This is a genomic window from Dehalobacter sp. TeCB1, from assembly GCF_001707455.1.
Lineage (GTDB): Bacteria > Bacillota > Desulfitobacteriia > Desulfitobacteriales > Syntrophobotulaceae > Dehalobacter > Dehalobacter restrictus.
In genome coordinates this window covers 1-57,671 of record NZ_MCHF01000067.1, presented here as the reverse complement: position 1 = coordinate 57,671, position 57,671 = coordinate 1, and the positions used below count along the sequence as shown (strand labels likewise).

Below are 57,671 nucleotides of genomic sequence, written 5' to 3'. Positions count from 1 at the left end.
ATCCGGTGGTTTAAGCGCTAAAATAGGAGCTATCAAAAATACTGAAAATCGGTGAGCCAAAACGAAGTAAATTCTAACTGCGACAAGCGAAGGGCTGGGGATACCAGCCCTTCCTCATCAAACTTATCCCGACTTTTGGTTTTCCCTCAAGCGGCTGTTGTGAGAAATCATGTAAGTTAAAATCATTATGGAGTTTAAAATGATCCGACAAAAAAATTACTAAATATTTGAAAAAATATTACGATATATTAGTTACAGCTTGTTTTTTCGTTTCGAACAGTTTTTTATTAGGAGATTAGGAGTATGAAACCGGATCAGGAATGGTTAAAAACGACGTTAGAATCGATCAGTGACGCTGTCATCTTGACGGATATTGAAGGCAATATACGATTATTAAGCCAAAAGGCCGAACTGCTTACCGGCTGGAAGAACGAAGAAGTGCTTCACAAACCGCTGACAGAAGTATTTCAGCTTTTGAACGCAGCTACTAATGAAGAGCTTGGCGGCAGCATGCTGAACGTGCTTGAGACTGGCAAGAAAGTTGAATTTACTAAAAATGCTGTTTTACTCTCCAAAAGTGGCGAAAAGCGTCCGGTCAGGAGTATGGCAAAACCGGTGAAAGACGAGGACAAGCACATCCAAGGCATTGTGCTCGTCTTTAAAGAACTCGTCAGGAAAAACAAAAAACTGGGTAAAGCCGAATTTCTAAGTTTTCACGATCCGCTTACCGGATTATACAACCGCAGGTTTTTTGAGGAAGAATTCAAAAGACTGAATACCGAAAGAAATCTGCCGATTTCCCTGGCCCTCATTGACATTGATTACCTGGACGACATAAAAAAAGAGCTCGGCCATACTGAAGGAAATCTTATCATCAAAAAGGTTGCTGAAATCATTAAACAAGAATGCCGCGTTGACGATATCATCGCCCGAATCAGCGAAAGCGAATTTATGATATTGCTGCCGAAGACCAACTCCAAACAGGCCGATATTCTTGTGAACCGGATCAATGACTTGGTTGATAAGGAAAAATTAGGCACCCTGAACCTTCCTTTATCTTCCGGCTGTGAACCAACAAAGAAGAAAGAAAATGAAATTGCCCTCATCTATAAAAAAGCTGCAGAAAAAACTCCTCCGCTTAAAAGCACAGCAAAAAACAAACCAAGCAATGCTCTGATCGAAATCATTATGGAAACGTTATTCCATAAGAACGAAACGGAAGAAAAAGAATCGGCCCAAGTTAGTAAATTCTGTGCCGAAATCGGTCAAATCTTGGAATTGGGCAAGAAAAACATCGAGAACCTAGAGATGGTGGGACTCATCAGGGACATCGGGAAAGTCAGTCTTGACAGCAGGATTCTTCACAAACCGGACAAGCTCACGGAATCCGAAATGGCGGAAATGAAGCGTCATCCGGAGCTTGGCCATGAAATCCTCAGCACAATGAATGAGTATGCGCATCTCTCGGACTATGTCCTGGCCCATCATGAACGATGGGATGGGAAGGGATACCCCAAGGGACTGAAAGGTGAGGAAATCCCATTGGAAGCCCGGATTGTTGCGATTGCGGATGCGTATAATGCGATGAGCAGCAGACGTCCATACCGGAAAGCCATGAACGAAAATACTGCTGCTGAAGAAATCCTAAAAAATGCCGGGACCCAGTTTGATCCCCATCTGGCCAAAGTATTTGTCGAGAAGGTGCTTGGGAAAAAACATATAAAATAGGTATCTAAATATCTATCTGAAACAGGATGGGTTCCCGCATCCGGATGACGAGGTTTTAAATTTTCGGTCTAGCCCAGAAAATTTTAGAAACCCACTGGACTTGGTAGCCAGTGATATCATTGACATGTAAATATATAATAATAATCAGAAGGTTTTTTGTGCTGATTATCATTGGCCTGATTTTTAATTCCCTGGTATCCTGGGAATTTCATCTTTCCCAGCTTCGCTTTACCGGAGTGCTTCAGGTTCTTGCTTTTACCGGAATTATGACAGCCCTGATCACCAGAGTATCCGGAAAATGGTTCTGGCCGTTCACTGCCGGACTACTTATTCTGGCTGCCTATCTTGGCATTCTCTTATATACAAGCCAGTCTTTTCCGGGCAGTTTGCCCTCACCGGACCATAATTTATCCGGAATGATTGATCCGTTTGTTTTCACAAAGAGCCATCTTTATGTTCACGGCGATGCCGGATATGATCCGGAAGGAATATGTACGCTTTTTTCCGCAATTGCCAGCACGCTTTTCGGTTATACGGCAGGTTTGTTTTTGAACAATAAAAACATTGGCCGAAATTTCTTGAAAATCCTGGCTCTGGCTGCTGTTCTTCTGCTGCTTACCCCGCTGCTGTCCAACTTTATCCCCATAGGCAAACGACTCTGGACGCCGTCCTTTGTGACGTTGTCATCCGGTGCCACCATTCTTGTTTTGGCCTTTGCCTACTTGATCTGGGACCTGCATATCCCGGTTATTAGGAGCCTCAGGGCACCTTTCTACTGGGTGTTTGAGGCGATCGGCCGCAATGCGATCCTGCTGTATTTTGGTTCTTCGATGGTATTCTCGGTTATGCATCATATGATCCTGAAAATGAATGGAAATACCCTCTCGGTTTTTGAATTTTCTTATAACTGGGTGAAATCCTGGAGTAGCAACCCTCAGCTTGGCTTTATTGCGATTTATACCGGGCTCTGGGTCCTGCTGGCTGTCTTGTTGCACTGGCGTAAGCTTTATCTTACGGTGTGACTAATCTCTGCTTAACCGGTTTTGTATTTTGATAAGAAAACTTAATCCGATCACCATTTGACAGGAATAATGACCTTATTCATATCGCTTCCGTCCATCATGCTGGACTCGAATACTTCGAGCTGACCGCTTCCTGCTGCCAATGGCTTAAATGTCAGCGAGGCTTCAAAATCGCCTCGGCCTGGTGCCCCTGCTGCCGCCATTGTGTTACCTTCTGCCAGAATATTACCTTGCGCATCCCTTAAGCGGTAGCTTACGACAGCTTCAAAGACCCGGGCATTGCCGGTGATCTTTAACGGGCTCGCTATGGTTTGTCCGTCCACAGGAGCCGTAACCCAAATCGCCGGTTCATAAACTGAGCTGAGATCCCTGGCAAAGGGTTGATTATAAAGACCAACGTGGCCCCACCAGTCTATACCGTTTTCAGCCTTGCCGTTTACGGTGAACTGAACTTTTTTAATAGTCGGAAACTCCGTCAGTGTATTGACAATACTGGCGATTCCAAGTGCTTCGCCGCTGGCGCCAACGTTCGCATGCAGCACCTCTTCGGAAAAATCAATGGTTGCCAAACCGTTTTCGATATTAACTTCCAAAATTTTCGTGTCGGCGGGAAGTACCTTAAATGCGCCTGTCGTTACAGGGGTACCGTTAATTAGCTCCTCGAGAGCTGCCCGGGCAACACCTGTGCTTTTCGGGATCTCATGCACCTCTCTGACCAGGTACATTTCATTATTACTATCCTTCAGATAATAGACCGCTGCTTTCATCGTTCCAACGGCAGAGGGTTCAGGCTCAGGAGAAGGCTCCGGAGTTGGTCCTGTCTGGGACTGACACCCTGCCAGACTCACTAAAGCCAAAAACATGAATGTAACGAAGAGATTCCTGATTACTTTCATCGCATATTTTCCTCCTTGTCGTTATTCTCGAGTAGCTTGCGGTTACTGAGGGTTAAAATATAGCTTTAGTCATATCTTAACACAAAATCCCAGAGCAATGAATATCTGAAAAATCGACCTGAAAAATCGATCAATCCAAAGATTAGGTATAAGTAAACATTTTACATTTTCTATATATTTTAGACCTATTTTTAGATATACTAAAAGCATAAAGGGGGTTGTTAAAGTTGAATGCAAGCGATGAAATGAAAAAAGTCTTTCTGGCGGGAATTGGGGCAATAGCGACAACGGCCGAAAAAGCCAAGGAGGTCATTGATTCGTTAATTGAAAAAGGTGAGCTTACCGTCGAACAAGGCAAAGTCATCAACGAGGAATTAAAACGCAACCTTTCTGAAAATCTGCATCATCATTCTTCCGCCCGTCACATGGAGGATCTTCTGCAAAAGGTTAACACGCTGAATGAAGAAGAGCTCTCTGTGCTCAAAGAAAAGCTCGCAGAGATGGAGAAAAAGAATGACCCAAACTGAGGTCAAACTATCATCCGCAGCCCGCTTAAAGGAAATGGTCACTGCGCTGAAACGCCATGGAATCATCCACGGCGTTTCTCCAGCCAAGCTAAAATTCATCCTGGAAGACCTCGGCCCGACGTATGTCAAGCTCGGTCAGATTATGTCTATGCGCACAGATATGCTCCCGAAGAGTTACTGCAATGAACTGGCCGAGCTGCGAACCGATGTGAAGCCGATGATTTATGAAGAAGTGCTTCAGGTCATCGCCTCAGAATACGGTTTCGCCACAGAGGAAGCTTTTCAGGAAATCGACCCTGTGTGCATCGGCTCGGCATCGATTGCGCAGGTGCACAAAGCAGTGCTGAAAAACGGCAAAGTCGTCGTGCTGAAGGTGCAACGCCCCGGAATTTATCAAACGATGGAACGGGATATCCAACTGCTGAAAAAAGCAATCTCGTTGATCAAAGTCTTAAACATCAATGTCGGAGATATCGACTTTAGAATGTTTATCGATGAAATGTGGGCGACTGCCCAGCAGGAAATGAACTTTATTGCCGAAGCAAACTATATCCAAGAATTTACCGACCTGAATGCAGGTGTGAAGTATATTGCCTTTCCACTGATCGAACGTCAGCTGTGCACCCCAAGAGTACTTGTTATGGAATACATCGACGGTGTTCAAATCGATGATCTTGATAAGCTTCATGCATTTGGCTACGATCTAAATGAGATCGGAATAAAACTCGCCGAAAACTATGTCAAACAAATTGTCGATGACGGCTTGTTTCATGCGGATCCGCATCCGGGAAATATCTTTATCCGAGACGGGAAAATCGTCTGGCTCGATTTAGGGATGGTTGGAAAAATCAATAATCATGACCGGCTGCTGTTGAAAAAAATCATCCTGGCTATCGTCCAGCATGATATTGAAGGATTAAAAGAAGTTTTTCTATTACTCGATACGATCAAAGGCAGGGTAAACCACACCAGGCTCTATGAAGACATTGAAAGCCTGTTGAAGCGCTATGGTGATTTGGATCTGTCTGAGCTTCATTTTGGCCAGATCATGGAAGAAGTCAAGGAAGTTCTTAATTTCCATCAGATATCCCTACCGACAGGCTTCACGATACTCGGGCGCGGGGTCATTACGATCGAGGGAGTACTCGCCGTATGTTGTCCGAAAGTCAATTTCATTCAAATCATGGCCAATCACGTTTCCGGAAAATTCCTAAGTGAGTTGGATGCAAGACAGGAATTGGTTTCTGCGGGGCTTTCTTTGTACGGTTTTACCAAAAACAGTCTTGAATTGCCGGTTCAGTTTGCCAACATCCTCAAAATGGCGATGAGAGGACAGGCCAAGATCAATATTGATCTGTCCAGTGCCGATGAACCCGTACGTCAGGCCGACATGATTATGGACAAGCTCGTCTTGAGCATTCTCAGTGCGGCCTTCCTAATCGGGGCCAGTCTGGTCTGTATGACGAGCATCACGCCCCGGCTACTTGGGATTCCGGTCATCAGCCTGATTGGCTATCTGATCGCACTTCTGATGGCAGGATGGCTAATGGCGAAAATTTTTTTCAAAAGACTGAAGAAAAAATAATTGTCTATCCATGGTCAGCAGCATCCCCCGCTGCTACCTCCAGAACAGTCACAGCTTGGTTCTGTCCCTGTGAGCCACCCGGTGATGACTGCTGAGGCGCAGCCCACGCCGGACTTGACATCAATCGCCTCAAATGCGCAATTGCGGGCGCAGGCACCGCATTCCATGCAGAGATCTATATCCAGTATCTCTGCTTTTTTGCATTTTAAACCCAGGACCTGATGCGGACAGACCTCGAGACATCTTCCGCAGCCGGTGCATTTCTCAGTCTTAAGCGTAAGCGTCGAAACATTTTTCAAATAGCGGTGCTTCATATGTCGGCCTCCCCCTCACACCCTGAATAAGGCGTTCAATAAAATGAGCGTAACTCCGATGCCGATGGTAACCACAATAGCCGGAACAGCGGTTTTCATCTCCTTCATAACGCCGGAAAACGAAGTATACGTTGATGCTCCTGTAAAATTCATGGCATAGAATGCAGAAATCGACGGAAGGACGAGCAGATACCCTAATGCCCTCAGCCAGCTGTAGGAAAGCTCCCCCGGCCAGCCGTTCAGCACATTCACTGCTCCCGCCCAAAGTAAACCCAGGAGCCATCCCTTCCAGGCAAATGCTTTTCCGGGAATCCACGGCAACAAAACCGGGGTCAGAACACAGCCCACAATCAGCGCCCCGGCATAGGCATAAAAGTCGGTGATTCCAAAAGCTCCTGGCTGGATCAGATTAAAGATAAATAAAATGCCTAAAATCATCAAGGACATCTTAAATGTACCGGTAAGTTCCATCGGCGTAAGTACCAACCGGTCATACGCCGTAAACTTCACGGTCCGCATTTCGGCTGTCGCTTTCCTTCCGGAAGCGATAAATTCACGGATATCCGAAGCTCTAACCGGACCATACACGACGTTGAAACCGGTTTGTTTGTGGACTTGATGCGCACTAACCCCAGGAGCACCGAGCTGCGGCAGAAGTAATGTCCTGTGGGACACAATCTGGGCAAGCCTGGTCTTTCCGATCCGGCTATTGAGCTCAGTCGTACCAAATGTCCCTTTGCCTGCCGCGCACCAGACATTAATGCCTTTGGTGTCAAGCACCAGGATCCAGACCTGAAGTCCGGCCAGCTCCTTGCGAAGGGCATCAAAGGTCATTTTGTAATTGGCCGTTACCAGAACCTCAGAGTGTTCATCCGGATTGCCGACAGCATAAAGCCCGGGATTGATTTTATAATTCATCCGGTTAATACCCCAGCGGGCTTTCCATCCCCCCAGGATATCCAAAGCTGTTAAGTTCGCCGAAACCTGAGGCACCAGCCCTGCTGGTGTTTTTATTTCACCTGTAATCCAGCCGCATTCCGTGTCATAAACGGTTACAGAACCCGCTAAACTGTCATTCCCGCAGCAGCAGGGCTGCGGGTCAAATATCTTAAGCTCTGCCTTGTTATTAGCATTTCGATTATTCTGATTCGAATCAAAACTTATTTCTCCCAAATATAACACCTCCAAAAGGTTTGCCGGAAGATGAGAAAATATCTTCATAAAACCTACTTATCCCCCCATCATCAGGCCTGATTCCCATTGCCACCGCAGTAAGCTGGGCAGGAAAGACGGCACAGAATATGTGTTTAAATAACTTGACGATTAAGAGCTTCATTCTAGCATGCAGATTCTGCTCGAACAACCCTACGATCAGTCTAGGGACACAGCCAGGCCCTAACAAGCATATGATTAGTCTGGCGTGCCACAGTTCCGCGACAAGCGAAGCCTGGATGGCGAAGCGCGACCTTTTGCGTCAAGGAGGACGCAACAGCCGAAAGCGGTACTGTGGCACGCAGACCGACCCGTAATTATTCATCCTCCGGTTTTCTCTAACATTACAAAACGCGATACTATGAACCTAAGCGTTATAGCCTGCAGACCTTAACCTTGGCAATCCGTTTCTCATCGACAGCCTCAACTTTAAACATTAAACCGTTAAACTCAACGGAAGGCTTATCATCTTTTCCGGGAATCCTTCCGAGCTGTCCAACCAGAAAACCGCTTAGGGTCTCATATTCTTCAATCGGCAGCTCCGCGTCGAGATAATCTTGGACCGCATCAAGGCTCGTCGCCCCGTTGATCATATAGGTATTTTCATCGATCTTTTCAAATTCCAGTTCGACTTCGTCATCCTCGTCAAAGATATTGCCGACAATTTCTTCAATAAGATCTTCCAGCGTCACAATACCAGCCGTGCCGCCATATTCGTCAATGATAACGGCCAGATGCGTCTTGTTCTGCTGAAGTTCTTTGAATAATTCATCGGTGCGTTTCGAATCCGGTACATAATAGGGTTCCCGGACAACGTCCCGCAGATGAAATGTCTCCGAATTGCTGTTGTTCGTTAAATACTGGAAAAGGTATTTGGATTGCAGCACCCCGACAATATTGTCAATATTCTCCTCATAGACGGGTATTCTGGAATACTTCTCATGATTGATAAAGGCAATAACTTCATTTAAGTTTGCTTCAATCGGCAGCGCCGCAATATCCGTGCGATGCGTCATGACTTCGGAAACCGTTTTATTGTTAAATTCAAAAATATTGTTAATCATCAGTTTTTCAGTTTCATGGATAGCGCCTTTTTCCTCGCCAACATCAACCATCATGCGGATTTCTTCTTCCGTGACCTGCTCGTTTTCCGCATTCGGATCTACCCCGAGAAGCCTGACAAACACATTCATCGACGCCGTAAGCATTTTTACGAATGGTGAGGTAATTTTAGATAGGATATACAGCGGGTTTGCGGCAAACCAGGCGATCTTTTCAGCTTTATTCATTGCAATTCTTTTCGGTACGAGCTCTCCGAGCACTAACGTGAAATACGACAAAATGATGGTAATTAGAATAACGGCTATAGTCTTCAGCAAGGATGCTGAAACGGGAACTCCAAGCTTAATTAGCAGTGAAACCAGCGGATCGGAAAAATTCTCCGAAGCAAACGCACTGGCCAGAAAGCCTGCCAGCGTTATCCCGATCTGGATCGTCGCAAGGAATCTGCTCGGCTCGCCCAGCAAATTGGTTAAAATTTTGGCCTTTTTGTCGCCATCTTCAGCCATCATTCTGATTTTATTGTCATTCAGGGAGATCAAAGCAATCTCCGAGGCAGCGAAAAAGGCATTGAGCGCAATCAGCACGACTAAAAACAAAATCCCGGTAATCAATGATTGTTCCTCCTGATAATAATAAAAAGGCAGAATCATTCCTTATACAGGATTGTCAAAGCCTTTTACAAAATCCTATTAATAAGTCATTTGAAATAATACTACTTCGTATATCTCCGGCATTTTCCTCCATATCTTACTCTCTCCCTTTCTTGATTCTACATCTATTTTAATTTACCCGATGATAAATTGCAATGTCCTGTGTTGTTCTGCAGAAAATCAGCGAATAAACCAGAAACGAATTGAGCAAGTAAAAAATGGATATGCTAGAAGTGGCTGTGCCAGTCAATAGAACAGGAAGGGCAAATCTATGAAAATTTTACTTGTTTACCCCCAAATACCGCTGACCTATTGGAGTTTCCAGTACGCGTTAAAGTTCATATCCAAGAAAGCTGGATCCCCGCCCCTGGGGCTACTTTCCGTAGCTGCTATGCTGCCGGAGCATTATGATAAGCGTCTTGTCGATATGAATGTAACGAAACTCAAGGACCGGGATATTTTATGGGCCGATTATGTCTGGATCAGCGCGATGGTCGTCCAGAAAGAATCTGTCAGGGAAGTTATTAACCGCTGTCATGCCCTCGGAGTCAAAACGACTGCAGGCGGTCCCCTCTTTACTTCCGAACCTGAGGAGTATGATGATGTAGATTATCTCGTCCTGAATGAAGGGGAGAACACTGTACCCGCCTTTGTGCGTGACCTTGAGAGCGGATCGGCAGCGCACATTTACACAACGGAAGAATGGGCGGATATCAGAAATACCCCTGTGCCTTTGTGGGACCTTATCGATATGAAACACTACGCAACAATGAATATTCAATATTCACGCGGATGCCCATTCCATTGCGATTTCTGCAACATTACATCTTTATACGGTCACGAGCCCCGCACCAAGACCTCTCCGCAGCTCCTGTCAGAATTGGATTCCCTTTATCGGGCCGGATGGCGCGGAGGCATCTTCCTGGTCGATGATAATTTTATCGGCAATAAAAAGAAATTAAAGGATGATATCCTGCCTGCGTTGATCAGCTGGATGAAGCAAAGAAATTATCCGTTTACGTTTATCACAGAGGCCTCAATCAATCTAGCTGATGATGACAGCCTCATGAATCTGATGGTCAAGGCGGGGTTTATGACTGTATTTATCGGAATTGAAACCATGGATGAAGACAGCCTGGTTGAGTGCAATAAAATTCAGAATAAAAACCGCAATTTGATTGCGTGTATCAAAAAAATTCAAAAATTCGGCCTTCAGGTTCAGGGCGGCTTTATTGTGGGGTTCGACAACGACAATGCCTCTATTTTTGACAAACTGGTAACCTTTATTCAGGAAAGCGGGATCGTTACCGCGATGGTCGGGCTGCTGAATGCGCCGAAAGGAACTAAACTATATCAGCGTCTGGCAGCGGAAGGCCGACTGTTAAAAAGCATCAGCGGCGATAACACCGACTTTTCGATGAACTTCATACCAAAAATGGAAAGCCGCCTGTTGATCAAAGGCTATCAAAGAATTGTCGATACGATCTACTCGCCAAGAAAATATTATGAGCGGGTCCTGACATTCTTAGAGCAGTACGAACCTGCTGGATTTACGGCTCAGCGGATCGACCGTTTTCAGGCACTCGCGTTTATCAGATCGGTATTCCGTTTGGGAATTATCGGCCAGGAAAGACGCTACTATTGGAAACTGATCATTTGGTCTCTGCGGAAACGCCGTAATGTATTTCCGCTGGCAGTAACCCTGTCCATATACGGTTTTCATTTCCGAAAAGTATTTCGCCGGACTGAGGAAATACTAAAATAATTTAGAAAACTTAGGTGGAGGATTTCGATCTTTAAGCTTCTTTATGGAAAAGATCAACGCCGAAACGGCTGCCTGAGATGACCCTGTTCTTCCCTGCTGTTTTGGCAGCGTAAAGTGCTTTATCCGCAATCTCAATATTTTCGGTCAGCGAGCAGCCTTTTTGATAGAGACAGACACCGGCGCTCACGGTCAGTGGCTTATCAAAATAACTGTTAAGTGCAAATTCTTCCCTGATTTTATCCGCTTTCAGGCAGGCGTCCTCCAGGCCGCAGCCATAAAGAATAATTAGAAACTCCTCACCGCCGTAACGGCAGATGAAATCAGTGGCCCTGGCATTTGTTTTTAAAACACGGGCTAAAACCAGCAAAACCTTGTCGCCAAAGACATGTCCCTTCTGATCATTTATCTTTTTAAAATTATCAATATCAAAAATGGCAATGCAAAAAAGCTGCCCTGTCCTCTGATAATTGGATACAGCCTTCTGAAAACTCTTTTCCAACAGCAGACGGTTCGGAAGTCCTGTCAGCGGATCTCTGGCCGCCTGATTTTTGGCCTTTCTGAATTGATATTGGCTGATATTCAGCAAACTGTTGACTTCAAATACAATGATAAAACCGAAGGCTAGGAGCAGAAGGCTGAACAGATAGATATTCACGGATACAAACAGATCCGAAATTTTGAATGACGTAATGAATAAAGAGGCTACGCTTTCGGCCGCAGCAATAATCAAACCCGGAATCCCATAACGCATGCCGTGAAAAGAAACAAAGAAGAAATAGGAAAAAAAGAGCATATTCAGTAATTCAACATTTCCTGCCATCAACAGGGTACAAATAGGAATATCAAGCACTAAGCTGAGTCGCATCAGTTTCTCGGCCCGGGTGTCCTTGCTGAAGACACAAACGGAAATAAATGCATTATATAGAAGGGAGATAAAAAAACCAACAAAAAACAAGCCCGTGAAAGAGCCCTGAAAACGGATCAACTCAGCCAGGGCGACAATAAGCAGTCCCCACCTAAAGAGCAGGAATTTTCGTTCCAGCGGTTTATATTTGATCAAATCAAACTTTCTGACCAACTGTTTCACCACATTTTGCGAATTACGCAAATATTATACCATAATTTTCTATTCATCCAAAGAAATTTTTACCTTAGGCAGTTTCAATACTGTTGTCGGCCTGAAGGTTTAACTTTTCGACCGCGTTTTCGCGCATTTTATATTTCATAATTTTGCCTGCGGCATTCATCGGAAATTCTGCGACAAAGTCAATATAACGCGGTGTTTTGTGCTTGGCCATGTGGGTGCGGACAAAATCCTTCAGCTCATCAGCGGTCAGTTCGACACCGTCCTTCAGTATGACACAGGCCATAATCTCTTCCCCATATTGTTTGTCAGGGACACCAATAACCTGAACGTCCTTGACCTTTGGATGGGTATAAATAAAATCTTCAATTTCTTTCGGATAGATGTTTTCCCCGCCGCGAATGATCATGTCCTTGATACGTCCGGTAATTTTATAGTATCCGTTCTCATCGCGTCTGGCCAGGTCGCCGGTGTGCAGCCAGCCGTTCTCATCAATCGCCGCAGCGGTGGCTTCGGGCATTTTATAATAGCCTTTCATGATATTGTAGCCCCTGGCAACAAATTCGCCGTCCTCATTATCGGGAAGATCTTCCCCGGTCTTCGGATTCACGATCTTGCACTCAACACCTGGCAAAGCACGGCCCACAGTGGCAACCCGCAGTTCGACGGAATCGTCGACACGGCTCTGGGTGCAGCCGGGTGAAGATTCGGTCTGTCCGAAGACAATGGTGATTTCATTCATATTCATCTTCTCGACGACATCCTGCATGACCTTTACAGGACACGGGCTTCCTGCCATGATTCCGGTTCGCATGTAGGAAAAGTCTGTTTTCGGAAAATCTTCATGCTCGAGCATCGCAATAAACATGGTCGGAACACCGTGGAAGGCGGTGATTTTTTCCCTGTTAATGCAATCCAGCGATATCTTCGGCGAAAACGCCGGTATCGGGGACATGGTCACCCCATGGGTCATGGACGCAGTCATCGCCAGCACCATCCCGAAGCAATGGAACATCGGGACATGAATCATCATGCGGTCGGCTGTGGAAAGATCCATGCAGTCGCCAATATTTTTACCGTTATTCACGACATTATAGTGTGTCAGCATAACGCCTTTCGGGAACCCTGTGGTTCCTGAGGTATACTGCATGTTGCAGACATCATGACGGTTAAGGGAAAGCGCACGGCGGTATACTTCCTCAACGGGGACTTTGTCAGCCAGGGTAATCGCATCTTCCCAGGTCAGACAGCCATTCTGCCTGGAATCAACCGTGACAATATTGCGCAGGAAAGGCAGGCGTTTGATATGCAGCGGCTTTCCGGCCTCGGCAGTCTCCAACTCGGGGCAAAGCTCCTTGATAATGCCGACATAATCGGAGTCCTTATATCCGTCGATCATGACCAGCGTGTGTGTATCCGACTGGCGCAGCAGATATTCTGCCTCATAAATCTTATACGCGGTGTTTACCGTTACCAAAACAGCGCCGATCTTGGTCGCCGCCCAAAAGGTAATGTACCACTGCGGAACGTTGGTGGCCCAAGTCGCAACATGGTCCCCGGGTCTGACACCCATCGCGATCAGGGCGCGTGCAAATGTGTCAACATCGTCCCGGAATTCTTTATACGTACGCGTATAATCCATGGTCGTATAACGGAAAGCATACTGATCCGGAAACTCATCCACCATCCGGTCAAGTACCTGGGGAAAGGTCAAGTCAATCAAGGTGTCTTTTTGCCAGACATATTTCCCTGTCTTGGCATTATTGTCAAATAAATGGCCCTTCACCGCAGATTTTTCAGTGTACCGGCTCATATATTCCGCAAAATTCGGGAAAACAACACCAGCGTCATCAAGATCCGACGCCCAGCGTTTGACCCATTCCAAAGAAACATAGCCCTCATAATTTATCGAACGCAGGGCGCGCATCATCTCATCAATAGGTAAATCCCCTTCTCCCATCATGCGGTACCGGGTAGTACCATTCTCTACGACGGAATCCTTGATATGTACATATTTAATATACGCGCCAAGATTCTGTAGGGTCTTCCCAGGTGTCTCCCCTGCAAAACGGTAAGGGTGATGCATATCCCACAAGGCACCGACATTGTCACTCGCAACATCGTTCAGCAGCCGACATAAACGGGAAGTATCTGCATAGACGCCATTCGTTTCGACCAGGAGGGTGACGCCTTTTTCTTCCGCCAGAGGTACCAGACGGTTCAACGCAGCAAGCACCACCTCGTCATCAACTTCACCAGTCGGCTGCGGTGCAATATCGGCAAGGATACGTATATATGGGGTTCCTAGCTTGGAGGCTAATTCAATATACTGAACGATCTCCTGATGATTCTGTTCCGCTTTCTCAGCATACTTTAGACAACAGCCGGAAGACAGACAAGGAATTTGAATACGGAGTTCGGATAACTTTTTTATGGTTTGCGGCAACTGAGACCCAGTAAAAGGCTGGGCCTGCACTGCAAAAATCTCACTGCCCAGACCGCGGATTTCAATGCCGTCAAAGCCAAAGTCCTTGGCCATGGAATAGATATCGGTCCAGCTGAAATCCGGGCAACCCAGGGTTGAAAACGCAAGTTTCAACATAATCTCCTCCTAGCATTTTATATCTTATAAACTATAGAAAACTTTACTGGCATCATGGTACTAGCTGTACCCAGAGATATCAGAAAGTGCTTAGACTTTTTCTGATATACCAAAAAAGCCTTCACCCCTTAGCATTTCTGTTAAAGACGAATGCTTTATACTGTCATGGTACAGCCTTTAAATATAAAACTGTATGATATAATTTTAGGTAATGCTATCAAATTTTCGAATATTTGTCAAGTGTTGTGGATCAGTATGCACCGAGACAGAACTGTGCTAAGTCAGTTGTGCTGGGTTGATTTGGCGCTAAATAAAAAACGGCTGGAGATTTACTCCGCCGTTTCTGGCATCTATCAAGATCCGGGATAACGTTTACGACTGATACTGATTATGATGTCTCCTGCCCGTTAAGGCATTGACGATGGACAACAGGATCACCGCACCGAGGAGAGCAACCAAGAAACTCCAGATATTAAATCCATTGATCCCTATTCCTCCGAAAATGTTGACGATCCATCCACCGATGAATGCCCCAACGATCCCGACAACAATATTCATTCCAACGCCCATTTTGGCATCACGGCCTGTAATCATGCTGGCAATCCACCCCGCAAGGCCGCCTAAAATAATCCAGCCGATAACACTCAAGACAATTCCTCCTTTGCATCAAATATTTTAAAGCAATTTGTTTTCATCATTAATCTGCCCAAAATAAAAATATTTACACGGACCTGTTTTCAATACGAATGTTTTCATTAACGTTTGCATTGAAAATTTTTACATCTAAATTAAGAAGCCAAGACCGGTTTTATCCAGATAGCCTTCTTCTTGGTTCTCTCTGGTAATGACTTTAAATTTGGCGGGTTCAACAGTGACTCTTAACGGAAAATCAAACCCTTTTTCTCCGTCTAGATCCGTACCAATCGATTCCCGACAGTTGATTGTCAGCTCTGCCGTCTGGAAGTAGTCTACATATGGACTCTCCGCATGTTCGCCGTTCGCCACTTTGATAACCAGCGGGATCAGTTCGAGAACAGGACATGGTTTAAAAATATACACATCAAGCAGGCCATCGCTTATAGAAGCCAACGGCGCTATCCTCTTAAAACCGCCTGCCGATTTGCCATTCATAATCAAGATGAAATACACTTCATCGTCGCGGTTGGCTTCCCGGCTCCGAATACTAACTTTCACCGGCTTCATATTGGCGAATTCTTCAACACCCTTTAAATAATAGGCGAGAGCCCCAAAACTTTGTTTGATTCTTTTGGGAGTTTTTTGGCTGACATCGATCAGAAATCCCAGGCTGGCCACATTTAAAAAATAGCGGCCATTGGCGACCCCGATATCGCAAACTGTAAAATGATCCTGAAGCAGGATCTCCGTCATTTCTGGGATTCGCTCCGGAAAATGAAAATAACGGGCAAAGTCATTGGCAGTTCCTACCGGATATATTCCAACCGGGATCTGGCAATCATAACAAAAAAGAACATTGATGACCTGGTGGATCGTCCCGTCGCCTCCAGCAATCCAGATCCTGTTGAAACTGTTGATATCCATCGAGGAGACCATTTTTTCCAGGGCTTCCGTAGTGCTGATCCTGTAAGGCACCAAATAATAGCCTTTGTCTTGGACAGCTTCAATAATGCTGTCCAAGTGATTATTAAAGCTGCCGTTTCCGGCAAGTGGATTATAGATTAATAATATTTGCATTGCCTACCCCCTGAAAACAATTCATAGCAAAGAATCATAGAATAACCTTAAACTTACCTGATAACACCACAATACTACGGTATCTGTCTTTTCGCAAATATCCAGCAATGCTTCTACACGATTCCTGGAAAGACTTCAATCGGGCATTTTGCTGGACAATTCCGGAAAGATAGTGTATTCATTAATACGGGAGTTGATTTTCTTGAACCCTACTGCATTTGAAATGGGTCCTTTTTCTGTTCATTGGTACGGTATACTGATTGCTCTGGCGTTTTGTGCCGGACTCATTCTCGCGAACTATCATACGAACTATCGCAAGCTGGACCCGGACAAATTTTTTGATCTGCTGATTGTTATGATTCCCGCTGCTCTGATCGGAGCCAGACTGTATTATGTCCTGTTCAATTTGCATTATTACATCTCTTGTCCGGCGGAAATCGTGGCTGTCTGGCATGGCGGATTAGCCATTCACGGCGGAATTATCGGCGGTTTTCTGGCGGTCTTAGTGGTTACCCGCAGAGATCCGGATTTAAAATTCTGGTCTGTGGCAGATGTTATCGCGCCAAGTCTGGTTATCGGCCAGGCGATTGGCAGATGGGGCAACTTTCTTAATCAGGAAGCACATGGCGGCCCGGTTAGTGAATCCTTTATCAGTAAATTTCCGCATTTTATTCAGCAAGGCATGTATATTGACGGCCAATATTACCATCCGACTTTTTTATATGAGTCTTTATGGGATACTTTGATCTTTTTGTTCTTGTTCTGGTTGATCAGGAAGAGATCAACACCTGACGGCATCATGTTCTTGCTTTACTTATTGCTGTACTCGGCAGGCCGTTTTATTATTGAGAGTCTCAGAACTGACAGTCTGATGCTTGGTCCCTTTAAAATAGCCCAAGTCATCAGTATTGCAGCAATTTTGCTTTCGGCCGTTCTTCTCTTTGTAAAACTTAGGAAAAAGAAACCAGTTTAGTCATTTCCAGCGTTCCGACGCTAATTGGCCTGGTATGGTATAATAATCTGAGGACTGAACCGGTATCATTACTGCTGCGGAGGTGACTGATTTGGTATTTCTTACGATTTCCAGACAAACAGGAAGCCTGGGGAAAGAAATATCTGGGCTCCTCGCCAAGAAATTGGATCTGCCTCTGATTACACACGATTTTGTTGTGAACCAATGGCTGCCGGAGATCGCCGACAAGCATGAGCTACATATGCTGAAAGAAAGCCCCGGCTTTTATTTGAATCTGTCCTCTCAAGGCCTTACCTTTGCCGAGCATATTGAAAACAGATTAAAAAGTTATATTTCTGAACAGCCTGCTATCATCTTCGGTCTCGGCGCTCAGATTATTTTCTCCCGCCATCCTGAAGCGATCCATGTCAGAATCATAGCTTCAGATGAAGTTCGAACCGGCCGGGTCATGCATAATCTCCATCTGGACCGCTCCAATGCCGAAAGATTCCTGGAGCTGACCGACCGCAAGCACAAACGGTATATTTCCACCATTTATCATAGAGATTGGTCTGATCCTTCTCTTTACGGTATTACGCTGAACACAGATTTTGTCGGCATCGAAGAAGGCGCTGCATTTCTGGCGTACTATGTCAGAAATAAGCAGCTTTACTCCCCTGCGGTTGAATGTCCTTCTCAGGACGGTAAAAAACCGATTATTTTCAAGCATCCATCCGAAGAGGAATTTGCCGGAATCCTGGATATGTACCACCTTGACTGGGAGTACGAGCCCCGTACGTTCCCGATTCAATGGGATGAAGAGGGCAATGTTACCATGGCGTTTTCACCTGATTTTTACCTGCCCAGATTTAATACATTCATTGAACTGACCACGATGAACCAAAAATATGCTTCAGAAAAAAAGAAAAAGGTTAAGCTGCTCAAACGGCTCTATCCCGGCACCAACATCAACATTGTCTTTAAAAATGATTTTTATTCCCTTTTGGAGAGATTCGGCATTAAGAAAGGACCTGCACAATGAATGCTAATGCTGTTGGGAAGATCATTTTCACTGCAGAGGAGATTCAACGGAAAGTCGCCGAAACCGGGCGAATCATCGATACCGACTATCAGGGCAAGGAGCTGGTTGTGATCAGCGTCCTAAAAGGATCGTTTTACTTTTTGGCTGACCTAACCCGGCACCTGACGGTACCCTTAAGCATTGATTTTCTGTCGATCAGGGCATTCCCTGATGAAACGAATAAAACTGGCATTGTAAGATTTGCGAAAGATCTTGACCTTTCGATCACCGGCAAACATGTTCTTTTAGTAGAAGATGTGGTCGGAACCGGACTTACGCTTGCTTATATCTGCCAGCACCTTGAAGCTGCGAAGCCGGCTAGTCTAAAAATATGCACCCTGCTGGACAATCCCTCGGAAAGGCTCCTTGCCATTAACATCGATTATTGCTGTTTTCTTATGCCGGACCAATTTGTAGTCGGGTATGGCCTCGATTACCAGGAAAAGTACCGAAACCTTCCGTATATCGCAGCCCACAAGCGCGAAAAATAGAAAACGAGCTCCAACGAACCTTTATCAATGTATCCCCAGTATTACCCTCAATTTCGTTTCCCGCTATCCATCTTCCTTAAAAGACCTTCGTCTACAGATATTCCGTTTACTCATTACCCACTTCAGTCTGATTTCATTTCAGAATTTGCCTCTTAAAAATTCTTTTTACAGATTTTCTTGAACCAAACCTTCATTTCTATCAATCCCGTTGCAGACTCTTTTCTTCGAAACTCTCCAGATATAGTGAACCTTTTCGTTCACCGACCTAATCGTCCAATGATAACGTTTTGTTTCCCTTTTCAGGCTTCACTGGTATTCCATCTTAGGAATTCCTTGGAGCTTGTTATTATCATACATAAAATACAGGCTTTCGGTCAACCTGCAAATATCGTGATTTAGGCTAAAATCAATAAAATGTTACGAATTTTCAGTCTATTATAACGATTTTTCGAATCAAATCCCACGGATCATCCCAAATCCGCTTTTTTTATTCTTTTTTGGCTATACATCAGATTGTCAACATGGTTCAGAAATTGCTCAATGCTGGCATATTTCATATCGAAGATGTCAGTCCCAAAACTTCCTTCCAGCCTGTAACGCTTTCCGGAAGTTTTATTATACGCTTCAAAAGACACATTAATTCTGTCAATTGTTTTCTCCAGAGCTTCTTTGTTGTCACATTCCATAATTACCGCGAATTCATCGCCACCCATCCTGGCAATAATGTCTGTTTTTCTTAGGACACTTCTTATTAGCCCAACAGCAGTCTGGATCGCTTTGTCCCCTTCGGAATGCCCATATTGGTCATTAATTTGTTTCAGTCCGTCGAGGTCGGCATAAATAAGCCCAAATTTGTTATCGGCCTTATGGTGGATCCTTCGGGAAATATAATAGTCAAAAGATCCTCTCGTCCATACGCCGGTCAAGTTATCCAGATGAGCCATTCTTTGCTGCAGAAAATAATAAATAATCACGAGAGAAAATGCCGTACAACTCCACATCAGAAGCACACCATAAAACAACGACTGAAGGATCCCTCCGATAATCGGCAGTATTCCAAATCCGATCATTGGAATCCATTCCTGCTTAATGATTTTTCCTTTTCTTTTGAGGATCTGTATCAGACTGATTATCAGATAGAAATAGGTAATTACGGCTGAAACGAGAAAAAGTGATCCCCGGTGGTAGACATTCGCACTGTCTATAGTGAAGATAAAACCGTAAATGGGCGATAAAACGGTCAGTACCGTATTGATGACAATCGGAATGAAATACAGGATTTTCCTGGTTTTAAAAATTATGCTGTCTGGTTCAACCCAGCTATAATTAAATTTGTACCACGAATAGGTTAACAGCGGCGCCGTAATAAACAAACATATATGCATCAGCTCCGACACCGGGATCAACCATAACTCAGGGCGTCTGTTGATCATACAGGTCAGCGTTTCAAAAACGAGCTCCAGCATAATGACTAAAGACGTGGTCAGAAATCTTTTATTGATACTATCCTGCCGGTCAAGACTCTGGTAAGCAATCAAAAATACTACCCCTAACAACACCAGGGCAGCAAGATTAATATCGATCCGCAAAAATACCTGCATACTCTTTTTCCAGCCTTTATGTGAAAAATCAACGCACAAAGACATTATAGCATAATTTTGTGGAATAATTCACGTAACGTAACGTGATCTAGCAGTCCAAGCGAACATGGAAGTGAAACGTAGCTAGGTCATGCTAATGTACAAAAAAAGGGCTATTAACACCCAAAATGAAATGCTGCCAACATAGTGTCAGCAGCATTCGGATTGACGGTGAGCCCTTTTATTTAGCCAGAATGGCTGCTAAATCATTCTCTGGTGTAGAGATTGGTGTGATATTGAATTTCTCGACCAAAACGTTAAGAACATTGGAAGAGAAAAAAGCGGGAACGGATGGTCCGATATAAATATTCTTTATGCCCAGGGCCAGAAGGGTCAGCAGAATGCAGACCGCTTTTTGTTCATACCAGGAGAGCACCAGTGTTAATGGCAGATCGTTTACGCCGCATTCAAAGGCCTGGGCCAGCGCAACAGCAACCTGAATAGCGGAATAGGCATCGTTGCATTGTCCCATATCCATCAGCCGCGGCAGTCCCCCGATTTCTCCAATGTTCAGGTCATTAAAGCGGTATTTTCCGCAGGCAAGTGTCAGTACGACCGTATCCATAGGCGTCTGCTTCACAAACTCGGTATAGTAATTTCTGCCGGGCTTTGCACCATCACAGCCGCCGACCAGAAAGAAATGCTTGATTGCTCCGCCCTTGACGGCATCGATCACTTTATCCGCAACTCCGAGAACAGTATTCCGGGCAAAACCTGTCATCAGCTCATTTCCGCCGTTAATCCCTGTCCTGTATTGATCTTCGCTGTAGCCGCCAAGTTCAAGCGCCTGCTTAATCAGCGGCGAGAAGTCCTTGACTTTGGCATCTGGGATATGCTTCATTTCCGGATAACCGACGACGGATGTCGTATAAACCCTGTCAGCGTAACTGGCTTTGGGCGGCATCAGACAGTTCGTCGTAAAGAAGATCGGAGCCGGAATATTGTCAAATTCCTTTTGCTGATTCTGCCAGGCCGTTCCGAAATTGCCCTTCAGATGTGTATATTTTTTGAATTCAGGATAGGCGTGGGCCGGGAGCATTTCACCATGGGTATAAATATTGATTCCTTTTTCTTCTGTCTGCTCCAGCAATTGTTTCAGATCGAGCAGGTCATGGCCGGTGATCACAATGAATGGGCCATTTTCTATGGTTGTTGTAACTTTGGTTGGCACCGGATGACCATAAGCCGAAGTATTCGCTTCATCGAGCAGCGCCATGCAGGCAAGATTGATTTTGCCGAATTCCATCAGCAGCTCCAGCCATTCATCGACGGAATGATCTTCTCCGACAGCTTTCAATCCTTTATAAAAGCAGGCAGTGACTTGAGGATCCTGCTTGCCTAGAACATACGCATGCCAGGCATATGCCGCCATCCCGCGCATGCCTAACAGCAAAGTCGAACGCAGCGAGACGATATCCGGATCGCCATGGAACAAAGCGTCAGGTGCAAAATCTTCCGCCCCGCCAAGTTTGTTTTTCTCTGCAATTACCTTTTGTATGAAGGCATCAAAATCTTCAGGATCGAAATTAACATTGGTCACTGTGGCAAACAGGCTCTGCATCACCAAAGCATCTGTTTCCGGTGCAGTTTTCTGACCGGATGCCGCTCTGGCCAATCCAATCAGGGCACAAGTGAGTTCATCATGCTTATTAGCTACTTCCGGTTTCTTTCCGCAGACCCCTGCGTTCGTGCATCCTTTTCCGCCGGCAGTTTGTTCACATTGAAAACAGAACATTTGAGACATAAGAATTTACCTCCCCATATTTTTGTATTGAATCATGGTCTTATTGTCTTTCTAATCATACGTAAAAGATTGCCAGGAATCGGTAACCAAGGTTACAAAAATCTAGATTTGGTATTATTCCGACGCCTCATTGTAAGGATGGAGCTATTAATTGTGGATAATTGTGTGAATATTGTGAATTATTTTCAAATATCTCTTTGAACAAAAGAACTAAAACCGGATCAAACTGCGTCCTAGAACAAGAAATCCTTGATTTGGCTGTCAGAGGTTTCAGCCAGCCTTTCCGGGCAGGCATAAACAGTACCTTTGCCTCCTCTGACATAGCCGAGAAGTGTAATGTTATATTCCCGGGCAAGCCTGATGGTTGCTGTTGTGGGCGTCGATTTGGAAACTACCACGGGTGCTCCAAGCCTGATCATTTTCATGAGCATTTCCGAAGTAAGTCTGCCGCTGATAAAGACCATGCCATTTGCGGCTAGTTCCATCTTGTTTGCCTTCATCAGTATTCCTGTCATTTTATCGAAACAGTTGTGCCGGCCAATGTCTTCATTTAGCACTTCAAATCCGTCAGTGTGAAATAAGACACTGTGGACGCCTCCAATCGTATGAAATATCTCAGACTGTTCAATGAACTTATCCATGATTGTCAAGATATTTCCTGCGGAAAAAGTGGATTTGTTCGTGCTGACGGCGTACTGCGTCTTTTTCAGCGGATTAATGTAGGTATAACACTTGCCACAGCCGGAAGTGATGCTTCTCAGACTTTCACGTCTGTCAATAACGATTCCTTCTCTAAGTTCAATCAGCACTGCCAGCATTTTCTCATTGTATTCGATGCTTTCGATATCTTCATAAGAACCAATAACACCCTCATTATATAGAAAACCCAGGGCCAACTCCTCGTGATGCCGGTTCAGACAGAGAACGGAAACAAGTTCCTGTCCATTGACTATCATTTTAAGGGACACTTCGGCGATAACCTTTTTCGCCGCTTCTTTCATCACAATGGCATCATTTTCTCTTTGGATTTCTACTACCTCAAATTCTTCGTAGACGATTCCTTCGTCAGCAGCATTCATTTTTTACCCTCCAAGCAGCAATATTGCATTTGTATCCTCCAACAGTATCGGAGTTGGTCTTTCTTATCTGCAGCGATTTCCTGGCTGAAAGCCCCACCCTATTTTACCACTAAAATAAGATTTACTGAAATTAATAGGGCGTGATTCATAATCAATCCGAATAGATTCAGTATATTTGCAAGGCATTTCATCAATAATAGAATAGACTTATGAAAGATTTTTTAGTACAAGCATTAAGACATTGAGTCAGTCAGGTGGTGGAATAAAAGCTGGATACTGACGGAATCATTGCCAAGCTCAACTGGTTTTACAGCCTGGAACTGAACCAGGTTGATCTTTATATGGCTCAAAGTAAGATAGTCAAAGATATCTATATCAGCAAAGTATTGGAACGATCATCTTATATTGAACAGCAGCATGTCGATAATATTGCTGCCCAAATACGGAAATACGGCAGTGAGCCGACCGTTTTGGGGGATATTGTTTCCCCGCTCCTGGGAAAGACTGCCGGAAATATTACGGCTGCGTTTGGAATAGTCCCCCTGCTAAAAGCCGATATTCTTCTGGAGAGAAAAGCAATGAGTGATTATAAAGACTTGATTTTGAAAATCGGAAAAGATCATACGTTGTTTTCTGTCCTGTGGGCCAATCTCATTGACGAAGATCTGCACACGGCCTGGTTTTCAAATAAAGTTCAGGAACTAGAGGCTTTCCGTTAAATTTTTTTAGACAGGATTCACTAGGATCATTCTGGCTTTTTGTCTGCCTGAGAATCCACTTTTTCTATTAAATCTCTGGAGAATTCTACGGACAGTTTTGTTTTACAAGTATTATGGTTTAATCGTTTATTATTGGCTGTATTAGCGATATTTGTTTGTAATTTATTGATCCGGGTTAGAAACATATAGAGGACATAAAACACAGCAATCATGATGATCCCTGCAATAAGACCTGTTCCCTGCCCGGAGATAAATGGCATACTTAGGATAATCATGATCAGACTCAGAAAAACAATCCAGGTAGAATAGGGGTATAAAGGCATCTGACACTTGCCTGATGGCGGACACCCATATTTCTTTCGAAAGCGTAAGTGAGTCGCCATAATTACTGCATACGTAAATAACAAAGCAAACCCACCGGAGCTTATCAAAAACAAGTATACACTTGGGAGCATAAGACCAATGCCCAATCCTGCAAGCATGGCTAAACCAGAAATCAGTATTCCCCGATACGGGACATTTCCTTGATCCTTTAACCAACTGGGTGCCTGACCTTCTTCGGCAAGAGACCGCATCATTCTGCCCAGACCAAACATCGCTGCCAGCATGGTAGAAAGTATCGCTGTTATGAGTACAAAATTAATGACGTTGCCCGCCCAGCCGATTCCCCATCTATCAAGCGCAGCTACCATGGGACTGAATTTTTCACTTAGACTGGAGGTGGGGATTAACGGAAGCAGCACAGCAATAGAGACAATATAAAATCCTACCAGAATTAATACTGTGTGGGAAATTGCTTTGGGAATCGTTTTTGTTGGATTGTCGGCTTCCGAAGCAGCCAGTCCAATGATTTCAAAACCCGCATAGGAAAATATGACGATAAGCATACTCCCTGCTATCCCTTTTATTCCCGCCGGCATCAAAGGTTCCCTGACTAATTCTCCGGCGCCTATTTGGGAAACAGTCGGAAATAATCCCATGATTAAAAGTAAGGCGATGATAATAAACGAAGCCAGGGCTAATAGTTTAACGGCAGCCAGACCACTCTCAAGCTTACTTAATTTATCAGCTCCCAATAAATTTAGCAGCGTGACACTTACAATAATTAAGCTTCCCAATCCGGCTATGGAACTATTGGGAACCCATTCGCGCATCAGGATCGATACAGCAGTGGCCTCACTGGACATAGCCAAAACCATCCCAGCCCAGTATACCCAGCCAACTACAAAACCGGTTCCTTTGCCAAAGGTTTGGGCTGCAAAAGTACGAAAGGAACCGACATCAGGGTTCGCAACCGTCATTTCAGACAAGGCAAAAAGGATAAAATAAACGATGACTCCGCCAAGAATAAAAGAAACGATAATTGAAGGTCCTGCAGCATTAATAGCTACCGATGAGCCCAGAAAAAAGGAACCCCCGATTACCGTTCCCAAAGCCATCATTGTAAGCTGCCAAACAGATAATCCCCTATGTTTTTTCTTCATCTTGTATTCTCCATATTCAGGTTTGTGATTTCCATTATTATTTCTCAAAATCACAAAACCATTCTGTTTGGAGAGAACAATGATTATAGCAACGATAAACTGTTTGTGTATTCATTACTCCAGAAGCAACAACCCAAAGTATTTAACGAATTCCTGTTTATCTTTTAAGGTTCGCATTGTAAAGCCTTGCTTAGAAACGGTAGCAAAAACATCAATGCCGGCGCTTTCCATAGAGGGACGGGTCACTGTACACTTCTTGGGCGGTGCTGGCGGTTTGCACTCGCTGCAAATATGGCATGGTCCTGCCCAAAAAGAGAACGCTTTATAAAAACCTTGTTTAAAAACCATTTTTTCCGCATTCAGCATCAGTTTTTGAAAATCCCTTGTCGGCGGTTGGCCTTCAATCAGAAAAGCTTTGGTATAGCCGTTTAATTTCACCCTCGTTTCCTCATAGGAGGGGCTATTTGGCGGACAGCACTTTTCCCCATAGCTGGAGCATCCGTAGCGGCAATGATCTTTTGCCCAGTGGGCCGTAACCACATCCTGAGGATTGATCATCGTGATGGACTGAATGGGCAGTCTTTTTAATCTTGCGTAAATTTGCGCTTCTTTTGTTATGTCCAGCTCTTCTAATTTATGCCTATTCTTGGATGCAAAAATCACCGAAATATCACGGGTGAGGGGTAATAAAGGCGTCTGATGCATGTGCTTTTTCGCAAAAAATGCAGCCACATCTTTCTCTGAAAGGATGTTTACCGAAAACATAGAGCTGTCTTTTTGTTGAAGGTCATTCTCATTAAGGTAATTATGATATAAGTTCATCGCAGTGTTTAAAGAGTATTCCCCGGAAAAGGCCCCCATGACACCAATAATTCCGTTGGGGATAATGCTTTCCGCGTGTTTCTCGTAATTTTCGCCTGTGATAATCAGCTCATAAGGCGATTGATCATCAAAAGAAATTTCTTTACATTGCTCCAACATAAACTTTTGAATTGACGGAGAAAAAACGTCAGCAGAAGACCCCTCAAACAGGACATTTCCCCTAAAAGATGCTAACATGGGCAAAAGTTTTTCCGCAATAAAGATACCACCGATTTTACCGCTTTTTAAAGCTTCCAGGCTAAAAAAAGGACTTGTTGCCGTAAGATATTTTGCGCTGACGGGAGCATTGCATAGATAGCCTTCTTTCCTAATGATTAGACCCATTTTGTCTAAAACGTCGAGGAAAAGAAACGTTCCTTTCTCATCGAGATGAAGGCAATTGGCCAGATCACCGAAAGATTTTCCTTCTTCAATCGCGGTGAAAATATCACATGCTATCGCCTTCTGAAGAATCGCTGCTGCTTGCTGTTCCGCTTTGACTTGCAATAAAAAGTCATAGTCATTGTTTTGATAATCAATTTTGTTCATGCCGGTATCATCCTTTAATTTGTTTTGCTATCAGTTCTCATCGCATAGTTTTCTTTCAAATACGCAATCACTTTTTGGATTCCTTGCTGATGATTTAGCAACACAATTTTAATTTCTTCTTTGTTCATATTATCTTGATGAAATCCTGCAGACACCAAGCAAACACAGTTAAAAAGCTTGGAAATATCCTGTGCCAGAGGTTCGGCCAGGGCGTCATCACGGTGGCCTTCTACGGTATACTTTGTAACCGTACCGCAGTTTCCGACCGCTATGCTGCCGATATGCTGTTTCCCTCCGGTAACGATAATTACAATGTCGTGTCCAATTATCGTTATGTCGTAGGACAGGGCGAGCTTGTCTTGTCCGATATCTATGTTCATTGGTCACTTCTCCATCTTTCAAAGAGATTGTGCGGAATTTTCAGCAAATCCAACACCTTGCCAACACTTTGATTCACAATATCGTCAATGGTTTTGGGCCGGTGGTAGAAGGCAGGCATGGGGGGGATGAGTATTCCGCCTGCTTCCGTTACGGTCGTCATATTTTTCAGATGAATGGAAGAGAGCGGTGTCTCTCTTACCATCAACAAGAGAGGACGACGCTCTTTTAAGGCCACGTCGGAAGCGCGCACAATGAGGTTATCACTATAACCGTTGGCAATTGCCGACAGCGTTTTCATGCTGCAAGGTGCGACAATGGTTGCGTCTATCCCGTAAGAACCGCTGGCAACAGCCGCGGCCAAGTCATTATTGTCGTATACGGTATCTGCTAAAGACTGAACGTAATCTACCGAATAGTCTGTTTCAAGCGAGAGTGTTTCTTTAGCCCACCCGCTCATGATCAGCGAAACGCGATGTTCTGTTTCTTTCAGAACCTCCAATAAACGTACACCGTAGATCACCCCGGTTGCCCCTGTCATGGCTAAAAGAATTTTCATTTTTTTCATTCCTTATTCCATTCGTCATTCTTTATTACCGTATTCTGTATTACCTAATTCTCTATAACCGTATTTTGATTACACATTAATTCTTACACAATTTTTTACCGTTTCTCAATCGATTCGTTTTATCGTAATCAATTCCTTCTTCTGTGATAACAACACCATAAATATTTACGGCCGTTTTGATTGTGATGATCTCATCCAAGACATCGTCGTATACTTTTTCGGCAGGGCGGTCGAAGGGATTACCCCACCCGCCGCCACCGCTGGAGTTCAGAATGACCTGATCGCCTTTGGCAACACGTCTAGGAGCTTCTTTACTCTCCATGATAACCGGTTTTCCCGTATGAAGAAAAACACCTTTATTTAAGCTCCCTTCGTGTCCTCCGTTTAAACCATACGGTGCAAATTTCATCCCATCACCAAAATTCACGATATGGCTGCCTTCATCGTATAGTTCAAACGCGTACCGCATCCCCGCGCCACCCCGGTATTCGCCGGCGCCTGCAGTATCCGTTTCCATTTCATGATAACGTGTGATGTGGGGATATTGGATTTCGTTGGATTCAATATTAGGCGTTCTAACCCCTCCGAAATTGGACATGGCAGACATATAGGATTTCCCGTCACTTCCTTTCATGGCGCCGCCGCTCCCGGTCGAACAGAAAGAAAATCCCACATAATAGCGGTCATTTCTGGGATCCTTACCGTAATAGGAAGGTCCTGCATAGCGCGCATATCCTGCAGGAACCATACCGGGGACTGCTTGACCCAAGGCTTGAAAAATAGTGCCGATAATCTCGCTGGCCGGGGTTAAGGTGCAAAGCGTTACAGGCGCCGGTTCATAGGGATTTACCAAAGAACCTTTGGGCAAATGGACATCGATGCAGCGGAATGCGCCGCCGTTTCTTGGAATATCAGAGCCTAAAAACCAAAGAACCGCGATGCCCGAAGCCGTCGTCGCTGTGACAACAGAGGTATTGATAAAACCTTTAACCTGCTTATCTGTACCTTCGAAATCGACCAAGAGACGGTCTCCTTCTACCTTCACGGCAATTTCAATTTTGACGGGTTCTTCTTGATAACCATCATCATCGATATATTCGGTCGCCCGGTAAATGCCATCGGGCACCTCTCTGATCCGCTTCCTCGTCAGCATTTCAGTTTGTTCCAAGGTTTCAGCAATGGCTTTGTTCACGACAGCGGGCGTATAAGCTTCCACCATCTCCATAATGCGTTTGGCTGCAACTTTATTGGCGCCGATTTGAGCTAGAAGGTCGCTTTTCAGCATGTTCGGATTCCTGGTATTAATGAGGATCATGTCTAAAACTTCAGAAATGAATTCATTTTTGCACATCAATTTTGTGGGGGGAATACGGATTCCTTCCTGGAATATCTCGGTCGCTTTGGGATTATAGCTCCCGGCGGTAGATCCGCCGATATCCCCGTGATGAGCGCGGCTGACACAGAAGAACATCAAGCTTTCCTTAAAAAAAACAGGCGTAATAATCCCAATGTCCGGCAGGTGATTCCCACCGTCATAGGGGTCGTTGATGATAAAAACATCCCCGTTTTTGATGTTATCCTTATATTTTCTTAAAACAGATTGGACGCTGAAGGAACCTGCCGTTGCCAGAATCGGAATACCGCTTAACTGAGAAACCAGCTCGCCGTCTTTGTCACAGATGCAGCAGGCAAAGTCGCAGGCTTCTGCGAAAATGGGGGAATGGGCGGAATGCTCCAAAGCAAGCCCCATTTCTTTGGTGATACTGTCGAGACGATTGGCGATGACGGTGCGATTAATAAGTTCTTCCGTATTTGTCCTTGTCATACTTGCGTACCTTCTTTTGTTAATGTCAGAACACCATTTTTGACTGCTTTGCCCACAAATCCGGTGGGAATTAAAACCGTGGTATATTCAAAATCAATCAAAGCAGGACCGGTGATATTTTTTGTACCATCACCAATGAAATCACCGGCGTGATAAACGGGGACAGAAATTTCACCTGCTTGTCCGAACGGTTCTCCTGCCACTGTTCTTTCCGTTAAGGGAAGTTTATTTTCAGCAAACGGAAAGAGCGTGTTTTCCTTTTCTGTTTCCATACAAGCCAGATGGATATTGATGATTTCCCATTCCCTGTCTCTTTCGGCATATTCATAGATGCTTTCGTGGGTATGATTGAAGGCTATGTCTAAAGCATCCCTGCTCTCACGCGTAAAAATTCCTTGCCAGGGTACCGATATTTCATGGTGCTGTCCGATATAGCGCATTTCAAGGGTAAGGCGGAAATCCTGCTCATTTTCCGGTACACCTAAATGGATGAGCTCTGCTTTTCCTTGTTCTTTCATATCCTTAATCACAGCATTGATTTTTGCGGGATTCCATTGTCCCCTTTCCATAAAGAAACTTCTGATGAAATCGCTGCGGCGAGATGCTCCTAACATGCCCCAGGCACAGAATACCGGTCCGGTAACGGGAAACAAAACTTCGTTCATATGGAGAGTGTCCATCATATTGGCTGCAAACAGAGGGAATGCTCCTCCCGCACTTATCAACCTGTATTTTCTGGGGTCATTGCCTTCTTGTACCGTGACAAGGCAGACAGCATCCGCCATCATCTCTGTCGCAATACGGTAGATGATCGTCGCTCCTTCCGTCACCGGGACATTTAACGCTTTAGCAACTTTATCGTCAATCGCTTTTTCAGCCAGTATTTTATTTAAGCGCATGCTGCCGCCCAGGAAGTTTTCTTCATCAATCAAACCGAGAACAACCAAAGCATCTGTAACGGTTGGTTCCGTTCCTCCTAAACCATAGCAAGCGGGACCTGGAACTGATCCGGCAGAGTCCGGACCCACCAGAATTCTTCCGCTTTCATCCACCTGGGCAATACTGCCGCCACCGGCACCAATGGAAGTGATGTCAATGGTCGGAATCGCTAGGGGGTATCCTGCTATTTCAGATTGGGGAATAAGCCGATTTTCGTTGCCCGCCACATGAACATCAAAGCTGGTTCCACCCATATCCGCCAACACAGTATAGGGATTTTTCATCATTTTTCCCATGGCTTCGTTACCACAGGCACCCCCGGCCGGTCCTGAAAGAAGGGTTTTAACGGCGAAATGTGCCATGGCATCCGTATCGCTTAAACCGCCGCTGTTCATCATCATATTAATGGGTTTATCCCAACCATATTGCCCAAGTTCTTTTTTTATGATTTTGAGATAATTTGTTAGAACCGGTGTCAGACAAGCATTAAGTACGGTGGTAGAAGTTCTTTCATATTCCCTGATTTTTGGCGCTACTTCCGAAGACAGGGATACGAATACATCGGGAAGTTCTTCTTGAATGATTTCAGCCGTCCTTTTTTCATGTTCCGGATTCAGAAATGAAAAAAGATAGCAGACAGCAATGCTTTGCACACCGTATTCTTTACATTTCCGGCAAGCAGATCTTACAGTGTTTTCATCCAATTCTTTGATGGTATCGCCTTTATAGTCCATTCTCTGCGTTATTCCTAACCGCAGTCTGCGGGGGACCAATAATTCCGGCATTTCCGCTGTTAGATCCCATTGATTTTCCAATTGGGAACGGCGTATTTCCAGCGCGTCACGGAATCCCTCCGTGGTGAAAAGCGCAGTAACCGCACCTTTTTTTTCTAAGAGGGCATTCAGGGCTAAGGTGGTGCCGTGAATAATTTGTTCCGTTTCCGCAAGGAGTGGTTCTAAATCCGTATGCCAGGCGGCTGCTAATTTTTTCAAGCCAGCGATCATCCCCTGGGCAGGATTCTTATGATTGGTAGGATTTTTTACAAAGATCGTTTTGGTTTCACTGTTTTGAAACGTCCCTACGGCGGTATAGTCGGTGAAAGTACCTCCCGTATCAATGGCAATTTTAATCATACGCTCATCCCTTAATCGGTATATTTAGAACACACAACCCTTATTTGGCATATTTAAGAAGCCGTTGCACTGCTTCTCTTACTTCATCGTCCAATTGGATTTTAGGGGCGAAACCGCTTAAGGGCTTTGTGGCATCAATCCCCATTTTGGACGTACGGCTTAATTCATCCGTTGAGGGGTCAAGGGTCACACCCATTCCCAGGTGCTGCGGTAAAATGGAAACCCCTTTGTCCGCCTGTAATCTTGTGGCAAGTGCCCATAGGACTTCCTCTTCGTTAAAGACATTAACATCTTCATCCACCACAACAACCATCTTGATATTGTGGTCGACAGCAAAAGCGGCGTAAATGGCTTGCATAGGCTGCCCTTCGGCAATTTTTTTCATAGAAATATAGCAATGAAATAATCCGCAGGCGGAAAAAGGTGCATGAACTGCTTTGATATTCGGCAAAGTCTGATGCAACGCATTTATGACGTCGCCCTCTCTCTGTATGGCTACAACCGTGATATGTTCACTGCTCATCCCAGGTGTCAAGTCATGATAAAAAGCATTTTGGCGGTAGCGGATGGCTTTGACTTTGAAGACATTTTCCGTACTTCGATAGCAGGCGTAATTCGTAAACTCAGCGAAAGGACCTTCCTTTTCCCGCACATCAGCCAGTATTTCACCTTCCAGGACAATTTCCGCATAGGCCGGAACCTGTAAATTCACAGTAGCGCAGGGCGCAACTTCCAAAGGCTCACCAAAAAGCCCTGCAATTGCCCCATATTTGCCCTGGTCATACGGGACAAGGGCCATAGATCCCAGGGCAATATTGGGATGAACGCCAATCACGATGGCGGCTTCCAAGCTTTGCCCTTTTTCTTCGCTTCTTCGAAAATATTCCCAGAGTCTTTGACGGGAATGGAGTGAAATCCCTAAGGTATTCTTGTTTTTTAACTGCATGCGGTGGAAACCTAAGGTTTCCACACCGCTTACAGGGTCTTTGGCAACACACAGTCCAGAGGTTACATAGGGCCCGGCGTCAATCGGAAAATGAATTGGGATTGGAAGCTTATAGAGATCGATGTCATCGCCAGTGATACAATGTTCGGCAAAAGGAGGGTTCTTAATAACTTTGACCTCTTCGATCCGTTTTTTGATACGTTCGGCATAGGTTTCAGAAACTTTAGACGCTTCGACACCCAGTCCTTTGCCAAACCGTTCTCTGGTGCTTAAGATACTGGTCACCACAGGAAACGCACTGTTCTCTACCTTATCGAAAACCATGACGGGATAACGGTGCTCTTTTTCCAGTTCCATAATGAGGGTACTGATTTCATACGCTCTTTTAACTTCTTCTGTGACATGCTTCACTTCACCCTCTCGCTCCAGCCGCTTCAGAAAATCTCTCAAGTCCTGGCTCATATCCTAACCTCTTTTCTTAATTGCATTGTCTAACTCAAATTTTTCTTATCTGACTAAACCTGATTTTTTGATGCTATCATATATTAATTTTGTGATCACCGTGGAAAGAGGCCAACAGATAGCGATGGTAATCAATGCTTCAATTACGGCAACCTTGATGGGTAACTGGTAAATATTGATTAATCCAATACAAACAACAGCATTCCCTAAAACATTGCAGAGAAATTGGGCGAGAATGTGGTGCCACCATTTTTCCATGGAGCACTTGGCTGCGACGAATGATACGGCAAGTGACCCGATGGCATTCGCGAAGATAAAAGCAATCCACAGCGGGCTGTACCACATGGAAATTAATGCTTCGACTTCCCCTGCAATCATTCCGGCAGGCTGTTTATAAAGCAGGACGATGAGTGCCGTAAAGGAAGCCCAGACCGTACCGTTAATTAAGTACATGCCTGCTTTGCCTGTGGGAAGAAGATTGTCAATAAATCCTGTAGCTTGACAGGCTATGACAAAGACAATACCTAAAAGAATGGATCCTACGAGTGCTTTGGTGTCGGTTCTGAAAAATTTGTTGTTCATAATGTCCTCCTAAAATAAAATATTTTTTATATTTTAGTACCAGGTCAACCCTAAATCTACTTGTTCCCTCTCGTTAAATTGTTTACATGTGTTTTGGAGTTATCAAGGTACTAAGTTAACTGTAATGAAAAATAAGACAAGAACCATCATGTTGATCATTTCCCAGCTTTTTAAATGCAATTGTTTGCTAAAAGTTCGCTGCTTGCTTCGGCCATAGCCTTTTAATTCCATCGAAAGAGCAATATCTGAAGTATGCCGGACTGTACGATATAGCAACGGCATAAACGTTAACGGAAGATTTTTTATTCTATTTTTAATCCCTTCAGAGGGATAACCCCGAACAGATTGACTCTCTGAAATTGCCAGATATTCCTTTTGCATCAGAGGGAAAAACCGCTTTGTCATAACGACCAACATGGCATAGCGATAAGGAACATGCCATGATATGAGCATTAAAGCAGCATCTGTGGCAGAAGTCCAGGTCATAAACTGAACAGCAGCAAAGGTCACGGCAGCAGTGCGGGAAATACCTAAAGCAGCAGCCGGAATAGCGCCAGTATAAACAGATACGATTCCCCACTGCCAAAGAAGTTCTCCATCCCGGCAGAACAAAAGCTGTATGACAATAATTTGCGAGGCAACTAAAAGCATTACAGGTACTAGTATTTTATATTTTTTTAAATGGTTAGAAAAAATACAATCCGTAATCATTACCAATGCAATCATCCCAATTTCCTGGATCAGATTCTGCGAAAGTAAAGCTGTAAGGATCAGTGTTAAACACCATACCAATTTCGTGCGCGGATCAATTTTTTCAATGAAGGCCATTAGCAATGCCCTCCTTCTGAAAATCTAACCCGATGTCCTTCAATGTTTTTTCAAAAGAACCAATTTCTTGGGTCGGAATATCCAATACCAGACGGTGCTTATGCATCGCCACAATACGATTGGTATATTGTTTTGCCAAACCCAGGTCATGGGTAACGAGAATAACCGTTTTACCTTGTTGCTGAAATGCAGAAAGCAGCTCCATAATCAGGGCACTTTGTTCTTCATCTAAGCCTGAGGTCGGTTCATCAGCTATGATAATCTCAGGATCTCCTACTAAAACAGAGGCAATTGCCAGTTTCTGACGCTGGCAGCGGCTGAGCCTGTGAGGATGGATATCGGCGTATGCTAACAGCCCGACTTCAGCTAGAATTCCATTTACCTTCTCTTCAATTTCCCCTTCCGGCAGTTTTCTTTTTCTTAAAATAAATGCTACCTCGTCTTTTACTGTGTTTGCAAAGATTTGAAGATCAGGGTTTTGAAACAGAAAACCTATTTGACTGCGTATGGTTGCTAAATTTCTTTTGGTTAGGGGTTTGCCAAATATTTGAATCGCACCCGCATCCGGGACAAGCAAACCTTCTATTAACTTTAAGAGCGTCGTTTTCCCTGAACCATTGAGTCCAATCAACCCAATAAAATCACCGTGATTAATCGCCAAATCAATTTTTTCACATCCCTTAAAATCCCCTTTATAGGTAAAGGTTAGATCCTTCACTTCAATTATTGTTTCATCTGTTGCTGTAATATTTTTTGCTGGGCTGATTTTTTTATTTAACCGTTCTAGATAGTCATCAGGGCTGCATTCTTCTTGAATGGCTCCTTCAGCCATGATAAGAATACGATTGGTATAAGGGAGAATATCGCAGGCCCGGTCCATCACCATAATCACGGTAACTCCTTTTTCTCTGTTTAAATAAGCGATATGAGAATAGAGGTCTTGTTTTCCCTTTCCGTCTAATTCTGCGGTGGGCTGATCTAAAACAAGAATGGGAGTTTCCATCGCTAGAACACTTGCCAATACCACTCTTTGGGCTTGGCCGCCGGACAGTCCATCCGTATTTCTTTGTTCAAAACCCTCCAGTCCAACGAATTGTAAAGTTTTTTTGACTCTATGCTTAATTTCCTCCCAAGGAAGTTCCATATTGGCAATACCGAAAGCAACTTCTTCTTCTACCGTGATACTGACAATCTGATTTTGCGGCTCCTGCATCATATAGCCGATGTGATCGCACATTTTTGCTAAGGGGATTTCATTAATGTTTTTCCCCATCACCTTAATGGTGCCGTTTAACTGTCCATTGAAAAATTGAGGCGCTGCTCCGGTGATGCTATGGAGCAACATCGATTTGCCCGATGCAGCTTCCCCTGTAATGGCAATGAAATCTCCTTTATTAATGGTTAAGTCGATATCTTTTAATACTTTTTTTGTTTCCGGTGGAAAAGTAAGAGCTTCTATTTTAAGCTGTACCACAGGTTCCATAGGATGAAAACCTCCATATTAAATGCAATAAATACAAAGTCATGACCACCCGTAAAACGGGTGGCATGCTCTAGCCCTATAAGGGCTTATTGCAAGCCTGCACCTAAAAGTGCTGGCTTGCACTTCGTTCAAGCCATTCAGCATTTATTACCTGGCTAACCCCTGAAGGGGTCTTCTAACTCTTTGACACTTACCTTATCATTTATCTGATCATGCAGTTCCTGTTCTCTTACATATTTTGCTATGGTCGCTTCATTTAGTCCCACAGTACTGACATAGTACCCGGTTGCCCAGAAATGGCGATTGCCAAACTTATATTTCAAATTGGCATGCCGATCAAATATCATCATTGCGCTTTTTCCCTTCAAATACCCCATGAAACTTGATACGCTCATCTTCGGCGGAATTGATACAAGCAGGTGGATATGATCGGGCATTGCATGCCCTTCGATTATCTCTACACCTTTATATTTACAAAGCTCCTTTATTATCTGCGTTATATCTGACTTGATCTGCTTATATATTACCTGCCTCCTATACTTTGGTGTAAATACTATGTGGTATTTACACATCCATTTTGTGTGTGCTAAACTTTTATCCATAGAAATTCCCCTTCCTTTTGCTTTTTGATGGCTTGAACATTCATCATTATAGCGGAAGGTGAATTTCTTTTTTATAATTCTTTGTCTCCACCCGTGTAACGGGTGGTTTTGTGTTCAAAACGTCTACGTTTTGAACTTGCTGAAGCATTAATAAAAAAGTTTCAGTTTGAGGGACTCTAATCCCTCAAACTGAAACTTTACCGTCGCTTCATTACGTATCTTTATTGGCAGGTCTTCTGACTCATAGTTTTAACCGACTTCTGTGCCTTCCCAATTTCTCAGTGGCATTGTACAGTCATCACAACTATTTACAGCGGTGGGTCCGTCCAGGATTTGCACCTGATTCCCTATTCTTCTCCATAAGAGACACCAAAAAGAATATATGATTATTACGTATTATTCTAAATGAAATTGGAGAAAAGTCAAGAGAAAAGATGGTGCAGATTTTAACATTTGCAGCCAGAACCGCATTTCCCAGATGAACAGGCTTTACCACCTTTGACTCCATAGGCATTAACCGTTGTAAACCGCTGAGTTATATTATCATCAGTGCACTGCGGACATATTTGTTTGTCTCTTGAACTTACACTACAAAAAATTGAAAACTTGTGACCACACTTTTCGCAAATAAAGTCATAAGTTGGCATTTAATAACCTCCTAAAATATCATTTCTTCATCAATAATAAATTCATTTAGTCTAAATTGTAGATCTTTAAATATGTTTCTGCCAGTTTTTTAGGCGGCTATAATCCTGTATAATGATCCCTCCATATATTGGCCGTATAATGTTCTCAGATTTTAAGTCGCGAAATAATTTTGACACCGTTACTCTTGTTGTATCTGCAAGTTCAGCCAAATCTTGTTGATTGATAAACAGTTGCATCCCTTGTTGATCTGCAAGTGCACACAAAGTTTCGATAATTCTATGGTCTACTTTGTAAGTGTAATGTTTTTGCAGCCGACTTATGTGGTTATTACTTTTCATTGAAAGGTCGTAGAGCAACTCTTCAGTAAGCGTAAAATCAGACTTCATCAAACTTTTCATTTCCTGAATTGAAATTGCAGCTGCTACTGTGTCTTCTACAGCCGTAAATGAACCGAGAGGGGGAATACCGGTAAACAATGGAGCAATCATAAATAAATTATTTGCACCCAATACATCAATGAGAACCTCATTGCCTTCTTCGTCAACTTTCGAATATTCAACCGTCCCTGTAAAAATATATAATAGTTTCTCAATAGTGATGCCTTGTTTAATAATAATGCTTCCTTTGGGATATAACAATCTTTCTCTATGCGCAAAAACTTTCTTCCATCCATCTATTGGCGACCGGAATAATTTTGTGTGTTTCAGCCACGGTAGATCATTATCACTCATGATTACACTCCCTTGTACTTAGCCTTATACTTAGACTAATTAATATGTGAAAATGTAATTATGTTGTTTCCTTGTCTACCTAAATCTCCTGATAATTAGAGATATAGGCAGACAGAACTACCCTCATTTAATTATTTATTATTTTTTCTTCGTGGATACTGTATGCAGATAATGAACATGCTTTTTTTGCGTTATTTAATTCAACGCTGATGAATAGTTATAAAAGTTGTTTTATGTTGCTAAATAGTAAGACCATAACTAAAAATAAGATTGTCGCTGTCAAAGTACAGAAAAATACTTCCTTAGAGCCAAGGTTCCTCATAGTGTCCTTCCTTTATTCGTTAGAATACCTTGTTCCTGTTTCTTTTGGAAAAGGGAATTTACGAACCGTCTTGCTTTAATGATGATTTCATTGATCACCCCGACCGGACAAAAGTATAAACACCAAAATCTTCTGATAAACAGCGATACAACCAGGATAATGCTGAGCAGTATCCATTGCACACTCACACCCTGAAATCCGAACAGGACTCCAAAGGGCTCATAACTGCCACCTACACTCGGTGATTTAAAGAAAAAGCTTAAAATCAGCACGATCCAAACTAACATGTATTTAATTTTTTGCAGCCATGTTCCTATATTATGATTACATTTTAGTTTTCCGCCTCCGATTTTTGCCAGTATTTCCTGAATTCCTCCAAAAGGACATAACCAATAACAGTATAGATTCTTCCCGTTTAAGAAAATAATTAATGGAATCCCGACGATCAAAATATACCAAAAAAGATTTTGTTTAAAAGCTGGGAAGAATCCCATTAATCCGCTGGCAATGTTTGCAAGTGAAATTGAGCAGTTAAACCAGAAACCTGTAAAAAATATACTGCATATAATAACTACCCAGCGCAGCTTATTGATTTTCAAACGCACTCCTATAATCGTTGCAAATATTAATAAAGCCAAACCTATTTCTTTAATCCCCAAATTAATATTCTCCGAAGGCTCAGAAATATTCAAGGCAAATTGGTTTCTACCCAGCCCATGACTAGCCTGGCGGACTGCATCGGTAATTCCTCTTGATGATAGCGTAGCACTGGTCACCTTGTCGATATCCCGTCCAATTTCCAGCGGTTCATCTACAGGTTTACCTATAAATTGCTTCAGAAAATCCCCTCTCAAAACTGATTGAATATAGGATGGTGTTTCCGTAGCATACCCTACAACCCGAACTTTTAAAATGTTACCGTTGGGGTCTGTAGCCGTTAAAACAGATACAGGACCGCCATAGCCGCTTCCTTGGCCAAAAACTACGTATCCCTGCAGCGTATCCTGACCGTTGATATTCTTATAGCCTGCATAGGTCAGAGGATGAGTTTCAATTACTTCAAACTCCTGAGCATTGCTCAGCATTGAGGGTAAGAATTGCTGGACATCCATCTGTCTGCCCTTAAAACTAAACAATAATGCGATCATTAAAGATCCATAAAACATAAATAAGAACAGTTTTTTTAAATGAGCTTTAGACAAATTACACATCTCCCGGTATACCATCGTTTATTATATCCGCACTACGTGCCTTTCTCAGCACTTCCCGCCTTAATTGAAACATAGTGCATATAGTTCCAAGTCTTGTTGGATCCGGCTACAAGAGTGTCCCTCAAATTTTCTTAAACTGCTAACCACGCTTTTACGACAAACGGTTTGACTGCCCAGCGATTATATTTTTGTTTTCTCTCTGGGCAGCAAACCATTCAGCCTTACCTTAAAACTGAGAACAAAAATAATTACATTTTAGATGCATTATCAATTATTTTTGCTTTCGGTACAGTAAAAAACCAACGCCAGATCCCGACTCCTGAAATTACAGTGATTGCAGTCAAAAAGACTCCGCCCATTAAAGCCGCACGAGACTCATTTTCACCGAGACTAGTGAAAATAAATATATCCGTTAAAAAGAGTAATAAAACCCACGCACAAACGACTAACCATTTCCACCAATTTAAGCTTTGACCACGTTGCTTCGACCATGAATACAACCAATACACAGCTACTGCTGTTCCCATTCCTGCAATGAACGAATAAAGGCTCATCCGCTATCCCTCCTATTTCTTAAAGATGCCTTCCGGTATTCCGTCAAAGAACATATCCGTTCTCATCCACCAAGGCACGTCTTTATAAGTCGCCCACGTCGGAGCATTATAATCGTCCTTTGACGGACTCGGATAAAAGCTCTTTTGCCCCCATAGCATGATTTGATGTGCTATTCCGGTTCGATCTCTTACAGCCAATTCACGGCTATACTTATGCAACGCATTGTCAAATCTGCGCCACGGACACACAGAATAACAAACACCACACATATGTCTGACGGGAACAGAAGCATAATAGTTCTGACATTTTTCTCTGTCTGACATCCAACGTACCACGCCATCGTCCTGCAGTTCGGGTTGTCCGCTTGGAATAGAGCCACCAGGACATTTTTCCGCGCAAATACCACACTTGTCGCAGAAATCCTTTAATCCCATGTTGATTGGCCGATCCGGCTCCATAGGAAGATTGGTCAGTACAACAGCCAATTTTACCGAGGGTCCAAATTCAGGTGTAACCAATATGCCGGGCCTTCCCATCTCACCTAATCCGGCATCAATTGCTAACGGTGTGGGTAAAAGTTCATCCCACCCTATAATTGGGTTTCCGTTATATCTGGCAGGATAGCCCAAAGCTTTGATGAAATTCGTAAGTCTTGCAGCAGCAAGGCCTGACCGCGTATATGCCTCAAATGGACTGTAAAAAAGCGGTGTTGCTTCTATCAAATTAGGTTCATGGGGTACAGCAATGACAATTGCATATTGCCACCAATCCGGGATGTCTATGGGACCACCTCTTACCCCTCTTGGCGTTATTGGATCGATTCCTACCGCAGCTAAAATTGGAAGCATCCTGGGGTCCACGCCACCACCCCAGCCTAAGATCCACCTCGGATTGACTTTCGTAATACCCACTAAAGTCCCACCAAAGAGGCCCGCCATTTTTTTAATGAGTTTGCTTGTTTCTTTTGGATCCTTAACTTTTAATGGTTCTTTGATTACACCCTTAAAGTCCCACTCTTTTGGGTCCCCTACTAAGGGAGCAAGCATGCTGGTCCAAGCCTTGTTCCATGCAGTTGCAATCCCCCACATATCCTTATTCATTTTTTTCTCTTCTTCAGCGAGGTTCGGAAGAAGTTTGGTGAACCATGCTCTATCGCTTTCCAGTTTATCAGGATGCTTTGCGTAATATTCCTTCAATCTGGGCATTAAATTTTCTTCGCCTTTGTTGCTTAATAAAGCATCTTCCTGATAGTACAGACGACGAAAGGTTGGTGAATCAACGTCTTGGTCCACACGATTGACTGGTCCTTTAATCTCATAACCAGGCTTATCTACTCTAAATGGCTCACGATTAAAATATACTTCCCCTTGTTCTGATTCCCATCCCATCATCGTATCAATGGACTTTGCATCACCAAAGCTGCTGGCAGCAATTCCCCCGAGTGCCGCTACACCTCCAGCAAGTCCGGCAAATTTAAATAAAGAACGTCTGCTGATTTGAACGGATTTAATCTTGTCTACTACCGAGCCATTTTCTAACTGATTATTTTCCATCCTGTTCACTCCATTCCAATTTGTGAAAATAAAAAAGATAATGTTAAAAGTCCCTTAGATGCTAAACATTTGCGCTATGAAGTTCTGGTTTTTTTAGACTTGTGAGTCTATACCTTTCCTCCTTTACTTTAAAATACAGATCATATCTTAAACACGAGCGCTCGTATTCAGTGTATAGCAGTCAACTTTTTGTGTATGTTAAACAAATACTTTTCTGAATATTCAGAAAAGTAAAAGTAAAACTAGCTTTGATCAAATGATGTATTCCTTTAGGATAAGCCCCATTCTGACAACCCTAAGTATTTTTGTATAATGCAAACAAAGGAGCAATAGACTATTTCAGACTAATGCTCCCCAAAATATTCGCCTTATTATTTTATACAACATATATTATCGGGGCATTTCTTAGTTTTTGTTCAATGTGTATTCAGACTCTTGAACCTGAATTCCCCAATGTGCGAGTTGTTTTAGAATCGGCATCAGGTCACTGCAAAGGTCCGTCAATGCATATTCAACCCTCACCGGCATCTCCATATATTGTTTACGGCAGATAAGACCGTCTTCTTCCAATTCCTTCAATGAGCTCGCTAACATGGTATTTGTTATGCCTCTAATCTTACGTTTCAGTTCATTATACCTTGTTATCCCGTCTTGATTAAGCGCGCATAAAATAGGCACTTTCCATTTTCCGCCTATTAACCTTAGTGCGCTTCCCAATGGACAATCCTCCATACATGGGCAGTTATCTCTGCATGCGCTGTTGTTTTGATCGTTTTTCATAGTCAGTTTTTCCTTACCTACTCATCATTTTCTGCGTACTTGAAAAATAAAATCCAGGTGGTAATATTGTACTAGGTAGCAAAACTAAAGTAAAGACTATCAAAAAAATACTAAGGAGATGGCGAGATGGTTATTAATGAAGGGGTCAAAGCAGTCATTGAGGGTTCGGCCTTTCTCTCTCTTGTCACACTGGGTGCAGATGGCATTCCTCACCCAATTATTGTTGGCAAAGGCGAAGTTGTCGGTGACACAGTAGTCTTCGGCATTTACAAAATGGACGTAACACAACAGAATTTAGCAGCTGACAAAAACATATGGGTTGTTGCAGCCACAATGGACGGTGGTCCTAAAGGCTATCGTCTCAATGGTACAGCTGAGGTCAAGGATAAACAGCTTATTTTTACCCCAGCAGAAGTCGATGCTCTGATATAGACCTTCTTTCTAGGAGCTATTGACACTAATGTAAATAAATTAAGGTAATATGAGTCCCATCTCTAACGCTTCAATATTATTTTGAGGCGTTTTCCTTTTTTCTCGGGCAGCGCAGACGCATACAAGATACTCCGCAGGATACTCCACTCACAACGTTCTCGCAGCTACAATATTTGAAGTGATAAAAAGCCAGGATTTTCTCCTGGCTCGAGACTGTAGTAATCTTCTATGACATTAAATAAAACAGCCTGAAATTGACCTATTAACTTATTTCGGTTATTTTTTCTTAGTTTCCCTTATTCTCCTTGTTTAAAAGAGCGCCAGAAAAGTTACATAGGCGAAAATCATTTCCTGTCCGATATCCCAATTCATACCCATCGCAGGATCTTTGTCTGCGAGCTCCGGATGCTCTTTTACGATATCACTCCAAGAGATCAACAATTGTTCTTCCACCGTGAAGCACCTCCTATTAATAAATACCATACTCCATGACAAACTTGTTTACGGCGATGATATTTTCCGCCTTGCCGTCAGCTGCCGAAAGAAGTTCCTTATCGGTAGAGAAAATATATCCTCCGCCAGGAGCCAGATCATCCAATAATTCTTTCGCTTTAGTGATACATTCTTCCTTCGTGCCATATTGTAACAACGTTAACGGAAAAAGCCCTAGTATACACATGGTATTTCCAAGCTTTTGTTTAAGCTCTTTAGGATCTCCGTGTTCGAACCATCCCAGTGTTTTCTTGGCAGGCAGATCTTGAAGATGATCATAGTATCGTGACCAATCTCCTTCATAGAATGGCATTGGAATTACGCCATTAGCCACGAAGGCCTCGATAATCGTTTTAAACATAGGCCAGTAAAATTTATCAAAATCTGCTGTTTTAAGCATAGTAGGCAAATGTAAAGGAAGTAGGATGATTTTGGGGTTTGCTTTCGGTGGTGTTGAAAACATCTGACCCATTCCAAACCTTATTACTAACGGAGTAAGTGCCTGCGCAGCCTCAAGCAATTCTTCAGGCCGACGACGCATATCCATAAATGCGCCTTTAATACCCCGGAAGAAATCGGCAATCCAATCTAATGGCATTATTGCTAAACCATCAAATAGCATAGGTATTCCATACTGGGTTATTAGATTAGCCTCTGCAGCTCCCTTTTTCGCTCCATACATACCAAATTGCATAGCGCCTTTTGCTAGTGCTAAATCCTTTGCAGGTGAATCTTTTGCCAATTCCGAATATTTCCGCGGCAAAACTTTTTCCACCATGAACCTAAATGGGTCTTTAATGAATTCAGGATATTCTTCGCTAGTCATTACTTCCGCATTCTCATCTGAATATTGAACAATGTTGCTTTCATTCAAATAATGAAAAGATTTACTGCCCAAAGCCTGATACATGCCACCGGGTCTGGCGTAAAACATGTGCAAGACGTCCATCGGGATGTCGTTAACTACTTTTAGAAGGGACTTACTGCATTTATCCAAATCCCAGTTGGATTCGGAGTCAGTGTACCCTGCATAGTAGGAAGACCATGTTCCAAGAGCGGAAGAGATCGGAACGCGATCCGGTTGTTCTAGATTAATGGCTTTGTAAACTCTTTCTACACGTTTTTGGTAAAGGTTCATTATTTCACTCATCGATCAACCCACCCATCTTTGGCATATTTTGACCCCTTCAGCGGCGTTTGTCGAAAAGGCGTCCGCCCCTATGCTTTGACATACATTCTCATTAACGGGTACGCCGCCGATAATCACCTTGACTGAATTTCTAAGGCCCGCATTGTTCAGTCCATCAACTGTTTCTTTCATACTATCCAGCGCTAAGGTCAGTACGCCGCTTAAGCCGACAATATCAGGGTTAACTTCTTTAACCTTGTCCACGATCTGGCTGACCGGAACATTGATCCCCAGGTCGATTACCTCAAAATTTGCGGCTTCAACCATGGATCTGAAAATATTTTTACCTATGTCATGAAGATCTCCGAAAACTGTAGCCAGGACAATCATTCCGCCTTTTGCTGAGGAATCTGCACTTAAAGCCGGTTTGAGCTTGTCCATTACACTTTGCAACACTTCCCCGGCAAAGACCAAGTCTCCGATAAAGTACTCGCCCGAATCATAGCGTTCACCTACGAGCGTCATACCTTGCTGACAGGCCTTAACAACTTCTTGAACTTCTGCAGTATTGTCGTCTTTGCTTAGCGCTTCATCAATCGCCTTGTTTAACACGTCTTCGTCCAAATCGGACATCGCTTGAGTCAGGACTTTTAAATCCACCACTTCAAATCATCCTCCTTAAAATTGTTTTCTTCTAGCTCGGTTCTACATCTTTAGTCTGAGATAATTCTGCTGTCTATACAGGTTAATATATCATAGTTAAAATTTAATAAATCTTAGCGCTTACTAAGGGTATAATTTATATATTTTAAATTTTCAAAATTATTTACCGTATTATTTATACAACAGTTTCTACCCAAATTGTGGATTATTTTTATTGGCATAACAAATAATAACAAATAATATTTATATTATTTGGAGATGCTTTAATTACCCTTATTTTCTGACGATTCTTTTGTTTTGCTTTTCTGATAATCAAAAACAGAGTGTGTCTTGATTCACATATCTCCAGAAACAGAAATGATATGATAGGGTATAGGGGAATCTGTATGCGGAGGTGATTGCAGTGTTTGACTATTCTATTTTCCCATGGGAACCTTCATCTAAAGAATTATTTGATTTTATGAAGACGAATGGTCAACGTTTTACTGTAAGCAAAGGAGAAAGAGTCATAAATACCGGTGAACAAATAAACTACATCCAGTGTGTCGAAAAAGGAACATTGAAGACTATGATGTTAAGTAAAGATGGAAGACAAAGAACAGTGAGTATTATTCAAGCCGGAGGACTTTACGGTTTAGTTCCCGTACTTTTGGAAGTAAAATCTTCTCCCCTTGAGATAAGGGCTTGTGAAGACAGCACAATTTGTTATATCACCAAAAATCAATTCTTTGAAAAAATTAATGCTAACCCCATCTTGGCCTTTATTTTTATGAACTACTTGAGTAATTACGCTATTGCACTTGTAGAAAATTTTGAATCTCTTTGGTTTTTTAATCCAAGACAGCGCTTTTTACTATTCTTACGTAATCTTTATTCACTCAATCACTTGGAATATGATCATTGGTATAAAGCCCCTTACATCCTTACTCATCAGGAAATTGCCGAATCTATTGGTGCTACGCGTGAATTTGTTACGAAACAATTCTCTGATTTAAAGAACAAAGGTATGATCAAAGTCATCGATCGGAATATCTATTTCCCTAAAGACTTCAAATCATGGGTTGAATCCCAATTATAAACTGGCCTCATTTATTCTACTGCAAAGTTATGCATATCAATATTTTCTGGAATCTCAGGCTCCTGAGGAGTTTGGGATTCCATATTAATTTTCTGAGGATTCAAGTCTGTAGCAGAATTAGAATCTATGTTCTGCCAAAAGGTCAGACTGATTATTACAAGGGTAACAACACATAAAGCATGATTTAGGATATCACCAATATTGTATTTATTATTCATTTTCTCCCTCTCGTTGATTTAATTACACCTACTCGGTTTTATTCATCGGCATTTGGTGCTGGGTAACTTTCTCAGGTGAGTGCACCAGTTTTCCGAGTCTACGCCTGACTTTGGCGCAAATATCCAAAAAAGCACCTACCGGACAGAAGCAATCGCACCAGAATCGATAGATAAAGATGGACGCTGTCATAATCACAAGCAATAATAGCCAATTAAGAAAAGTCCCTGTAAGACCAAACAACGTGCCAAATGGTTCATAACTGCCAATAGCCGGGTTCCGGTACAGGAAAGTTAAAAGTAAGCCAGACCACAACAGTATCTTAGGCAATAATCTCAGGAGCTGATTAGATACCCTTCGGCACTTGCTGCGACCTCTTACCATACTTGTTAATTCTTGTACCCCCCCGAAAGGACACAGCCAGTAACAGTATAGGTTGCGTCCTGAAAAAAGAGCGATTCCTAAACCACCTAGTACGATTACATACCAAATCATATTACTGTGTATAGGGGGCCAATACCCCATCAATAATGCCGAGATAGAAGATAAGGATATCTGGATCTTAAGCCAGAACCCAAAGATAACGACTGCAGCAAGTAAGGTAATATACCGTACTTTGAACTTTTTCCACACCAAGCTTAGGACCAATACAGCTAGAAACAGAATGATCGCGATTGCTTCCGCTAACCCAAACTCCCAGGATTCCGGCTTTTCCGATATGCTTAGACCAAGTTGATTGAGTGCCACTTCATGACTTCCCTGTCGTACAGCATTGGCGATAGCCCTGGAACTTACTGTAGCCCCGGTGACGGAATCAATGTCAGCACCCATTTCAATCGGATCATTTGCTTTTATGTTCTTGAACTGATCCAGGAATTTTGCCTTTAAGACTTTGTTCAAAAAACTGGAGGTCTCTCTACTCTCCACCACCACAACTTGTTGGATCTCCCCCAGCGGATCGATTACTGTAGCTATCTTCAATGGCCCGCCGTAACCATTGGCCTCTCCAAATACGACATAATAATGATCCTTACCGTCACTTTGATCAGCCTTAAAAGTTGGAGGGTTGTTATTTATTTCTTCAAAGCTTGTTTGCGGCAAAATCTGTTTCATGTAGAGGAGTTCATCCTCCTCTGCTGCCATGTTGGAATATGCCAAAACCCCGATCAACATGGCAACCGCAACAACTATCATCATGCGTTTCAACATAATTGCTTCCTCCAGAAGTATGACTAATAACTGGGTTGACAAATGAAGTAAATAAAGAACCTAATAATGATATGCCGGCTCACGCTTGAGAGCCGGCATATCTTTTATCGTTCTACTTACTTCCTTGGAAAGAATTTATTAGGATCCTGCGCCCACCAGCTTGCCACATCTTTGGGTTCTGAATAGCCTAACATTTTTTCCATCTTGACAAGCGTGGATCCTAGCGTTGGTGCCAAATGCGCTGCTAACTTATGCATTGCAGTACTAGGTTTATTGTACGGACAATAATGAACACAGTTTCCACAAGCACTTATGTTGTGATCATCCCAATACGCTTTGCATTTACAAGCATCGATTGGCCATTTTTTGACACCAGAATTTGTAGTAGAATATACGGCTTCGGCAGTACGATTATTATCCTTGGGAATAGACCCGGAAGGACAGTTATCGGCGCAAACCGCACAAGTCTCGCAGAACTTGGTCACTCCCATATCTATAGGTTTATCCGGCTGGATAGGCATGTCGGTGATAACACCGCAAATACGCAGACGAGGTCCAAAGTCTGGGTTGATGAGCAGACCATTCCTTCCCATTTCCCCCAGCCCTGCATCAACAGCCATCGGAATTCCCAAGCCTGGTCCATAACTGCCAAATGGCCAAGCACGATAACCCATATAATTAATAAAGAGGGCCAAGTGCATAATCAAGAATTTATCAAAGCTGTACGCCCGATACGTTTCAGCTACTTCAACACAGGAAAGGGTGCGCTGGTAAGCCTCGTAGTCCATTTCAATACCACAGACGATAACGTTATTCATCTCTTGAGGCAATTCATCGTCTACATTCGGCATTTGTAATTTTTTTCTTTCTTCGGGTGTCATCACCGGCCCCAACAGGCCTTTTTCAAGACCAAACACTTTTGTAAACAAGTCTTTGGCATCCGTCTTCCAATTCTCAACGTGATACCGGTGACTATAAAGCCAATCTCTATTAAGCTTACATGTCCCCACAACGCTTGCGCCGAAATGCTTAGCGGCCATTTTCACAGTCTGGGCTGCTTCTTCCGGAGTCGTCGTGTATGGTTTTGTTAATCCCGGAGGCAGTTCCGGCTCCCACAGATGCGAAGCAGCAAAGCTACCAACTTTAAACATCAGCGCGGAACTCATAAATAATGACAGATCGCGATGATCAAACCCGGGTTTTGGTGTACCGGAAGCAATGTTTTTTACGGTATCATGAAGCGCTGTCATCCCTTGCGGGCCAAACATATAAAACGATTGGCTTTCATCCCAATACCCGCGGGAATGAGCGTTATTTCTATTATCAAATCGCCCGACTTCACCTTCAATCTCATAAGGCGGTTTATCCACTCTGGGGTATTCCAGCGCACTCGCAGCACCGTCTCCGATTAACTTTTCTCTTGCTCCGGGCGTAAGTGTCAATATACTGGTCAGAGCTCCAGTCAGTGCAGTACTTTTTAGAAAGGACCTTCTGCTAAGTTTTTTAGACATTTTATGCTTTTTCTCCTTTCATTAATTTGGCAATCGTATTTTTCCCAAAAGATTTGCTGACCAATAATTGAGCAACAGCAACAATAACGACCCCAATAATACCCATCAGGAATAATCCGACTATTCCGGCTTTGGGCTGCCCCTCCCATACTCCCATGTAGAGCCAATATATTAAAAAATCTACATAGAGTGTAACAAATATTGATAATACCCAGTTCCAGATGCCGAACTTGCGGCTCTTCTTCTCTACAATCTTTTTGTATAATTGAATAAGCAATACAGTAGCAAGACCCAAAATATATGCGATAATTCCACCCATACTATCTACACGTCTCCTTTCTTTTCTACCTTACCTTCTCTTTGCAATCTTTAATTTTTCACCAATTCCATAAATTTTTCACATAATATATCTCCTCCTTGTAAATACTTTCTTCACTTCATACGTCGTTCGCTTAATAATATAAAGTATAATGTTTGGATTTTCTGTGTTACGATACACATAACAAGAGGCCGACCCAAAAGTATAATTTTGAGTCGGCCCTGGTATATATTTTTTACCATTAACAAAAGTCAGTACTTTAAAACTTCATCAATCATAGAAGTTAATTTTGGAAGATTGTAAATGTAAATTTTATCTTTTGTTTTTTTGAGTATTCTCTGCTCTTCTAGCATTTTAAACAGTTTACTTACTGAAACATAATGAGTTCCAGTAATGTCTCCGATCGTTTTTTGCGTTAGATTGGTGTTTATAATGTAATAATTGTCAACAAGCTTCCCCTCAGAGATACAGAGATTATATATAAACCGTAATATTCTGCTTGACGGCCGGTAATAACTTAAATCCCTTGTTTTAGCCATAAGACAATAAGACTTATCAAGAATGTTTTGAATAACATCCAGAAGTACCTGTTTATCCTCATTAAATATTTTCAGAATATCTTCAAGCGCAAAAAAATAAACCGTACTTTTTTTGATCGCATGAACCTGAACTTCGCTATTTTCTTCATTTGAATTGATTGCTGCCCCGATCGTTTTTTCATTAATATGAAAAAGAAATTTGGTACAGCCATCATCTGAACCGATGCTTACACCCAGGCATCCGGACTTGACATAAAGAACAGAATTAGCATTTTCACCCTGAGCTTCAACAATTGCTCCTTTAGGAAATATACGTTTATGTGCCAGATGCAAGTACTTTTCTAGTCTTTCATTTTGCTCAAAATTCTCAAGCATATAAGGTCGGAGAATTTGCTTCTTATTAATATCATCCATTATCTAATTCCTCCTTTTGCATATACTAATATCCTTTATCGATTCTTATGCTAAAATTAGATTAAGCAATGGTCAATAAAAGTGTATAAAATTAGTCTTAGATAATACAAAAAGATTAGATATTATACCTACCTTCACCTGCTTAAACAAATGAAGAATTGGGTCTAAACTTAGTTTATCAGAAATTATCTTATTTTAAAGAGTTTGTCAATTATTAGAAGAAGAAATTAATATAAAAGATTATATCTTTTATATTGTGTATTGGTAACATAAATTATGAATATATCGTTTATGAATATATCGTTCAGGTCTATTAATTTTTTTTACATAGCAATTTGTCTCTGATAACATTCGGATATAACAACTTAGGACTATTCCACTATTATATCCAAAATACTACCAGAGACATATGCATTTCTTATTAAATTCTTTTTTAATTTACAAACTCAATGAGTTAATAACGTTCAGGCCACTCTAACCACCATTTGAACTTCTCGACCTGTTCTGTACCATAGCCAAACATATCATCAACCTGTTTGAGCAAATTTGAAGCAGTTTCCCCTTTACTACCGATAAATGTGCCGGCCTGATGGAACCAGGAGTCTTCTTTGGAATTCCATGGACATACCTTCATGCAGAGTCCGCACATGGATCCTTCTTTATTGGTTACACGGAATTCAACGCATTTCTTAATGTCAGTCTGCCAACGCAAAATACCATTCTTTTCAATATAATCCTCGTCTTGGGTAATCGCTCCCGAAGGACAATTATCGGCACATTTTTTGCACACCCTGCAGAAATCCTGAGCGCCGAAATCAATTGGCCTATCTGGAGCTAGCGGCAAGTCTGTGGTCACAGCGGCAGCTTTGGTGCGGAATCCAAGTGTCGGGTGAGCCATACAGTCACCTGTCCTTGTCATCTCTCCCATTCCTGCGGATACCATACATGGAGCCAGGATCAAGGCATAATTGGAAAAATGATGCGCTCTGGCATTGTAACCAAGATTACGGATATAGTTTGCCAAGATTACCGAAATAACGGCAGTTGCATGGTAAGAACGGAATGATTGGGAACCGCTGATGCCGTCATAGCCGGTAGATGCCATCAGGGTCTCCAGGTGCTGATCAACCATGACAACGATGACATAAGGCAGGTTCTCTGTAACAGGCACTGATTTGGACAAGTCATCTTTCATCATATCTTCAAGAGGAGGCGCCTTGAACTCATAGTATGCAAATGAAGGCATTTTACCAATACCGACCTCGTCAGCCCTTAAGAAATAGGCGCAGTCTTTGATATGCTGGGACATCTGTTCAGGGTCAGGAATAGCCAATTTTTCGGGGGCGGGTTTTCCAGATACCATCGGAGCTAAGCTTAAAGTAAACTTGGCTAAAGCATCTCCCAAAGGATACTTTGAAGCAGCATGGTAATATAAGTTCGCCTTAAAAGCTGCCTCAGAAACCTTATGGCGGAAAACCAAGTTGAATCCTTGATTTGCCTCATGGAATCTTTTTATAGGGCCAACAATCTTGGTTGTGCCCAACCATTGGTCGTTAAAATCAGCCATTTTAACTGAGGCCATGCCGTAATTCGTCGGATGAAGCTTCGACTGTCCTCCGGAGTTTGACACCGTCTCGGCGGCTTGCACCGGCAAAGCATTTGTCATACCAAGAACACCCATGGAAATAGCTGAGGCTGCTCCTGCCTTTAAAAAATTACGTCGGTTTATCCTTAACTCCTGCTTTCCTTCTTGTTTTTCAATAGACATCCTTTTCACCTCTTTAAGCTTCTAAGCTTGTATTTGCTTTTTTCTGTTGTTTACCCAAAAATCCTAAGAGTCTTGCTAAGACTACCGCTAGTACAACTGAAATACCTAAAAACAAAAAGATTGCTGTACTTGTTGCTTTGACATGCCCTACGCTCGCATTAATATAAATGAAAGAAATCCCCATCCAAGTAATTGCATACCATGCAACATATAAAACCCAATTAAGAATAGTTTTCCATCTTTTGTCCGTATTTGCTCTAGGTTTAATAAATAGTAGGCCGGCTAAAAAAAGAACACCCGCTAGAAACACCAAAAATGTACCCATATTTCTCCTCCTTTATTTTTTATTAGCGGCTTCCGCAATTGCCCTAATTCCGGAAACCACAACTTCCAATTAAATATAGCACTTATTATAAAAAAAACGCTTAGTATTTTTTAAGCGTTTTTGATTAAAATTTCATAATCCCCAGGGGGGATGACCGCTTGGGAAAAACTAAGATTCGAATCCGGATTCGAATCTGGCAAGCCACTTTCCCCACTCCCAAAAGAAAAGACGCCATTTTGATTGACGTCCTTCATTGGGGCTAAGTTGTGATACTGCTGCCCCTAGTAGTGATATAACATTTTTACTTCTTGGTAACGTCAGACCTATGAAAAAAGCATTACGATCGTCAAAGCCAATTCAACCCCGTCTTTTTCCTGATCTGAATTAAGAAACTGTGATAAAATTCTTTCCCTTGCCATTTTAAAGATCATTTCCATGTCACTCATCTTAAGAACACCCTCCTATTCTTTAGGGGTACATATTTATTTTCAGATAACAGATGGAAGTTTCTATTACTTAGAGCCATATTCCACAATAAATTCCGTAACAGCTTTTAAATTTTCTGCCTTGGCATCATTTTTAGTTGCCAAAACTTTGTCCGGTGCAAAGACAAATCCACCACCCGGAGCTAAATCATCAATTAAGCCCTTGGCAACTTCGATGCATTTTTCCTTTGTTCCGTAGTACAGGTCGTTTGTCTTTAAACCACCGGCAATACACATCGTTTTTCCTAAAGCTTTCTTCGCCTTTCTCAGATCATCTTCTTCAAAGAATCCAATGACCGATCCCTTTGGAAGCTCCTGTATATACTCATACAGATGTTCCCAATTCTTTTCAAATAGAATGAGAATTTTAATACCTCTTGCTGCAACCGTATCAACATATTTTTTGAAGGACGGCCAGTAAACCTTTTCAAACTCTTTCGCTCTGATAAATTGCGGCAAATGCAGATATAAATGAACATACTTGTCATCGGAAACAGTATGCATTTTTCCATATGTGTCTTTGATCAAAGGGTCGACCATAGCCATACAGGCTTCAGCCACTTTATCAGGACATTTTTTGATATCTCTCATAATCCCTTTGAAATCCCTTAAATAGTCCATGATGATATCACCGGGCATAAAATGATTTACACCCGCGTTGGTTATCGGAAGCCCATGTTCAGTTTTGAACCTATCCGACAACATCTTTGTTGTTTGACCAAACTTAAAGAAGATGGAAAGGGAATTGGCATATTTCGCGAACTTTTCTTCCACTGTCCCCTCTTGGAAAATCTTATGTTTTCTTGGAAGAATTTTGTCACGGATAAATTTCATCGGATCGGCAATAAGCTCATCATACTCTTCTACCGCCATAAGTTCAGATTGTCCAGTGGCGATTTGAATGGTTTCCGTCGCATTGTTAAAAATTCCGCCGCCTAAGGAATACACAAAATTAAGGGGAAAGGTTATGCGTGAGGCAAGCGCGCCATCAAAGGGAAAATCAGTTAAAGCTTTAGAATAAGCTTTATATTCAAGTTCAACGTCTTTTAATCCCTCTTCTAAGGTTATCCCATAATAAGAAAGAGCCCAATTGTCTACCAGACCGTAAATAGGAACCCTGTCCGGTTCTCTTAATTCGATGGCATCTTTGAGCCTTTTGACACGTTCGTCATATAATTTCATTTTATCATCACTCATACTAGATCCTCCTGTGCTATTTATTCACAAGTTTTCTTGGTTGCGGGTTTTAACCCACCCACTTCTGGCATATTTTTACTCCTTCTGCTGCATTCGTGGTAAATGCATCAGCACCAATTGTTTCACAAGCTTCCTTCGTTACAGGGTTTCCACCGATAATAACTTTAACTTTGCTGCGTAATCCCGCTTCTTCTAAAGCCTCAACAATATTTTTCATCGATTCCAATGCTAACGTCAAAACACCGCTTAAACCAATAATTTCAGGATTTACCTCTTTTACTTTTTTTACAAATTCACCAGCTGATTGATCGATACCCAGGTCGTATACTTTAAAACCTGCTGCTTCAGCCATGCTCTTAAAAATGTTTTTTCCAATGTCATGTAAGTCACCTGCAACAGTTCCAAGCACCATTGAACCGACAGTTCCAGCATTTTGGGTGTCCATAATCGGCTTTAAAATATCAATTGCACTGGTTAACAACTCCCCGGCAAAGATCAAATCACCGACAAAGTATTCCCCCTTTTCAAAAAAATCTCCGACTACTGACATCCCGCTCTGACAAGCAGCTACCACCTTTTTGGTTTCATCTGGACTGGGATTTGTGTTAACAAATTCATTCAGCATTTCAAATACTTTTTCTTCATCAAGTTCTCCAATTTTCTGTGTTAATAGCGACAAATCCATTTAGTTTACCTCCTGTATTTTAAAATTATTAATATAATGTTAACCTATTAATTAAAAAAAATTTATTGCCGAATAACGTTATCTTCTTTTTAGTTGTATTGTATATACATTTATATATATTTTCATTTAGTAAATACTTATCATATTTTAAATATTTTTTGTTGTGCAAGTCTGCAACAGCCCATGAAAAAGTTAAAGACGCAAAAAATTTCCAGCGACCCTTACAAAGGCGACGCTGGAAATTCTTTACCTATACTCGTTGGATTAATATTTGAACTTATACAGTTCCGGCCATTCCAACCACCATTTATATTTATCAACAATCTCTGTGCCATAACCAAACATATCATCAATACCTTTTAAGAGGCTTGAAGCAGTTTCCCCTTTGCTTCCAATCCAAATTCCGGCCTCGTGAAACCATGAACTTTCCTTGGAACTCCATGGACATACCTTAATACAAACGCCGCAGCTAACTCCTTGATCATTACCTGCCCTAAATTGTGCGCACTTTTTGAAATCGCTGTTCCAACGCAAATAGCCGTTATAATCTACCATATCCCTGTCATGCGTGATAGCTTGGGAAGGACAATTATCGGCGCACTTATTGCACACACGGCAGAAATCCGCCATTCCGAAATCAATCGGTTTATCCGGAACCAAAGGCAAATCCGTGGTGATGGCTGCCACTTTGTTGCGGAATCCCATGCGCGGGTGGGCAACACAGTCTCCGGTCCGGGTAAGTTCCCCCATCCCCGCAGCGATTAAACAGGGCGCCATTACGGCTCCATAGTTGCCGAAATGGTGTGCTCTGGCATGGTATCCAAGCTCTCTGATGTATTTAGCCATAATGATAGAAATGTTGGCGGTCGCGTGATAACAGCGGAAAGATTGGGAATCTGAAATTCCGTCATATCCGGTTGAGGCCAAGTAAGTCTCTAAATGCTGCTCAACCGCAACAACGATGACATAGGGCATCTTCTCCGTAAAGGGTACATCTTGAAGGGGAGTCCCCCTTGGCACCATACCGCCGATAATCCCCATCATCGGGGGATTCATTTTATCAGAGTAATAACCGTATTCAGGCATTTTCCCGATCCCGACTTCATCAGCTCTCAGATAGTAAGCAACATCTTTAATATGCATGGACATTTGCTCGGGATCAGGTATCGGAAGTTTCTCCGGTTTGGGCTGACCATCAACGATGTTTTCTCCGAATATGGGGGAAATAGCCCAACCGAGCGCATCACTCAGCGGGTGTCTAATACCGATCGTATAGAACCCCGCCTGTGCCTTGGGTCCTAAAAGACCTTGGGCAACTAACGCAAATCCCATATCTTTTTCTTTAAACTTCTTTACCGTCCCTACAATTTTGGAGGTGCCAAGCCATTGGTCATTGTGCTCTGCGTAACTGACAGAAGCGCCTCCATAATTCGGTTCGGGTCTCAGCTTGGACCACTGTCCTTTTTTGGGGGTGATGTATTCGTAGTTGCTTACCGCAGCTTCAGCTATTTTTGAGGGTGCTTTAATCGCGCCAAAAACGCCCATTGCTGCTGCAGCCGCTCCAGTTTTCAAGAAACCTCGGCGGCTTACCTGAAATTTTTTCTCTGGAGCATTTTTACTTTCTAAAGAATCTGCCATCTTTTTTCCTCCTTTCATGCTGATACTGATTCATTGTCTTTTATTTTTCTAGTACCGATGAATCCTAGCAGGCGCGCTAAAATCACTGCAATTACAACTGCAATTCCTCCAAATAAGAAGATGGCTGTACTTGTTGCCTTGGCGTGACCGACAGTGGCATTAATGTAAACAAAGGAAACTCCCATCCATAAGACAGCGCTCCCAACTACGTATAAAGCCCAAACAAGCACGGTCTTCCACATGACATCCTTTTTGGCACGCGGTTTAATAAACAAAATTCCGGCTAAAAATAATATCCCAGCCAAAAAAATCAATACAGTACCCATAGCTTTTTCACCTCCCTTATAAAAGAACTACTTTCATCCCATGCACCATCCGCTAATAATATAAAACATAATTTTGAAATGTTCTGTGTTACTATGCACATATAATTGGCTACCATCAGGTAAAAAAATTTACTACAACAAAAAAAGCCTTGAATGTACAAATAAATGTATGTCAAGGCTTAGCTTTGCTTATATAATTTTTCCCCTGTTTATTTAATTAGCTCAAGTACCTCTTCAACTACAATGTCGGAGAAAATATCATATACCTTGTCACCGGTTTCTTTCGTAGCGATTTGTGGATCGCCTAAATATGCCAAAGGAGCGCCTACATCTTTCCAGTCGTTTTTACCAGCAGAAATTCTCTCAAAGAGATGTTCTGCCTCATAATTAGGTTTTAGCTTAATTAATTCTTCCTGATCCACTAATTCGGGATGTCTAAGTAAGATTAAACCTGTTTCCCATTCTCCGGCATGAAAATCCCATTCCGGATGTTCTCCCTTGCATACTGAACTCATTCTAGGCAGTCCATGATGAAACCACGCGGATACCTTAACCTTTAATCCATCTTTTTTCACTGAAGCTCTTTTGATTCCTTCTTTGATCGCTTCGTTATTTTTGGGCTCGCCATGAGCGCATATAATGACTATTTTATCAAATCCCCATTTGGCTAAACCAAGACAAACGTCTTCTACAATATTAGGGAAACACTGATTAAATCGCCCCCCGGACAAAAAAATGGTAAAATTAAAGAAAACAGTAACAGGTGGTAAAAATGGGGCAACAAACCTTTTCGGATATAGAATACTCAAACCGACGGAAGAAAACGAAACGAGAAGAATTTCTTGAAATAATGAACGAGATCATCCCCTGGGACGAATGGGTGGCGCTTATACAGCCGCACTATTTTGACGGTAAGCGCGGTCGTCCACCGCTCGGGAT

Annotated in this window: 56 protein-coding genes and 1 riboswitch (1 of these 57 running past the window's edge); of the genes, 12 read left to right on the top strand and 44 right to left on the bottom strand. The window is 42.7% G+C overall.

Translation table 11 applies throughout. The features are described 5' to 3' along the window. The 3 genes from A7D23_RS14675 to A7D23_RS14665 form a co-directional block, all read left to right on the top strand. Positions 1–14, top strand: partial view of a DUF2922 domain-containing protein gene (locus tag A7D23_RS14675; RefSeq protein ID WP_019225884.1) — the final stretch only. The gene continues 223 nt to the left of window position 1, outside the view; 14 of the gene's 237 nt are visible here — the last part of the coding sequence; its start codon lies off the left edge, out of view; its stop codon occupies positions 12–14. 289 nt (positions 15–303) lie between these two features. Then, positions 304–1,728 carry an HD domain-containing phosphohydrolase gene (locus A7D23_RS14670; protein WP_019225883.1) on the top strand — a complete coding sequence of 475 codons (1,425 nt, stop codon included), beginning with the start codon at positions 304–306 and terminating at the stop codon, positions 1,726–1,728. A gap of 158 nt (positions 1,729–1,886) precedes the next feature. Beyond that, positions 1,887–2,750, top strand: coding sequence for a hypothetical protein (locus A7D23_RS14665; RefSeq protein WP_019225882.1), 864 nt, complete (start codon positions 1,887–1,889; stop codon positions 2,748–2,750). Positions 2,751–2,800: 50 nt separating this feature from the next. On the opposite strand, the gene A7D23_RS14660 is transcribed toward A7D23_RS14665, so the two are convergent. Further along, positions 2,801–3,646 (bottom strand): Gmad2 immunoglobulin-like domain-containing protein, encoded by an 846-nt coding sequence (locus A7D23_RS14660; protein ID WP_019225881.1) that lies wholly within the window; start codon positions 3,644–3,646, stop codon positions 2,801–2,803. A gap of 227 nt (positions 3,647–3,873) precedes the next feature. Here A7D23_RS14660 and A7D23_RS14655 point away from each other — a divergent pair, with 227 nt between their 5' ends. Continuing rightward, positions 3,874–4,173: an aspartyl beta-hydroxylase gene (locus A7D23_RS14655; RefSeq protein ID WP_019225880.1), complete on the top strand. Its 300-nt coding sequence runs from the start codon at positions 3,874–3,876 to the stop codon at positions 4,171–4,173. Then, positions 4,160–5,758, top strand: coding sequence for an AarF/UbiB family protein (locus A7D23_RS14650; protein WP_019225879.1), 1,599 nt, complete (start codon positions 4,160–4,162; stop codon positions 5,756–5,758). Before A7D23_RS14655 ends, A7D23_RS14650 begins: the two co-directional genes overlap by 14 nt. Positions 5,759–5,772: 14 nt before the next feature. On the opposite strand, the gene hgcB is transcribed toward A7D23_RS14650, so the two are convergent. The 3 genes from hgcB to A7D23_RS14635 form a co-directional block, all read right to left on the bottom strand. Then, the gene (gene hgcB / locus A7D23_RS14645; protein ID WP_019225878.1) at positions 5,773–6,072 is read right to left on the bottom strand and encodes a mercury methylation ferredoxin HgcB; all 300 of its coding nucleotides are present in this window, start codon (positions 6,070–6,072) and stop codon (positions 5,773–5,775) included. Between the two features lie 15 nt (positions 6,073–6,087). Next, entirely contained in the window at positions 6,088–7,245 is a 1,158-nt protein-coding gene (hgcA, locus tag A7D23_RS14640) for a mercury methylation corrinoid protein HgcA (protein WP_019225877.1), read from the bottom strand. A gap of 413 nt (positions 7,246–7,658) precedes the next feature. Then, positions 7,659–8,996 (bottom strand): hemolysin family protein, encoded by a 1,338-nt coding sequence (locus A7D23_RS14635; protein ID WP_019225875.1) that lies wholly within the window; start codon positions 8,994–8,996, stop codon positions 7,659–7,661. A gap of 271 nt (positions 8,997–9,267) precedes the next feature. On the opposite strand from A7D23_RS14635, the gene A7D23_RS14630 reads away from it, so the two are divergent. After that, complete coding sequence (locus A7D23_RS14630) at positions 9,268–10,761, top strand: B12-binding domain-containing radical SAM protein (protein WP_019225874.1); 1,494 nt, start codon at positions 9,268–9,270, stop codon at positions 10,759–10,761. Positions 10,762–10,792: 31 nt separating this feature from the next. Here A7D23_RS14630 and A7D23_RS14625 read toward each other — a convergent pair whose 3' ends face one another. The 4 genes from A7D23_RS14625 to A7D23_RS14610 form a co-directional block, all read right to left on the bottom strand. After that, positions 10,793–11,848, bottom strand: a complete 1,056-nt coding sequence (locus tag A7D23_RS14625; RefSeq protein WP_242871547.1) for a GGDEF domain-containing protein — start codon at positions 11,846–11,848, stop codon at positions 10,793–10,795. 64 nt (positions 11,849–11,912) lie between these two features. Then, the gene (locus tag A7D23_RS14620) at positions 11,913–14,444 is read right to left on the bottom strand and encodes an AMP-binding protein (RefSeq protein WP_026071870.1); all 2,532 of its coding nucleotides are present in this window, start codon (positions 14,442–14,444) and stop codon (positions 11,913–11,915) included. Positions 14,445–14,819: 375 nt separating this feature from the next. Next, a complete protein-coding gene (locus A7D23_RS14615) occupies positions 14,820–15,095 on the bottom strand; it encodes a GlsB/YeaQ/YmgE family stress response membrane protein (RefSeq protein WP_019225871.1) in 276 nt (91 codons plus the stop codon). Positions 15,096–15,230: 135 nt separating this feature from the next. Next, positions 15,231–16,160: a YegS/Rv2252/BmrU family lipid kinase gene (locus A7D23_RS14610; RefSeq protein WP_019225870.1), complete on the bottom strand. Its 930-nt coding sequence runs from the start codon at positions 16,158–16,160 to the stop codon at positions 15,231–15,233. 202 nt (positions 16,161–16,362) lie between these two features. On the opposite strand from A7D23_RS14610, the gene lgt reads away from it, so the two are divergent. The 3 genes from lgt to hpt all read left to right on the top strand — a co-directional run bounded on the left by lgt (position 16,363) and on the right by hpt (position 18,684). Further along, positions 16,363–17,133, top strand: a complete 771-nt coding sequence (gene lgt, locus A7D23_RS14605; RefSeq protein WP_019225869.1) for a prolipoprotein diacylglyceryl transferase — start codon at positions 16,363–16,365, stop codon at positions 17,131–17,133. A 91-nt stretch (positions 17,134–17,224) separates the two neighbouring features. Beyond that, on the top strand, positions 17,225–18,154 hold the full coding sequence (locus tag A7D23_RS14600) for a cytidylate kinase family protein (RefSeq protein ID WP_019225868.1): 930 nt from the start codon (positions 17,225–17,227) through the stop codon (positions 18,152–18,154). Next, positions 18,151–18,684, top strand: coding sequence for a hypoxanthine phosphoribosyltransferase (gene hpt / locus A7D23_RS14595; RefSeq protein ID WP_019225867.1), 534 nt, complete (start codon positions 18,151–18,153; stop codon positions 18,682–18,684). The genes A7D23_RS14600 and hpt overlap by 4 nt, the downstream gene beginning before the upstream one ends. 467 nt (positions 18,685–19,151) lie before the next feature. On the opposite strand, the gene A7D23_RS14590 is transcribed toward hpt, so the two are convergent. From A7D23_RS14590 to fdhD, 3 genes are all read right to left on the bottom strand, one after another. Further along, positions 19,152–20,285, bottom strand: a complete 1,134-nt coding sequence (locus A7D23_RS14590; protein ID WP_019225866.1) for a GGDEF domain-containing protein — start codon at positions 20,283–20,285, stop codon at positions 19,152–19,154. A 220-nt stretch (positions 20,286–20,505) separates the two neighbouring features. Next, positions 20,506–22,068, bottom strand: coding sequence for a hydroxylamine reductase (gene hcp, locus A7D23_RS14585; protein ID WP_019225865.1), 1,563 nt, complete (start codon positions 22,066–22,068; stop codon positions 20,506–20,508). Positions 22,069–22,301: 233 nt separating this feature from the next. Continuing rightward, complete coding sequence (gene fdhD / locus A7D23_RS14580; protein ID WP_019225864.1) at positions 22,302–23,147, bottom strand: formate dehydrogenase accessory sulfurtransferase FdhD; 846 nt, start codon at positions 23,145–23,147, stop codon at positions 22,302–22,304. Positions 23,148–23,434: 287 nt separating this feature from the next. Here fdhD and A7D23_RS14575 point away from each other — a divergent pair, with 287 nt between their 5' ends. Continuing rightward, on the top strand, positions 23,435–23,866 hold the full coding sequence (locus tag A7D23_RS14575; protein ID WP_141690689.1) for a ferritin-like domain-containing protein: 432 nt from the start codon (positions 23,435–23,437) through the stop codon (positions 23,864–23,866). Between the two features lie 26 nt (positions 23,867–23,892). Here the strand turns inward: A7D23_RS14575 and A7D23_RS14570 are convergent, their stop codons facing one another. The 17 genes from A7D23_RS14570 to A7D23_RS14495 all read right to left on the bottom strand — a co-directional run bounded on the left by A7D23_RS14570 (position 23,893) and on the right by A7D23_RS14495 (position 42,306). Then, the gene (locus tag A7D23_RS14570; RefSeq protein ID WP_026071869.1) at positions 23,893–25,350 is read right to left on the bottom strand and encodes an amino acid permease; all 1,458 of its coding nucleotides are present in this window, start codon (positions 25,348–25,350) and stop codon (positions 23,893–23,895) included. Positions 25,351–25,464: 114 nt separating this feature from the next. Then, positions 25,465–26,760, bottom strand: coding sequence for a DUF2284 domain-containing protein (locus A7D23_RS14565; protein ID WP_019225862.1), 1,296 nt, complete (start codon positions 26,758–26,760; stop codon positions 25,465–25,467). 14 nt (positions 26,761–26,774) lie between these two features. Beyond that, positions 26,775–27,140 carry a hypothetical protein gene (locus A7D23_RS14560; RefSeq protein WP_019225861.1) on the bottom strand — a complete coding sequence of 122 codons (366 nt, stop codon included), beginning with the start codon at positions 27,138–27,140 and terminating at the stop codon, positions 26,775–26,777. Then, positions 27,137–27,697: a UbiX family flavin prenyltransferase gene (locus tag A7D23_RS14555; RefSeq protein WP_019225860.1), complete on the bottom strand. Its 561-nt coding sequence runs from the start codon at positions 27,695–27,697 to the stop codon at positions 27,137–27,139. Before A7D23_RS14555 ends, A7D23_RS14560 begins: the two co-directional genes overlap by 4 nt. Before the next feature lie 85 nt (positions 27,698–27,782). Next, positions 27,783–29,531: a hydantoinase B/oxoprolinase family protein gene (locus A7D23_RS14550; RefSeq protein WP_019225859.1), complete on the bottom strand. Its 1,749-nt coding sequence runs from the start codon at positions 29,529–29,531 to the stop codon at positions 27,783–27,785. Further along, positions 29,528–31,603 carry a hydantoinase/oxoprolinase family protein gene (locus A7D23_RS14545; RefSeq protein WP_019225858.1) on the bottom strand — a complete coding sequence of 692 codons (2,076 nt, stop codon included), beginning with the start codon at positions 31,601–31,603 and terminating at the stop codon, positions 29,528–29,530. The genes A7D23_RS14550 and A7D23_RS14545 overlap by 4 nt, the downstream gene beginning before the upstream one ends. A 40-nt stretch (positions 31,604–31,643) precedes the next feature. Then, positions 31,644–33,011: a UbiD family decarboxylase gene (locus A7D23_RS14540; protein WP_068884270.1), complete on the bottom strand. Its 1,368-nt coding sequence runs from the start codon at positions 33,009–33,011 to the stop codon at positions 31,644–31,646. A gap of 45 nt (positions 33,012–33,056) precedes the next feature. Further along, a complete protein-coding gene (locus tag A7D23_RS14535; RefSeq protein ID WP_015045240.1) occupies positions 33,057–33,593 on the bottom strand; it encodes a hypothetical protein in 537 nt (178 codons plus the stop codon). 102 nt (positions 33,594–33,695) lie between these two features. Beyond that, entirely contained in the window at positions 33,696–34,421 is a 726-nt protein-coding gene (locus A7D23_RS14530; RefSeq protein WP_015045241.1) for an energy-coupling factor transporter transmembrane component T, read from the bottom strand. Then, complete coding sequence (locus A7D23_RS14525; RefSeq protein WP_015045242.1) at positions 34,408–35,904, bottom strand: energy-coupling factor transporter ATPase; 1,497 nt, start codon at positions 35,902–35,904, stop codon at positions 34,408–34,410. Before A7D23_RS14525 ends, A7D23_RS14530 begins: the two co-directional genes overlap by 14 nt. Before the next feature lie 155 nt (positions 35,905–36,059). Continuing rightward, positions 36,060–36,506: an IS200/IS605 family transposase gene (gene tnpA / locus A7D23_RS14520; RefSeq protein ID WP_025205743.1), complete on the bottom strand. Its 447-nt coding sequence runs from the start codon at positions 36,504–36,506 to the stop codon at positions 36,060–36,062. Between the two features lie 208 nt (positions 36,507–36,714). Continuing rightward, positions 36,715–36,895: riboswitch (cobalamin riboswitch) on the bottom strand. A 57-nt stretch (positions 36,896–36,952) separates the two neighbouring features. Further along, positions 36,953–37,153 carry a zinc ribbon domain-containing protein gene (locus tag A7D23_RS15750; protein WP_041225772.1) on the bottom strand — a complete coding sequence of 67 codons (201 nt, stop codon included), beginning with the start codon at positions 37,151–37,153 and terminating at the stop codon, positions 36,953–36,955. 66 nt (positions 37,154–37,219) lie between these two features. After that, on the bottom strand, positions 37,220–37,885 hold the full coding sequence (locus A7D23_RS14515; RefSeq protein ID WP_015045244.1) for a Crp/Fnr family transcriptional regulator: 666 nt from the start codon (positions 37,883–37,885) through the stop codon (positions 37,220–37,222). A gap of 318 nt (positions 37,886–38,203) precedes the next feature. Next, on the bottom strand, positions 38,204–39,418 hold the full coding sequence (locus A7D23_RS14510; protein ID WP_242827269.1) for a 4Fe-4S binding protein: 1,215 nt from the start codon (positions 39,416–39,418) through the stop codon (positions 38,204–38,206). Positions 39,419–39,666: 248 nt separating this feature from the next. Continuing rightward, entirely contained in the window at positions 39,667–39,972 is a 306-nt protein-coding gene (locus A7D23_RS14505; protein WP_015045246.1) for a hypothetical protein, read from the bottom strand. Positions 39,973–39,984: 12 nt separating this feature from the next. After that, positions 39,985–41,526 carry a reductive dehalogenase domain-containing protein gene (locus A7D23_RS14500; protein WP_015045247.1) on the bottom strand — a complete coding sequence of 514 codons (1,542 nt, stop codon included), beginning with the start codon at positions 41,524–41,526 and terminating at the stop codon, positions 39,985–39,987. 405 nt (positions 41,527–41,931) lie between these two features. Further along, the gene (locus tag A7D23_RS14495) at positions 41,932–42,306 is read right to left on the bottom strand and encodes a helix-turn-helix domain-containing protein (protein ID WP_141690688.1); all 375 of its coding nucleotides are present in this window, start codon (positions 42,304–42,306) and stop codon (positions 41,932–41,934) included. 126 nt (positions 42,307–42,432) lie between these two features. Between A7D23_RS14495 and A7D23_RS14490 the strand changes: the two genes are divergently transcribed. After that, positions 42,433–42,738 (top strand): pyridoxamine 5'-phosphate oxidase family protein, encoded by a 306-nt coding sequence (locus tag A7D23_RS14490; protein ID WP_025205909.1) that lies wholly within the window; start codon positions 42,433–42,435, stop codon positions 42,736–42,738. A 309-nt stretch (positions 42,739–43,047) separates the two neighbouring features. On the opposite strand, the gene A7D23_RS16225 is transcribed toward A7D23_RS14490, so the two are convergent. From A7D23_RS16225 to A7D23_RS14480, 3 genes are read right to left on the bottom strand one after another with little or no spacing between them, the layout of a single operon-like run. Then, positions 43,048–43,191, bottom strand: a complete 144-nt coding sequence (locus tag A7D23_RS16225) for a hypothetical protein (RefSeq protein ID WP_015043201.1) — start codon at positions 43,189–43,191, stop codon at positions 43,048–43,050. Positions 43,192–43,207: 16 nt separating this feature from the next. After that, positions 43,208–44,380 (bottom strand): uroporphyrinogen decarboxylase family protein, encoded by a 1,173-nt coding sequence (locus tag A7D23_RS14485; protein ID WP_068884268.1) that lies wholly within the window; start codon positions 44,378–44,380, stop codon positions 43,208–43,210. A 3-nt stretch (positions 44,381–44,383) separates the two neighbouring features. Continuing rightward, positions 44,384–45,022 (bottom strand): cobalamin-dependent protein, encoded by a 639-nt coding sequence (locus tag A7D23_RS14480; protein ID WP_025205911.1) that lies wholly within the window; start codon positions 45,020–45,022, stop codon positions 44,384–44,386. Positions 45,023–45,425: 403 nt separating this feature from the next. Here A7D23_RS14480 and A7D23_RS14475 point away from each other — a divergent pair, with 403 nt between their 5' ends. After that, positions 45,426–46,100 carry a cyclic nucleotide-binding domain-containing protein gene (locus A7D23_RS14475; RefSeq protein WP_021315177.1) on the top strand — a complete coding sequence of 225 codons (675 nt, stop codon included), beginning with the start codon at positions 45,426–45,428 and terminating at the stop codon, positions 46,098–46,100. Between the two features lie 11 nt (positions 46,101–46,111). On the opposite strand, the gene A7D23_RS14470 is transcribed toward A7D23_RS14475, so the two are convergent. The 13 genes from A7D23_RS14470 to A7D23_RS14415 all read right to left on the bottom strand — a co-directional run bounded on the left by A7D23_RS14470 (position 46,112) and on the right by A7D23_RS14415 (position 57,463). Beyond that, entirely contained in the window at positions 46,112–46,318 is a 207-nt protein-coding gene (locus tag A7D23_RS14470) for a hypothetical protein (protein ID WP_021315175.1), read from the bottom strand. A 28-nt stretch (positions 46,319–46,346) separates the two neighbouring features. Next, complete coding sequence (locus A7D23_RS14465) at positions 46,347–47,525, bottom strand: 4Fe-4S binding protein (protein WP_068884266.1); 1,179 nt, start codon at positions 47,523–47,525, stop codon at positions 46,347–46,349. A 116-nt stretch (positions 47,526–47,641) separates the two neighbouring features. Continuing rightward, complete coding sequence (locus A7D23_RS14460) at positions 47,642–49,036, bottom strand: reductive dehalogenase (RefSeq protein WP_068884263.1); 1,395 nt, start codon at positions 49,034–49,036, stop codon at positions 47,642–47,644. A 1-nt stretch (position 49,037) separates the two neighbouring features. Further along, positions 49,038–49,355 carry a dehalogenase gene (locus tag A7D23_RS14455; protein WP_068884261.1) on the bottom strand — a complete coding sequence of 106 codons (318 nt, stop codon included), beginning with the start codon at positions 49,353–49,355 and terminating at the stop codon, positions 49,038–49,040. A gap of 251 nt (positions 49,356–49,606) precedes the next feature. Continuing rightward, complete coding sequence (locus tag A7D23_RS14450; protein ID WP_068884259.1) at positions 49,607–50,308, bottom strand: Crp/Fnr family transcriptional regulator; 702 nt, start codon at positions 50,306–50,308, stop codon at positions 49,607–49,609. A 454-nt stretch (positions 50,309–50,762) separates the two neighbouring features. After that, on the bottom strand, positions 50,763–52,076 hold the full coding sequence (locus A7D23_RS14445; RefSeq protein ID WP_025205917.1) for a reductive dehalogenase: 1,314 nt from the start codon (positions 52,074–52,076) through the stop codon (positions 50,763–50,765). 13 nt (positions 52,077–52,089) lie between these two features. Continuing rightward, positions 52,090–52,401 (bottom strand): hypothetical protein, encoded by a 312-nt coding sequence (locus A7D23_RS14440; protein ID WP_025205918.1) that lies wholly within the window; start codon positions 52,399–52,401, stop codon positions 52,090–52,092. A 323-nt stretch (positions 52,402–52,724) separates the two neighbouring features. Beyond that, on the bottom strand, positions 52,725–52,847 hold the full coding sequence (locus tag A7D23_RS16605) for a hypothetical protein (RefSeq protein ID WP_282432024.1): 123 nt from the start codon (positions 52,845–52,847) through the stop codon (positions 52,725–52,727). A 66-nt stretch (positions 52,848–52,913) separates the two neighbouring features. Further along, a complete protein-coding gene (locus tag A7D23_RS14435; RefSeq protein ID WP_025205919.1) occupies positions 52,914–54,083 on the bottom strand; it encodes a uroporphyrinogen decarboxylase family protein in 1,170 nt (389 codons plus the stop codon). A 49-nt stretch (positions 54,084–54,132) separates the two neighbouring features. Next, the gene (locus tag A7D23_RS14430; protein WP_025205920.1) at positions 54,133–54,768 is read right to left on the bottom strand and encodes a cobalamin-dependent protein; all 636 of its coding nucleotides are present in this window, start codon (positions 54,766–54,768) and stop codon (positions 54,133–54,135) included. 264 nt (positions 54,769–55,032) lie between these two features. Beyond that, on the bottom strand, positions 55,033–56,406 hold the full coding sequence (locus tag A7D23_RS14425) for a reductive dehalogenase (protein ID WP_025205921.1): 1,374 nt from the start codon (positions 56,404–56,406) through the stop codon (positions 55,033–55,035). 14 nt (positions 56,407–56,420) lie between these two features. Further along, complete coding sequence (locus A7D23_RS14420; protein ID WP_019225833.1) at positions 56,421–56,732, bottom strand: hypothetical protein; 312 nt, start codon at positions 56,730–56,732, stop codon at positions 56,421–56,423. A 209-nt stretch (positions 56,733–56,941) separates the two neighbouring features. Continuing rightward, positions 56,942–57,463: a creatininase family protein gene (locus tag A7D23_RS14415; RefSeq protein ID WP_025205931.1), complete on the bottom strand. Its 522-nt coding sequence runs from the start codon at positions 57,461–57,463 to the stop codon at positions 56,942–56,944. Between the last annotated feature and the right edge of the window lie 208 nt (positions 57,464–57,671).

Coding starts and splice junctions, on each gene's coding strand:
- A7D23_RS14560 (WP_019225861.1), bottom strand. CDS start 27,140: ATGAACATAGATATCGGACAAGACAAGCTCGCCCTGTCCTACGACATA.
- A7D23_RS14505 (WP_015045246.1), bottom strand. CDS start 39,972: ATGAGCCTTTATTCGTTCATTGCAGGAATGGGAACAGCAGTAGCTGTG.
- A7D23_RS14530 (WP_015045241.1), bottom strand. CDS start 34,421: ATGGCCTTCATTGAAAAAATTGATCCGCGCACGAAATTGGTATGGTGT.
- A7D23_RS14425 (WP_025205921.1), bottom strand. CDS start 56,406: ATGGCAGATTCTTTAGAAAGTAAAAATGCTCCAGAGAAAAAATTTCAG.
- A7D23_RS14510 (WP_242827269.1), bottom strand. CDS start 39,418: ATGTGTAATTTGTCTAAAGCTCATTTAAAAAAACTGTTCTTATTTATG.
- A7D23_RS14495 (WP_141690688.1), bottom strand. CDS start 42,306: ATGAAAAACGATCAAAACAACAGCGCATGCAGAGATAACTGCCCATGT.
- hgcB (WP_019225878.1), bottom strand. CDS start 6,072: ATGAAGCACCGCTATTTGAAAAATGTTTCGACGCTTACGCTTAAGACT.
- A7D23_RS16605 (WP_282432024.1), bottom strand. CDS start 52,847: ATGAGTGACATGGAAATGATCTTTAAAATGGCAAGGGAAAGAATTTTA.
- A7D23_RS14650 (WP_019225879.1), top strand. CDS start 4,160: ATGACCCAAACTGAGGTCAAACTATCATCCGCAGCCCGCTTAAAGGAA.
- A7D23_RS14565 (WP_019225862.1), bottom strand. CDS start 26,760: ATGAACAAAATTGATTATCAAAACAATGACTATGACTTTTTATTGCAA.
- A7D23_RS14465 (WP_068884266.1), bottom strand. CDS start 47,525: ATGTTGAAACGCATGATGATAGTTGTTGCGGTTGCCATGTTGATCGGG.
- fdhD (WP_019225864.1), bottom strand. CDS start 23,147: ATGAATGCTGCTGACGAAGGAATCGTCTACGAAGAATTTGAGGTAGTA.
- A7D23_RS14670 (WP_019225883.1), top strand. CDS start 304: ATGAAACCGGATCAGGAATGGTTAAAAACGACGTTAGAATCGATCAGT.
- A7D23_RS14470 (WP_021315175.1), bottom strand. CDS start 46,318: ATGAATAATAAATACAATATTGGTGATATCCTAAATCATGCTTTATGT.
- A7D23_RS14490 (WP_025205909.1), top strand. CDS start 42,433: ATGGTTATTAATGAAGGGGTCAAAGCAGTCATTGAGGGTTCGGCCTTT.
- A7D23_RS14590 (WP_019225866.1), bottom strand. CDS start 20,285: ATGCAGGTATTTTTGCGGATCGATATTAATCTTGCTGCCCTGGTGTTG.
- A7D23_RS14525 (WP_015045242.1), bottom strand. CDS start 35,904: ATGGAACCTGTGGTACAGCTTAAAATAGAAGCTCTTACTTTTCCACCG.
- A7D23_RS14550 (WP_019225859.1), bottom strand. CDS start 29,531: ATGACAAGGACAAATACGGAAGAACTTATTAATCGCACCGTCATCGCC.
- A7D23_RS14635 (WP_019225875.1), bottom strand. CDS start 8,996: ATGATTCTGCCTTTTTATTATTATCAGGAGGAACAATCATTGATTACC.
- A7D23_RS14540 (WP_068884270.1), bottom strand. CDS start 33,011: ATGAGCCAGGACTTGAGAGATTTTCTGAAGCGGCTGGAGCGAGAGGGT.
- A7D23_RS14660 (WP_019225881.1), bottom strand. CDS start 3,646: ATGAAAGTAATCAGGAATCTCTTCGTTACATTCATGTTTTTGGCTTTA.
- A7D23_RS14535 (WP_015045240.1), bottom strand. CDS start 33,593: ATGAACAACAAATTTTTCAGAACCGACACCAAAGCACTCGTAGGATCC.
- A7D23_RS14460 (WP_068884263.1), bottom strand. CDS start 49,036: ATGTCTAAAAAACTTAGCAGAAGGTCCTTTCTAAAAAGTACTGCACTG.
- tnpA (WP_025205743.1), bottom strand. CDS start 36,506: ATGGATAAAAGTTTAGCACACACAAAATGGATGTGTAAATACCACATA.
- A7D23_RS14430 (WP_025205920.1), bottom strand. CDS start 54,768: ATGGATTTGTCGCTATTAACACAGAAAATTGGAGAACTTGATGAAGAA.
- A7D23_RS14435 (WP_025205919.1), bottom strand. CDS start 54,083: ATGAGTGATGATAAAATGAAATTATATGACGAACGTGTCAAAAGGCTC.
- A7D23_RS14555 (WP_019225860.1), bottom strand. CDS start 27,697: ATGAAAATTCTTTTAGCCATGACAGGGGCAACCGGGGTGATCTACGGT.
- A7D23_RS15750 (WP_041225772.1), bottom strand. CDS start 37,153: ATGCCAACTTATGACTTTATTTGCGAAAAGTGTGGTCACAAGTTTTCA.
- hpt (WP_019225867.1), top strand. CDS start 18,151: ATGAATGCTAATGCTGTTGGGAAGATCATTTTCACTGCAGAGGAGATT.
- A7D23_RS14485 (WP_068884268.1), bottom strand. CDS start 44,380: ATGAGTGAAATAATGAACCTTTACCAAAAACGTGTAGAAAGAGTTTAC.
- A7D23_RS14420 (WP_019225833.1), bottom strand. CDS start 56,732: ATGGGTACTGTATTGATTTTTTTGGCTGGGATATTATTTTTAGCCGGA.
- A7D23_RS14500 (WP_015045247.1), bottom strand. CDS start 41,526: ATGGAAAATAATCAGTTAGAAAATGGCTCGGTAGTAGACAAGATTAAA.
- A7D23_RS14455 (WP_068884261.1), bottom strand. CDS start 49,355: ATGGGTGGAATTATCGCATATATTTTGGGTCTTGCTACTGTATTGCTT.
- A7D23_RS14630 (WP_019225874.1), top strand. CDS start 9,268: ATGAAAATTTTACTTGTTTACCCCCAAATACCGCTGACCTATTGGAGT.
- A7D23_RS14445 (WP_025205917.1), bottom strand. CDS start 52,076: ATGTCTATTGAAAAACAAGAAGGAAAGCAGGAGTTAAGGATAAACCGA.
- A7D23_RS14450 (WP_068884259.1), bottom strand. CDS start 50,308: ATGGATGATATTAATAAGAAGCAAATTCTCCGACCTTATATGCTTGAG.
- hcp (WP_019225865.1), bottom strand. CDS start 22,068: ATGTCTCAAATGTTCTGTTTTCAATGTGAACAAACTGCCGGCGGAAAA.
- A7D23_RS14440 (WP_025205918.1), bottom strand. CDS start 52,401: ATGGGTACATTTTTGGTGTTTCTAGCGGGTGTTCTTTTTTTAGCCGGC.
- A7D23_RS14515 (WP_015045244.1), bottom strand. CDS start 37,885: ATGAGTGATAATGATCTACCGTGGCTGAAACACACAAAATTATTCCGG.
- A7D23_RS14545 (WP_019225858.1), bottom strand. CDS start 31,603: ATGATTAAAATTGCCATTGATACGGGAGGTACTTTCACCGACTATACC.
- A7D23_RS14570 (WP_026071869.1), bottom strand. CDS start 25,350: ATGAAGAAAAAACATAGGGGATTATCTGTTTGGCAGCTTACAATGATG.
- A7D23_RS14610 (WP_019225870.1), bottom strand. CDS start 16,160: ATGCAAATATTATTAATCTATAATCCACTTGCCGGAAACGGCAGCTTT.